A 57,310-nucleotide genomic window follows, 5' to 3' on the forward strand; every position below is an offset into this window, starting at 1 on the left:
ATTGCCGATCCCTTTAACCCTGGCGAACGTATGTACCGTACCGGAGACGTGGCGCGCTGGCTGGAAAATGGTGCGGTGGAATATCTTGGGCGTAGTGATGACCAGCTAAAAATCCGTGGGCAGCGTATTGAACTGGGCGAGATTGATCGGGTGATGCAGCAGTTGCCAGATGTTGAGCATGCTGTTGCCCATGCCTGCGTATTCAATCAGGCGGTAGCGACAGGCGGCGATGCGCGCCAGTTAGTGGGCTATCTGGTGTCACAATCGGGTTTACCGCTGGATATTCCGGCATTGCGCGAGAATCTGCGCGCAACCCTGCCTGCACATATGGTACCGACAGTGCTGCTGCAACTGGCGGAGCTTCCGCTCAGCGCCAACGGCAAGCTGGATCGTAAAGCGTTACCGATGCCACAACTGACGTCACGTCAGGAAGGGCGGGCGCCGCGAGCAGGGACTGAAACCACGATTGCTCAGGCGTTTACGGCCTTGCTGGGTTGTGAGGTCAATGATGTTGAAGCGGATTTCTTTGCGCTTGGCGGGCATTCTCTGCTGGCGATGAAGCTGGCGGCACAATTGAGTCGCATTTTTGCGCGCCAGGTAACGCCTGGGCAGATTATGGTGGCTTCGACCGTCGAACAGCTCAGCGCATTGCTGGATAGCAATGATGACGAGCAGTCGCAACGGCTGGGATTTGAAACGCTGCTGCCGCTGCGTGAGAGCGATGGGCCTGTGCTGTTCTGCTTCCATCCGGCATCGGGTTTCGCCTGGCAGTTTAGCGTGTTGTCGCGCTACCTTCCCCCACAGTGGTCGATTATGGGTATCCAGTCGCCGCGACCGGATGGCCCGATGCAGACAGCAGAAAACCTGGATGCGGTGTGCGAACAGCACTTGGCAACGTTACTTCGCCAGCAACCTCATGGGCCTTATTATCTGATTGGGTACTCGTTGGGCGGTACGCTGGCACAGGGCATTGCTGCCCGATTACACGCGCGCGGAGAAACGGTCGCGTTTCTCGGTCTGCTGGATACCTGGCCGCCGGAAACGCAAAATTGGTCGGAAAAAGAGGCCAATGGACTCGACCCGGAAGTGTTGGCGGAAATTGATCGTGAGCGGGAGGCGTTTCTGATGGCTCAACAGGGTAATGCGTCCGACGCATTGTTTAGCGCTATCGAAGGTAACTACGCCGATGCGGTTCGACTGCTGAGTACGGCACATAGCGTACCTTTTGCGGGACACGCGACGCTGTTTGTTGCTGAACGCACGTTACCGCCGGGAGTCAGCCCGGAACGCAGTTGGTCGCCGTGGATTTCCAGTCTGGATGTTTATCGCCAGGACTGCGCGCACGTCGATATCATTACGCCGATGGCTTTCGAGAAGATTGGGCCAGTCATGCGTGACGTGCTCAAAGATATCCAATAAATGGACTCGCCACCTCTGCGGAGGTGGCACGATTTACCTGTTTGCTGTACGTCCTAGCGGGACCACTAACGGCGTTCCGGCAACCGGATCGTCGATAATCATACACCGCAGCCCATAGATTTTTTCAATGAGCTCTGCTGTGACAATCTCTTTCGGCGCACCCTCGGCAACGATCTTTCCATCACGAAGTGCAATCAGATGAGTGGCATAGCGACATGCCTGATTCAGATCGTGCAGAACAGCGGCCAGCGTGTAACCTTTCTCCCGGTTTAGCTCACTCAGCAGCTCCAGCAGATCAATCTGATGGCTGATATCCAGCCAGGTGGTCGGTTCGTCGAGCAGCATAATCGACGTTTCTTGTGCCAGCACCATCGCTATCCACGCGCGTTGGCGTTGACCGCCGGAGAGGGTATCCACACTTTGCGCCGCCAGATGCGTGATCCCCGTGGCCTGCATCGCGTGGGTTACCGCGATTTCATCTTCTTTACGCCAGCGGGTAAATAAAGGTTGATGTGGGTAACGCCCACGAGCAACCAGCTCCTGCACGGTAATATCGCCTGGCGTGGTGGCATTTTGCGCCAGCAGACCAATTCTGCGTGCGACCTCTTTGCTGGGGTAATGTTGAATATGTTCACCATCGAGCCAGACGTTGCCGTGCGCGGGCGTCATCAGACGACTCAATGTACGCAGCAGCGTGGACTTTCCACAACCGTTGGGTCCAATAATGGCAGTGAAGTGACCATCGGGGATCGCGACATTAAGGTTTTCCGCCACGGTAAATTTGCCATAACCCAGCGTTAACTGGTCGCCACGCAAACGGGCTACTGATTCGGTCATTTTTTGCGGGACTCCTGAATTAACAAGACGATAAGGTAAATACCGCCGAGGCTTACGGTGACAACGCCAACCGGAAGCTGATAAGGCATAAAGAGCTGCTGAGCGCATAAATCGGCCATCAGCAGTAACAGGGCACCGCACAGCGCCGACTGCGTTAATCCCCAACGTGCCGTGCCGCTAAGCCGACGCGCGATATGTGGGGCCACCAGGGCAATAAACGAGATAGGGCCTGCCAGCGCGGTGGCCGCAGCGGTCAACACCACTGCGACCAGCATCATCATCAGACGTGAGCGTTCAACGCTGACACCAAGCGCACAGGCGCTGTCATCACCCATTTCCAGTAAACGCAGGCGACGTACCAACAGCGTGGCGCACCCCAACATCACGATAATCAGCGGCGCAGAAGGCCAGGTCTTCGCCCAGGTCAGACCGTTGAGCGATCCGGCGTTCCACAGCCCGGCGGTCAGCGCGGTTTCTAAGGACGCTTTCAGCAGCAGCCAGGTATTGAAGGCCACCAGCATAGCGCGAATGCCGATCCCGATGATGATCAGTCGGAAGGTGTCGATGCCGTTGCGCCAGGCCAACGCCCAGACTACCAGCGAAGTCAGGATCCCACCGAGCATGGCCGCCAGCGCGATGGCGGTAAGATGCTGACCAAACAGCACCATTGCGACCAGTACGCCACTCCAGGCACCGGTATTGAAACCCATCACGTCCGGGCTACCCAGCGGGTTGCGCATCAATGACTGGAATATCGCGCCGCTAACGCCCAGCGCCGCGCCAATCAGCAGCGCCATCAACACGCGTGGTAAACGCCACTCGGTCACCACCAGCGTAATGCTACGCGGTGCATCGCCGAGCAGGGCGGCAATAATTTGCTGGGTCTCGAGCATAACGGCACCGCTGCGCAGGCTCCACAATCCAACGGCCAGGCAACCGACGACCAGCAGCAGACAACTGATAATCAGGCGACGGGAGAGATGCATCATGCGCCACCTCCGCGCGGTTTGCGGCGTACCAGGAAGATGAGAACCGGCGCGCCGATAAACGCGCTGACGACCGAGACGCGCAGTTCGCCGGGCACAATCAGACGACCGATGATATCGGCTATTAGCAGCAGAGAAGGGGTGGCCAGCAGAGTGACGGGCAGCGACCAGCGATGATCTGCGCCCACCAGCCAGCGTGCCATATGCGGCATCATCAGGCCGATAAAGGCGATAGGGCCGACGATGGCGGTCGCACTTCCGCACAGTACGGTAATCACTAACAGGCCGATAAACTGGGTACGCGCAACTTTGCTGCCCAACGCCGTTGCGGTGTCGCTTCCCAGACTGAGGCTATTCAGACCACGGCTAAGAAACAGCGCGACAGCACCGGCAATCAGGACCGGGACCAGCACGACTTTCAGCGTCTGCAGGCTGCGGATATCCAGTGAACCGGCTTGCCAGAAACGCAACTGGTCGTAGACATCCGGGTTGAGCAGGGCGATGCCGGTGGATAATCCTTCCAGAACAGCACCCAACGCAACACCGGCCAATGTCAGGCGTACCGGGCTGAGCTGTCCGCCGCCCTGACTACCGGTAAAAGCCACAATCAGTGAGGCTGCGAGAGCCCCGGAAAAAGCCATTACCAGTTGTTCTTGCGGGGAGGAAAAGCCAAACAGCGACGCGCCTAAAACAATCGCGAAGCTGGCCCCGGAATTGACGCCAAGAATACCCGGATCGGCCAGCGGGTTACGGGTGAGCGTTTGCATCAGCGCACCCGCCAGGCCCAGCGCCCCCCCTGCGAGGAGCCCTGCCAGCGTACGCGGGAGTCGCGCGTCCAGCACGATGGTGCAATCGGCGCTTTGACAACTGCCGGTGAGTGCATCAAATACCACGGAGGCGGGCAGCGACTTTGCGCCAATAACCAGACTTAATGCCGTGGTGAGAACAAGGAGTAACAATAGTCCGGGCACGGCGAAGGCGCGTGTCGCGGAAACAGAGCATGACATATCAACTTCCCTGATAATGATAGTAATTATCGTTATCGATCTTATTTGGATATGTTAGCATGTGCAGCCATTGAATGGATATTGAAAAAGTACCTGGTAAGGCTCTGTAATGAATCGACAATCCTGGCTGCTTAATCTCAGCCTGTTAAAGACCCATCCTGCATTTCGCGCTGTTTTCCTCGCCCGTTTTATTTCCATTGTCTCTCTGGGGCTATTGGGGGTTGCGGTCCCGGTACAGATCCAGATGATGACCCAGTCGACCTGGCAGGTGGGTTTGTCGGTTACGCTGACCGGGAGCGCCATGTTTATTGGTCTGATGGTGGGTGGCGTACTGGCCGATCGCTATGAGCGCAAAAAGGTGATCCTGCTGGCCCGCGGAACCTGTGGTATCGGTTTTATTGGCCTGTGCCTGAACGCGCTGCTACCCGAACCGTCATTGTTGGCTATCTATGTTCTGGGTTTATGGGATGGCTTTTTTGCCTCGCTGGGTGTCACTGCGCTACTGGCAGCGACACCTGCGCTGGTCGGGCGTGAAAATCTGATGCAAGCCGGGGCGATTACCATGCTGACGGTGCGTCTGGGATCGGTGATTTCGCCAATGCTTGGTGGGGTGCTGCTGGCGACCGGGGGCGTGGTCTGGAACTACGGCCTGGCGGCGGCGGGTACATTCATTACCTTGCTGCCATTGCTGAGCCTTCCCGCGTTACCACCTCCGCCACAACCGCGTGAACATCCGTTGACATCGCTGGTGGCGGCGTTCCGTTTTCTGTTCGCCAGCCCGCTGATTGGCGGCATTGCGCTGCTCGGTGGTCTGTTGACCATGGCGAGCGCTGTGCGCGTGCTGTACCCGGCACTGGCGATTAACTGGCAGATGTCGAGCGCTCAGATTGGGTTACTGTATGCGGCTATTCCCCTGGGCGCGGCCATCGGTGCTTTAACCAGCGGGCAACTGGCACACAGCGTGCGTCCTGGTCTGATTATGCTGGCATCAACTGTGGCCTCTTTCCTGGCTATCGGCCTGTTCGGCCTGATGCCGGTCTGGGAGCTGGGCGTTGTTTGTCTGGCGCTGTTTGGCTGGCTGAGTGCGGTCAGTTCTTTGTTGCAGTACACCTTGTTACAGACGCAGACGCCGGAAGCGATGCTCGGGCGAATTAACGGTTTGTGGACTGCGCAGAACGTAACCGGTGATGCGATTGGCGCGGCGCTGTTAGGGGGGCTGGGGGCGATGATGACGCCTGCGGCCTCGGCAAGCGTCAGTGGGTTTGGGTTGGTGATTGTCGGTCTGTTGCTGCTGCTGTTGTTAAGCGAGCTTCGTCGTTTCCGACAGATACCTGTGAATGCCTGATAGCCTTGTGTTCAATGGTTTGTAAGCCGGATAAGGCGTTAGCTGTATCCGGCGAAAGCCATTAAAAGAGTGCTGACAGACGTTGCAGCAGTAGCGTCGCGCTGTAGTAATCCAGACGGAAGGTTTCAGTCCCCAACGCATAAACGCGTTTGTTTTGCACGGCAGGCAGATGTGCCAGCAGTGGGTTAGCGTAAATCGCCTCGGCATCTTTGCTGTCGCCTGCAAACAGGAACAGCGCTTCACCGTTAAGGCCAGCCGCCAGATTCTCACCACCAAGCTGGATAATGTCGTGACGTTTACCCTGGCTCTGGCTGGTATGTAGTCCGGCAGGTAGCGGCGCCAGCGTGAAACCGAGCTGTTCCATCAGCTTGCCTTGCGCGGACTCTGGCGTCCACAGGTTGGCGCTGTGCGCGGCTGCGGTATACACCAGCGCGCTGACCGGCTGTGGCGGCAGGGTGATACGTTGCTTGACCGCGAGCAGTTGCTTATCAAACTCAGCAATACGCGCCGCTGCCTGTTGCTCCTGCCCGGTGATTTCACCTAATTGTGTCAGCAGTGACTGCCAGCTTTTGTCGTCGTAATTAATGATAAGCGTCGGGGCTATGGTGGACAGTTGATCGTACAGCGCAAGCGCGGAGTCTCCCCCGGTGGCGCTGACCAGAATCAGGTCCGGCATTTGTGCTGCAACGGCTTCGGCGCTCGGCTCGCCAATATACAGGCGGCTCAGTTTGCGTGCTTTGGCGACGTCGCTCCACTGGCGTAAAAAGCCCTGAGCGTCACCGATACGGTTATTCGGTGTCGTGGCACCGCTGGCAATGATAGGCGCATCAATGGCGAGCAGAGAACCGGTGAGCGTGACGCTGGTGGAAACAATGCGCAGTGGCTTATGTTCCAGCGTGTGCGTGCCACGACTGTCGGTAACCTGGCGTGGCCAGTCAGCGGCATGGCTTAAAGAAATTCCTGAAATAGCGAGTCCAGCCAGTAACAGCGCAGTGCGGTAAAACGCGGGAAATCTCACAAATAAGCTTCCTGTTATCAATGTAGTTAATGCTTCTCATTTTCATTGTTACGCGTCAGGGATGCAAGCCTAAGTCGCACATTGTGTTACCACAAGAGTTGACATACCGACGCTTTGCTTTTAGGTTAGCGACCGAAAATATAAATGATAATCATTATTAGAGCCTTTATCATTTTATGGAGGATGATATGGACACGTCACTGGCCGAGGAAAAAACGCAGACTATGGCAACTCTCGCTCCCGACAGTTTTTTCTTTATGTCGCCGTATCGTAGTTTTACGACGTCAGGATGCTTCGCCCGCTATGCGGAACCGGCAATTGATGGTGATTCACCAGACAGCCCTTTCCAACAGAAAATGCACAAACTGTTTGCGCAGGCCAAATCGCAGGGCATCGCAAACCCCATTATGGTAGGGGCCATTCCCTTTGACACCCGCCAGCCCTCGTCGCTGTTTATTCCCCAATCATGGCAAAGCTTCTCGCGCACGGCAAAGCAGCAATCAGCACGTTACTTTACTGCCCATCAGTCGCTGAATGTCGTTGAGCGTAAGTCGATTCCTGAGCAGGACTTTTTCGAAGATATGGTCGCCAGAGCAGCGGCGCTGACGGCAACGCCGGAAGTCGACAAAGTGGTGCTGTCTCGCCTGATTGATGTGACCGCCGACGCCAATATCGACAGTGGTGCGCTGCTGGAGCGGCTGATCGCGCAAAACCCGGCAAGCTACAACTTCCATGTGCCCATCGACGATGGCGGTGTACTGATCGGCGCCAGCCCGGAATTGCTGTTACGCAAAGAAGGCGACCATTTCAGTTCGCTGCCGCTGGCGGGATCTGCGCGTCGCCAACCGGACGATGTTCTGGACCGGGAGGCGGGGATCCGTCTGTTAGCTTCCGAGAAGGATCGCCATGAACACGAGCTGGTCACCCAGGCGATGAAAGCGGTTCTGCGCGATCGCAGCAGTGAGCTGCAACTTCCTTCGTCTCCGCAACTGGTCACCACGCCCACGCTCTGGCATCTCGGTACCCCGTTTGAAGGTAAAGCCAATGCCCAGGAAAACGCACTGACGCTGGCTTGTCTGCTGCATCCAACACCGGCGCTAAGTGGCTTCCCGCATCAGGTTGCTCAGAAACTGATTGCTGAACTGGAGCCGTTCGATCGCGAACTTTTCGGCGGCATTGTTGGCTGGTGTGATTCGCAAGGCAACGGCGAATGGGTGGTGACGATCCGCTGTGCGAAACTGCTGCGTAATCAGGTACGTTTCTTCGCCGGAGCCGGCATTGTGCCCGCCTCGTCACCGATTGCGGAGTGGCGTGAAACGGGTGCCAAGCTATCCACCATGTTGAATGTTTTTGGACTGCATTAAGCGCCTGGTCTACCAGGCTATTCAGGCCTTATCGACAGGCTCTAAGGAGCAATAATGAGTATTCCTTTCACCCGTTGGCCGGAAGAGTTTGCCCGCCGCTACCGTGAAAAAGGCTACTGGCAGGATTTGCCGCTGACCGACATTCTGACCCGCCATGCCGATAGCGACCATACGGCGGTGATTGACGGGGAACGCCATCTTAGCTACCGCCAGTTAAACCAGGCGACGGATAATCTTGCCTGCAGCCTGCGTCGTCAGGGGCTCAAACCCGGCGAGACCGCACTGGTGCAATTAGGCAACGTGGCTGAGTTGTATATCACTTTCTTTGCACTGCTCAAACTGGGCGTAGCCCCCGTATTGGCACTGTTTAGCCATCAGCGCAACGAACTCAACGCCTACGCAACGCAAATCAAACCGGTGTTACTGATTGCCGATCGCCAGCATGCGTTATTCAGTGGCGATGATTTTCTGAATACCTTTGTTGCCGAACACAATTCAGTGCGCGTGGTTCAGTTGCTCAATGATGACGGCGAACACAATCTGCAAACGGCAATAAGCCAACCCGCAACGGCGTTTACCGCGACACCATCACCGGCTGATGAAGTGGCTTACTTTCAGCTTTCCGGCGGCACGACCGGGACGCCAAAGCTGATTCCACGCACCCACAATGATTACTACTACAGCGTGCGCCGTAGTAACGAGATTTGCCATTTCACCGCTGAGACCCGCTATTTATGCGCGATCCCGGCCGCGCATAACTACGCCATGAGTTCGCCTGGTGCGCTGGGCGTTTTCCTCGCGGGGGGAACTGTGGTGCTGGCGGCAGACCCGAGTGCGACGTTGTGCTTTCCGTTGATTGAACAGCATCAGGTAAACGTGACGGCGTTGGTACCGCCAGCGGTGAGTCTGTGGCTGCAGGCAATTCAGGAGTGGGGTAGTAACACACAACTGGCTTCGCTGAAACTGTTGCAAGTGGGGGGCGCACGGCTTTCGGCTTCGCTTGCCGCTCGCATACCGGAAGAGATTGGCTGCCAGTTGCAGCAGGTCTTCGGTATGGCGGAAGGGCTGGTGAACTATACCCGTTTGGATGACAGCCCGGAGCGCATTATCAATACCCAAGGCCGGCCGATGTGCCCTGACGATGAGGTCTGGGTGGCAGATGCTGACGGGAATCCGTTACCACAGGGCGCGACGGGACGCCTGATGACGCGCGGTCCGTACACTTTCCGCGGTTACTTCAATAGCCCTGAGCATAACGCCAGCGCGTTTGATGCTAACGGATTCTATTGCTCTGGTGATCTGATCGCCATCGATCGGGATGGTTACATCACGGTGCAGGGACGAGAGAAAGATCAGATCAACCGTGGCGGAGAGAAGATCGCCGCAGAAGAGATTGAAAACCTGCTGTTGCGGCACCCAATGGTGATCCATGCCGCATTGGTCAGTATGGACGATGAGCTGATGGGCGAGAAAAGTTGCGCCTGTCTGGTGGTTAAAGAGCCGCTGCGTGCAGTACAGGTCCGTCGTTTTCTACGCGAACAGGGCGTGGCGGAATTCAAATTGCCGGACCGTGTCGAGTGCGTTGAGTCATTGCCGCTGACCCCGGTAGGCAAAGTGGATAAAAAACAATTACGTCAGTGGCTGGCATCACGTTCACCGGCCTGAAGGAGAAGAAGAAATGGCAATTCCTAAACTGCAGGCTTATGCGCTGCCAACGGCGCTTGATGTTCCGGCAAATAAAGTTGACTGGGCATTTGAACCAGAACGCGCCGCGCTGCTAATCCACGACATGCAGGACTATTTTATCGGCTTTTGGGGCGAGAACTGCCCGATGATGGAACAGGTCGTGGCCAACATCGCCGCGCTGCGTCAGTACTGTAAAGCGCATAACATTCCGGTCTATTACACTGCGCAGCCGAAAGAACAAAGCAATGAAGACCGTGCGTTGTTGAACGATATGTGGGGACCGGGCCTGACGCGCTCGCCGGAACAGCAAAAAATCGTCGATGCGCTGGCACCGGATGAAGCGGATACCATTCTGGTTAAATGGCGTTACAGTGCGTTTCATCGTTCACCGCTGGAGCAGATGCTAAGAGACACCGGGCGTAACCAGCTGATCATCACCGGCGTATATGCGCATATTGGCTGCATGACCACCGCGACTGATGCCTTCATGCGTGATATTAAGCCGTTTATGGTCGCTGATGCGTTGGCAGATTTTAGCCGTGATGAACACCTGATGTCGCTGAAATACGTGGCGGGGCGTTCCGGTCGTGTGGTGATGACTCAGGAGTTACTGCCGACACCTGTTCCGGACAGCAAAGATGCGCTGCGCGGCGTGATTCTGCCGCTGCTCGATGAGTCTGAAGAGCCAATGGATGACGAAAACTTGATCGATTACGGTCTGGACTCAGTACGTATGATGGCGCTGGCGGCCCGTTGGCGGAAAGTGCATGGTGATATCGACTTTGTGATGCTAGCGAAAAACCCAACGATTGACGCCTGGTGGAAACTGCTCTCCCGTGAGGTGAAGTCATGACCGGCTTTGATTTCACCGGTAAAACGGTCTGGGTTACTGGGGCGGGAAAAGGGATTGGTTACACCACGGCACTGGCGTTTGTTGATGCGGGTGCGCAGGTGACCGGCTTCGATCTGGCGTTTGACGGTGAAGAATATCCGTTTGCCACTGAGGTGATGAACGTGGCGGATGCACCGCAGGTGGCGCCGGTGTGCGAGCGCTTGCTGGCGAACACCGAGCGGCTGGACGTGCTGGTCAATGCTGCCGGGATTTTGCGCATGGGGCCAACCGATGCGCTGAGGTTTGAGGACTGGCAGCAGACCTTCGCCGTTAACGTGGGCGGTGCGTTCAACCTGTTTCAGCAGACGATGGCGCAGTTTCGTCGTCAGCAGGGGGGGGCGATTGTCACTGTCGCATCCGATGCTGCACACACGCCGCGAATCGGTATGAGTGCATATGGGGCATCAAAAGCCGCACTGAAAAGTCTTGCGCTGACGGTCGGGCTGGAGCTGGCGGGTAGCGGGGTACGCTGTAATGTGGTTTCTCCGGGATCGACCGACACTGACATGCAACGCACGCTGTGGGTGAGTGATGATGCGGAACAGCAACGTATTCGCGGGTTTGGCGAGCAGTATAAGCTCGGTATACCGCTGGGGAAAATCGCCTGTCCTCAGGAAATTGCCAACACCATCTTATTCCTTGCCTCCGATCTGGCCAGCCATATTACGTTGCAGGACATTGTGGTCGATGGCGGTTCGACACTGGGAGCATGACGGTGATCTGGAAACGACATTTAACGCTTGATGAACTGAATGCTACCAGCCAGAACACGCTGGTGGCGCATTTAGACATTGTCTATACCCGACTGGGAGACGATGTGCTGGAAGCCGAAATGCCGGTAGATAGCCGCACGCATCAGCCGTTTGGTCTGTTGCACGGTGGGGCGTCAGCGGCGCTGGCAGAAACGTTGGGGTCAATGGCGGGTTATCTGATGACTCGCGATGGGCAGTGTGTGGTGGGAACCGAGTTGAACGCCACGCATCACCGCGCAGTATCGCAGGGGAAAGTGCGCGGTGTGTGCCAGCCGTTGCATCTCGGGCGACAGAATCAAAGCTGGGAAATCGTCATCTTTGATGAGCAGGGGCGGCGCTGCTGCACCTGTCGTTTAGGTACGGCAGTGATGGGGTGAAGCCACCCGACAAAGTAAAATGAAATTGCAGGGTTAACAGGTAAATGAAGTGATCTAGTTAACAATGCAATGTAAATACTCAGTGATACTTCGGGTTTGCATGGTTGTCAGGTTGTTAAATCCAGAAAAGATGTTATAGAAACAAAATGTAACATCTCTCTGGATCAGACAACGGATAACAACTATGAACAAATCAGGGAAGTACCTCGTCTGGACATTGCTCTCCGTGATAGGAGCATTTGCCCTCGGCTATATTGCGTTAAACCGTGGTGAGCAGATCAACGCGTTGTGGATAGTTGTCGCGTCGGTCTGTGTCTACCTTATCGCTTACCGTTTCTATGGCCTGTACATTGCGAAAAATGTGCTGGCGCTGGACCCGACGCGTATGACGCCAGCCGTGCGCCATAACGACGGACTCGATTACGTTCCTACCGATAAAAAAGTGCTGTTCGGTCACCATTTTGCGGCAATTGCCGGAGCGGGTCCGTTAGTCGGACCGGTGCTGGCGGCGCAAATGGGTTATCTGCCGGGTATGATCTGGCTGCTTGCCGGGGTGGTGCTGGCTGGCGCGGTGCAGGACTTCATGGTGCTGTTTGTTTCTACCCGTCGCGATGGTCGTTCCCTTGGCGAACTGGTGAAAGAAGAGATGGGCCCTACAGCCGGTGTGATTGCGCTGGTGGCCTGTTTTATGATCATGGTGATTATCCTCGCGGTACTGGCGATGATCGTTGTGAAAGCACTGACCCACAGCCCGTGGGGAACCTATACCGTCGCATTCACCATCCCGCTGGCGATCTTTATGGGGATTTACCTGCGCTATTTGCGTCCGGGGCGTATTGGCGAAGTGTCAGTCATCGGTCTGGTATTCCTTGTTTTTGCCATTATTTCCGGCGGCTGGGTTGCGGAAAGCCCGACCTGGGCACCGTATTTTGACTTTACTGGTGTACAGTTGACGTGGATGCTGGTGGGCTACGGTTTCGTGGCTGCCGTGTTGCCGGTATGGCTGCTGCTGGCACCGCGAGATTACCTCTCGACCTTCCTGAAGATTGGTACCATTGTTGGTCTGGCGGTGGGTATTCTGATCATGCGTCCAACGCTGACGATGCCTGCGTTGACCAAATTCGTTGACGGTACTGGTCCGGTATGGACGGGTAACCTGTTCCCATTCCTGTTTATTACCATTGCCTGTGGTGCAGTCTCTGGCTTCCACGCGCTGATCTCATCCGGTACCACACCGAAGATGTTGGCGAATGAAGGACAGGCCTGTTTTATTGGCTACGGCGGGATGCTGATGGAGTCCTTTGTCGCCATTATGGCGCTGGTCTCCGCATGTATCATCGATCCGGGCGTGTATTTTGCGATGAACAGCCCGATGGCGGTGCTGGCCCCTGCGGGTACGGTGGATGTGGTCGCTTCTGCGGCGCAGGTCGTGAGCAGTTGGGGCTTTGCGATTACCCCGGACACCTTGCACCAAATTGCCAATGAAGTGGGTGAGCAATCCATTATTTCCCGCGCAGGCGGAGCGCCGACGCTGGCCGTTGGGATGGCTTACATTCTGCACGGTGCGCTGGGCGGCATGATGGATGTGGCATTCTGGTATCACTTCGCCATTCTGTTTGAAGCCCTGTTCATCCTGACGGCGGTTGATGCGGGTACCCGTGCCGCGCGCTTTATGCTGCAGGATCTGCTGGGCGTCGTCTCACCGGGGCTGAAACGGACCGACTCGCTACCGGCGAACTTGCTGGCAACCGCGTTGTGCGTACTGGCCTGGGGTTACTTCCTGCACCAGGGCGTGGTCGATCCGTTAGGCGGTATCAACACCTTGTGGCCGCTGTTCGGTATCGCGAACCAGATGCTGGCAGGTATGGCGTTGATGCTGTGTGCGGTCGTACTGTTCAAGATGAAACGTCAGCGCTACGCGTGGGTGGCGCTGGTGCCAACCGCCTGGCTGCTGATTTGTACGCTGACTGCGGGCTGGCAGAAAGCGTTTAGCCCGGATGCGAAAATCGGCTTCCTGGCTATCGCTAACAAGTTCCAGGCGATGATCGACAGCGGTAACATTCCGGCGCAGTACACTCAGTCGCAGCTGACGCAACTGGTATTTAACAACCGTCTTGATGCTGGCTTGACCATCTTCTTCATGGTGGTCGTGGTGGTACTGGGTCTGTTCTCCATTAAAACTGCGCTGGCCGCGTTGAAAGAGGACAAACCAACGTCGAAAGAAACACCGTACGAACCGATGCCCGAGAATGTTGAAGAGATTGTGGCGCAGGCGAAAGGCGCGCACTAATATTCTCTTAACGAAAAGCCCTCTCCTTAATGGGGAGGGCGTTTGTACGACAGGGACTCACTATGTTTGAAACACTCGCTAAAGCTGGGAAGTATTTAGGGCAAACTGCCCGATTGATGATTGGGATGCCGGATTATGACAACTATGTTGAGCATATGCGTGTTACGCACCCGGACCAGGTACCGATGACTTATGAAGAATTTTTCCGCGAGCGCCAGGATGCGCGCTATGGGGGGAAAGGCGGCGCGAAGTGCTGTTGAATTTTTGCCGGATGGCGCTAACGCTTATCCGGCCTACAACATTGCATTGGCCGTAGGCCTGATAAGGCGAAGCCGCCATCAGGCAACCTGCACCATAGTCACACCGTAAACGTCTCTACCTTCTCAAATGCCGCACGCAGTGTTTCCGGTGTTAGCTTCACCGGCAGCGCATGAATGGACTCCACCGGGCGCAGAGTGTGCGCGATCACCTTATCGATTTCGGCGCGGTTATTGATGTCCACTTCCAGTTGAGCCAACCGGGTTGGCAAATTGAAGCGCTGATAAGCGGTAATTAATTGCGTTAGCACATCATCTTGTCCTAACAGCGCGCTCTGCACCAGTATGCCGTACGCCACTTTGGTGCCGTGTAAAAACTTCTCCGTTTGCGGCAGGACGGTCAGGCCATTATGCACTGAGTGTGCCGCTGCTACGCGGGTATAGCGCTCGCCCAGACCGCCGACCATACCACCGCCAGCAATGATCGCATCCACCACGTCGCAAAATGCACGGGTCAGTTCACCACGCTGTTTATCTGCCAGCGCCTGTTCGCTGCTCTGAAGGAGAACGTCGCGGATCGCCAGTGCGCCGTTGATGCCCAGACGTACGGTCAGCGGTAAGGTTTCAGGCTGTGGGGCGAGCACAACCGCTTCGTACCATTTCGCCAACGTGTCCCCGATACCGGCCAGCAAATACGCGTCTGGTGCATTAAGCACGATCTCTGGCTCTACCAACACCAAAAAATTGGCATCATCGAAAATTTCGAAATGCAGTGCCTGACCAGCATCGTTGTACCAAACGGAGAGCGGCGTCCAGGCCGCACAGGTGGCGGCAATGGTTGGGATTGCCACAAAGGGCAAACCAAGGCGGCGCGCCAGTGCTTTGGCGGTGTCGAGCAATGTCCCGCCGCCCACGCCAATCACCACGCTACGGTCGTCTCCTGACTCTGTTGCCAGTTGAGCAACATCGGTTTCGCTGCAATGACCCGTAAACAGCAGACGTTTAGCCTCGGCAAGTTGAAAGGCCTCAGGCAGATAAGGCCGGGCTGCAGCGATAGCGCGCTCACCATATACCCAGACGGCGCGTGAGAGTTGATCCTTGGTGAAAAAATCGTTGAGTCTCGACAGGCTGCCGGGATGGGAAAAATAGTTGGCCGGGCCGGTGACGACGCGAATCTCGGTATTACTCATGTTGTGTTGTCCTTTTGACTGTCCTGTCCAGGCAGGTTATTTTTATATAGACGTCTGAACGTCTTGATTGCCAAATACTAGCATCGTGCTATAGTGGCTTCAACCACAACATTACACGCTGGGATAACAATAATGAGTAATAACCCGCTGATTCCGCAAAGCAAACTGCCTAATCTGGGCACCACTATTTTCACGCAAATGAGCGCGCTGGCGCAGCAGCACCAGGCGATTAATCTCTCACAGGGATTTCCTGATTTTGATGGTCCGCACTATCTGCAGGAACGACTGGCATTTCATGTGGCGCAGGGTGCGAACCAGTACGCACCGATGACGGGTGTGCAACCGCTGCGCGACGCCATTGCCGATAAAACCGCCGAGTTGTATGGCTACAAGCCGGATGCAAACAGTGACGTGACGGTTACGGCAGGGGCAACAGAAGCGCTGTATGCCGCCATTACGGCGCTGGTACGGCCTGGCGATGAGGTGATATGTTTTGACCCGAGCTACGACAGCTATGCGCCTGCGATCGAATTATCCGGCGGCGTTGTTAAACGCATCGCGCTGCAGCCGCCGTCTTTTCGTGTGGACTGGCAGGAATTTGCTGCGCTAATCAGTGACCGCACCCGGCTGGTGATCCTAAATACGCCGCATAACCCTTCGGCTACGGTATGGCAGAAGGCGGATTTTGAGGCGTTATGGCAGGCCATTAACGGGCATGAGATTTATGTCGTCAGTGACGAAGTCTACGAGCATATCTGTTTTGCCACGCATGGGCACGCCAGCGTGCTGGCGCATCCGCAACTAAGGGAGCGCGCAGTTGCCGTTTCATCATTTGGCAAAACCTATCATATGACGGGCTGGAAAGTGGGGTACTGTGTTGCGCCACCGGCTATCAGCGCAGAGTTACGTAAGGTCCATCAGTATTTAACCTTCTCGGTCAACACGCCGGCACAACTGGCGCTGGCGGATATGCTGCGCGAAGATCCAACGCACTACCGTGAGCTGCCCGCGTTTTATCAGAGAAAACGTGATGTGCTGGTGAATGCGCTGCGTGATAGTCGGCTGGAAATACTGCCCTGTGAAGGGACGTACTTTTTGCTGATTGATTACAGTGCTGTTTCTGATCTCAACGATGTGGAATTTTGCCAATGGCTGACTAAAGAGGTCGGTGTGGCGGCGATCCCACTGTCCGTTTTCTGCGCCGATCCTTTCCCCCATAAGCTGATTCGCCTGTGTTTTGCGAAGCAAGAATCGACGCTGCTGGCAGCGGCAGAACGCCTGGTTGCGCTGTAGCTATTTCACCGTCCAGGCTTTGGAGAATCGACGGTCGGCAAATAACTCTTGCAGACCGTTGATTTGCTTCAGACGTAAGACTTCGTCGCTATCCATCCCCAGCTCGTTACCGATTTTCTCTTCGCTCCAGCCTAATTGTGATAATTCACGAACGATTTCCGACATGGCATGGATTTGATGCCGCCCACGGGCACGATTGTGGCGGATTGTCGCCGCCATGCGCTCATGACGCCCGCGTTGTAGGCAGGTAACGGGCAGATAACCTTTCAGGCGTGATTTTAGCGATGATTTGTTTTTGCCGATTTCATGCCGATGGAATCCGTCGACGATTTCATATTCTTCCTGGGCTGATTGAACCACGACGATCGGCTGTGTGAAGCCATCGGCTTCAATGGATTTCAACAGTAGCTTTTTCTCCGGCGGCGCAACGTTATTTGGGTTGTAATCATTTGGCGAAATAGCGTTATTTTTGATCCACAGAACGCAGTCTACCGGTTCTTCACGGAAAGGACTGACGCTATGGATTGCCATCCTGAATTCATTGATTGCTTCGATTCGTTCTTCTTCTGAAAGACCAGAAAGAAAACCGGTGAGTTCCTGAGTTAGTCGTCGTTGCATAAGATCCCCCATTCCTGGCGTTTGGTTTTCATACGTTCGTTATAACGCTGATAGTTTTTCATTTTTGTGGGACTGAATGAGAGTGCCCGACACCAGTAGTCATTATTCAGCAGTACTTTGCAGATCCGTCTCCATGAGGGGATGTCTTTAGAACCAATATCGCTTTCTTGGGATTGAGGAATCTCATCGATCCCCTTTTTCTTGTACCACTGTATATAGACGGCGATTTTGTTGCGGTAGTGTTCTGCGGTCTGTTCCGGCATGCTGTCTAATAGCAGCATGGCATACGTTTGCCAGCTTAAATGCTCTGGTTTTAATATTTTACGGTGGCCGTAAAAATGATTGTCATGACCAGCGTAAATCCCGCCGCTTTTAACACCGCTAACCCGGGCACACATGGCTGCCCATCGCTGTGGCTCAATAACATGATACAGCCACAGCCCTTGGCGTTGTTCCGGGCCAAAGGGTTCGCAAATACGCATATATCGTGTTGGAACTCCGGCCTGGTACATCAGGTTATACAAGGGGTTGCATGACATTTTTGTTTTTGCAAACCATGTCCAGATATCGGCTGTTTTCCAGTCATACATTGGATAGATATACCATGTATGCCCTCCTGGCGCGGCGGTAGTCCACGGTTTGTCATCGGCAAAACGCTGCTTACGTGAATGGGCAATGGCGACAAAACGGTTATATGACTCGTCGGCACGGATACCCACCATCATTGCCGCAGGGCGTTTTTCAGAAAACCAGTCAGCGAACTCACGAACGAATTGTTCAAAGGTCATGCCGGGTTGATAGAAATGAAAGAAATTGGGATCGGTAATCGCATCTGCTGGTGGTTGTCGCACCCATTGTGTATTGGGTTCCCAGCACTGCCATTCCGGTTGAAATTGTGAGAGAGAATTTTGTGTGGTAAGCGGTATTGCTACCCAATAAAAGCGTTCAATAACGTCAGAATAGCGTTCTCGTAGCGCTTCAACATAGTCGATAGTGCAAGAGAATTGCGCTTCCCAGTCAATAAACAATACGCTGATTTTTTTATGTAACTGGCGCGCAAGAGTGGCGGTGAGATGCATCATGAGTCCGGAGTCTTTTCCTCCGGACAATGAAACGCACACGCGAGGCAGTGTTTCCAAAGTCCAGGTGATGCGTTCCTGAGCGGCTTCCAGAACGCTCTGACTCAGTGGGATTTTGTAAACAGACATAGCAAGTCCATACTGAATGAATAAAAAGTGACATTTCTAATATATGCTTGCAATAAGATAGGCTAATTTACGCATCGTGCAACATTTAAATATATTCACGTAATATATTTAAATGTTGTTCTTATTTGCTGTAATAATATTTTCTCAGTGGGGTATTATGCTCTGCTTGTTTCTTTCACTTATTTTAGTGATAAATTCTTCGAAGTTTTTATTGTTGAGCGATGCCCGGTTATACATTAAAAATAGATCCATTGATGGTAATTTAAGGTTTGTGTTGACCTCTTTTAAATTTAACAGAGGGGCGTACAGTTCAAAAGTGACTTTGGGAAGAAAACCGATAATATCCGTGTGGGATATAATGTTGATAATTGATATTAGCGAATCACTACAAAATCCTGTCTTACGATTAGACATAAAAGAATTTGCTTCAGAATGGTACTCTTTCACACCGGCATCGTCAGTGATAAGTTGTGTGAATTGCTCCTCAAGTATTTCATTTAAAGTCACTTTATCATGTATCCTGGGGTGGTTTTTGCTACAGGCTAATACGGTTTCGACCGTTCTGAATGGCGTGTATATAATCGAGCGATTAACAACCGGTGATGTGGTGATGACAACATCTGCTTTACGGTAGGCTAGCAGATCCTCCGCTGTTTCCGATGTTATCAATATGTCATGGTGTTCAATTTCAACATATTGGTCTTCCCTGATAAATTGAATTAACTCAGTTACGTACGTGTTATTGATAATTTGCGGGCTGTAAATGACAAATTTTTTCTTCAGACTGGATCTGTGCATAATGTTAATTGTTTCTTCCAGACTGTTGAGATTGTTCTCGAGATGATGATGCAGGTTGACCGCCGTTACGGTAGGCGTAATACCTTTTCCTGCACGAATAAATAGAGGATCATTGAATTGTGTACGCAGCCTTTGTAACGACTGGCTAACGGCTGAGGGAGTAATAAACAGCGTTTCGGCGGCCTTGCTTATGCTCAGATTTTGATAGATACACTCGAAAATAACCAGCAAGTTGAGATCGAATTTTTTGAGGTCGTAAAGGTTAGCCATACGCTAATTCCTGTTTGAGTTTTGTTGTGAAATATTCTGTTTTGTTATGTGTAAGTTGTAATGCATTATCATTACATATACATATAAAACTTAATGAATGGTTTAATAATACTAAAATAGCACAGGTAGGGTTATTTTTGCGGTAAAAAGTGCTAATGCGTTGATTGATATGGAAAGAAGATTGATTGATATGAAGATGATATCAATCAATCATTCGTTGCGTATATCTATTTGGCTCCCATAATAATATCCAGCTTCTCTTTATCGGGCAAACCAACTGCCTGTTGCAGTGTATTATCTTTGCTCATGTAATAAATGGCGGGTGTGACGTTGGCACCTAAATCGTCCATTAATTTTTGGTTGATATTCAGCGTCTTCATCTGCTCGGCAGGTGGCGTTGCTGACATTGTCAGCTTCATTTTACCGCCGGATGCTTCATAGTCGTGCCAGGTTTTAGCGGGATCCTTGCTTGCCAGAATGGCCGCAGCGGTTGCCGGACTTTCGGGCTTAATCACGCCGACCAACAGCGTGCGTAATTGAACTTTGCCGGACTCAACCCACGGACGTGCCTGTTGCCAGAATTGTTTGCAGTATGGGCAGAATGGATCGGCAAACACATACACAATAACCGGAGCGTCTTTTTTGCCGTCCAGAATCCACGACGCTTTTTCCATTCGTTGCCACATCTCGCGCCCGGCAGGTGCATAGATTTCTTTTTCTATCAGCGCATTGCTCAGGTTTTCACCTTTCTCGTTATACATGTAGCCGGAGATCGCATGTTTTCCATCAGGCGTGACATAGATAGTGACCCCCATATCCTGGTATTTGCCCAGGTACCCTTTCATGCCACCAGGGGCGTCGAACGGCTTCAAAATCGTAATGCCCTGTTTCTCAATCGCTTTAACAGGGGCAGGAAGCTCTTCAGCGTGGACGACAGCAGGGAGGAGAGCTAAGAGTAATGTACGTTTAAACATTGATTTTCCTTATAAAATTAGAAGGAAAGGGAGTTAAGTTGCAAAACCTATCGCAGCCATAGGTAAGATCGACAGTCTGTCGATTGCCCTTTCGGTAGTTGGGTGATGTAATCCCAATCGCTGTTACGACCTTGGTTAAGGTAATGTAGAGCGCAACACATAGCCAGTTCTGCTGGCACTGAAGTTACTTGCGGGTAACTCGGGTAATGAGGCTCCCTGCAAAGGGAGCCTTTTTTACTTTTAGAATAGGGTTTACAAAATGCGGTTGAGTCGGTTGTTAGTTAACGCTTATTGATTTGATAAAGGAAACGCATTAGCCCTTATCAATGATTTTCGTTAACTTATCCCTCAACGAAAACACGGAGGAAGTACAGATGTCTTTGATTAATACCAAAATTAAACCTTTCAAAAACCAGGCGTTCAAAAACGGTGAGTTCATCGAAGTAACCGAGAAAGATACCGAAGGTCGTTGGAGTGTCTTCTTCTTCTACCCGGCTGATTTTACTTTCGTATGTCCGACCGAACTGGGTGACGTTGCTGACCACTACGAAGAACTGCAGAAACTGGGTGTGGACGTTTACTCTGTTTCTACCGACACTCACTTTACTCACAAAGCATGGCACAGCAGCTCTGAAACCATCGCGAAAATCAAATATGCGATGATCGGCGACCCGACTGGCGCCCTGACCCGTAACTTCGACAACATGCGTGAAGATGAAGGTCTGGCTGACCGTGCAACATTCGTTGTTGACCCGCAAGGTATCATCCAGGCAATCGAAGTTACCGCTGAAGGTATCGGCCGTGATGCGTCTGACCTGCTGCGCAAAATTAAAGCTGCACAGTATGTCGCTTCCCACCCTGGCGAAGTTTGCCCGGCTAAGTGGAAAGAAGGCGAAGCCACTCTGGCTCCGTCCCTGGACCTGGTTGGTAAGATTTAAGTCGCATAATTTGTAGGCCGGATAAACGTAGTGCATCCGGCATTCCACAGGCGCAAATTTGCGCCTGTTTCATTCCAGCACCATGACGCAAGTTGCATTGATGCAGCCCCGCGAATTCGGCTTGCATGATGATGTTTTCAGAGAGGGAAGAATAATGCTCGACACAAATATGAAAACCCAACTCAAGGCTTATCTTGAGAAACTGACCAAACCTGTTGAGCTGATTGCTACGCTGGATGACAGCGCTAAATCGGCAGAAATCAAGGAACTGCTGACTGAAATTGCTGAACTGTCAGAAAAAGTCACCTTTAAAGAAGACAATACTCTGGCCGTACGTAAGCCATCGTTCCTGATCACCAATCCGGGTTCTCACCAGGGGCCACGTTTTGCCGGCTCTCCACTGGGCCATGAGTTTACCTCTCTGGTTCTGGCGCTGTTGTGGACAGGTGGCCATCCGTCGAAAGAGGCACAGTCACTGCTGGAGCAGATCCGCGACCTCGACGGGGATTTTGAGTTCGAAACCTATTATTCACTGTCCTGCCATAACTGCCCGGATGTGGTGCAAGCGCTGAACCTGATGTCCGTGCTGAACCCGCGTATCAAGCATACGGCGATTGATGGCGGTACATTCCAGAACGAAATTACCGACCGTAACGTCATGGGCGTTCCGGCGGTCTATATGAACGGTAAAGAGTTTGGTCAGGGCCGTATGACGCTGACTGAAATCGTAGCGAAAGTTGATACTGGCGCAGAAAAACGCGCAGCGGAAGAATTGAATCAGCGTGATGCTTACGATGTGCTGATCGTCGGTTCGGGTCCTGCCGGGGCAGCGGCTGCGGTGTACTCTGCACGTAAAGGTATTCGCACCGGTTTGATGGGCGAACGCTTTGGCGGTCAGGTTCTTGATACCGTTGATATCGAAAACTACATCTCTGTACCGAAAACCGAAGGCCAGAAGCTGGCTGGCGCGCTGAAAGCACACGTTGATGATTACGATGTGGATGTTATTGATAGCCAGAGTGCGAGCAAGCTGGTTCCGGCAGCTCAGGAAGGTGGTTTGCATCAGATTGAAACGGCTTCCGGCGCGGTGTTGAAAGCACGCAGCATCATCATTGCTACCGGCGCAAAATGGCGCAACATGAACGTTCCGGGTGAAGATCAGTATCGTACCAAGGGCGTAACCTACTGCCCGCACTGTGATGGCCCGCTATTTAAAGGCAAGCGTGTCGCGGTGATTGGTGGCGGTAACTCGGGGGTTGAAGCGGCTATCGATCTGGCGGGTATCGTCGAGCACGTGACGTTGCTGGAATTTGCCCCGGAAATGAAGGCCGATCAGGTTCTGCAGAATAAAGTCCGCAGTCTGAAAAACGTCGACATTATTCTGAATGCACAAACCACAGAAGTGAAAGGCGACGGCAGTAAAGTCACCGGTCTGGAGTATCGTGACCGCGTCAGCGGTGATATCCACAATGTGGAACTGGCGGGTATCTTTGTGCAGATTGGCCTGTTGCCGAATACGAACTGGCTGGAAGGCGCCGTTGAGCGTAACCGCATGGGGGAAATCATCATTGATGCCAAGTGCGAGACCAGCGTGAAGGGTGTTTTTGCTGCGGGGGATTGTACAACCGTACCGTACAAGCAGATCATCATCGCGACTGGCGAGGGCGCGAAAGCGTCTCTGAGCTCCTTTGATTATTTGATTCGCACCACAACCGTATAAGAAAGTAAGACTCACCTGCAAAAGAAGCGAAATGCCCGATAGCACAAGCATATCGGGCCTACAAATGGGATTTCATCGGTTTGTAGGAAGAAGAGGCTACCGGAAGGTAGCCTCTTTTTTTATTAGCGAACGACCAGCACCGGTAAGGTGGCGTGGCGGACAACGCTTGAGGCGTTAGAGCCGAGCAGATGGGTGCTAATTGATGGGTTACGCGACCCAATGACCACCACATCTGCATTCAACTCTTCACCCAATTCGTTTACCACATCACGCACGCTACCAAAGCGAACGTGCTGCTTAATGCGGGAAGGATCGATACTGAAGTGACCGACCATCGTTTGCAGACGGGTTTCCGCTTCGTGTTGCAGATGCTCTTCAAAACGACGAACGTCAGCGGCAAAACGGTGCAGACTCAGACTGGCAGAACCCGGGAGCACATGCAGCAGATGGATAACCCCTTTATCTTGTGCCAGAAATTCTGCATGGCGAACAGCCTTGTCGCTCAGTTCCATTTCGAATACATCAACAGGCATTATGATTGTGTTGTACATAAACATTCTCCTTGTCATTACATGAACACATAACAGCATAGTATTAAAAATGATTCTGTCAGTCACGACACAGATTTATGTTTTGCGAACAGGAGAAAAGGAAGTGCAGCAAATGAAAGAAAGCAGAGGTTGAAGCGGAAAGAGGATGCGGATGCATCCCCTGTAAGATAAAGCGAGTCGCTTTGATAAGACAGAGTTAGCGCAGGTAGTCGCCTGCAGCTTCAGGCTGGTACTCAAGCTCGATGACTTCGAGGTGGGTCGATGTACCGCCCGGTAATTCCCAATGGATCGTATCGCCAACGCGCAGACCCAGAAGCGCTGCACCGACTGGTGCCATTACCGAAAGCTGTGTACTGCTGTCAGTCATATTGGCCGGATATACCAGGGTACGTACACGCACTTCGCCATCGCTCAGATTGCGGAATTTCACGCGGCTGTTCATGGTCACCACGTCGTGCGGCATGGTTTCCGGGGAACACATTTGGGCGCGATCCAGTTCAGCGTTTAATGCGTCCGCTATCGGTAAACCAGCAAACGCAGGTTGCTCCAACAGGCGGTCAATGCGTTCCGCATCGAGGTCGTTAATGATAATAGTTGGTCTGGACATTTATTACTCCATGTCGTCGATACTGCGGATGCGCAGGTAAATAATCCCAAAAGAAAACCCTCACCGTCAGGCGGCAAGGGTTTAGCTTTTATGATGATACTGAGACTTACCCCTGGTTTGAAGTGATTTAGTTCACATTCAGGCAAATCATCAATATTGCTGCAGATGAAGGGGGTGGCAAAAAACGTGATCGTTCTCAAATTTGCATTATGCTTTTTAAGCGCTCGCTGCGGGCGCACCACGACAACTCAGTGTTCCTCGACAGGAGATCTCATGAGCCAGTACGACAAACTTACCTTAAAAGATGGCAGCTATTTGCATTTCAAAGACTGGGGAAGCGGCCAGCCCATTGTGTTCAGCCATGGTTGGCCGCTGACCGCAGATGCGTTTGAAGATCAGATGCTGTTTCTCGGGTCGAAAGGATTTCGTGTGATAGCCCATGACAGACGAGGGCATGGGCGTTCGGCCCAACCCTGGGATGGCAATAATATGGATCAGTATGCTGACGATTTGGCCGAACTTACCGCGCATCTCAATCTCAAAGATGCTGTGCATGTCGGGCACTCTACCGGCGGTGGCGAAGTTGCTCGTTACATTGGCCGCCATGGGACGCAGAGGGTAGCAAAAGCGGTACTCATTGGTGCGGTAACCCCCATCATGATTAAAACCGACTTTAACCCGAATGGTGTACCGAGGGAGGTGTTCGATAGCATTCGTGAAGGCGTTGTGAACGATCGTGCCGCCTTTTTCTATGAGTTGACGGCCGCATTCTATGGCTACAATCGACAGGGTGCAAAGGAATCGAAGGCTGTCCGTGAAAGCTTTGTTGAGCAGGGCTTACAAGGATCAATTAAAGCACTGTACGACTGTATACATGCTTTCTCGGAAACAGACTTGCGTGAAGATCTCAAAAAAATGACCATTCCGACGCTGGTGATTCATGGTGATGACGATCAGATTGTCCCGTTTGAAACCTGCGGTAAGGTCGCGGCAGAAATCCTACCAGATGCACAGTTGAAGGTGTATGCCGGAGGATCTCACGGTATTTGCACCACCCATAAACATCAGATCAACGCCGATCTACTCGGCTTTATTCAGTCGTAATCGTTCGTGGATTGTTCTACGCTGATCCTCTTCCGTCAGGGGGATGAGCGAAGCATAATTTATGCTTAGCAGAGGCTAACTTCACCAGAGAAAACTATGTATTTCTATCAACCGTCACAGGGACACGGGCTGCCACATGATCCGCTCAATGCCATTATTGGGCCGCGCCCTATTGGGTGGATTGCGTCGAGTGACAGTAACGGTCGGCATAATCTGGCACCGTACAGTTTTTTTAACTGTTTTAACTATCATCCGCCGATTATCGGTTTTGCCAGCAGCGGCTGGAAAGACAGCGTGCGGAATATTATCGAAACAGGTGAGTTTGTCTGGAACCTGACCACCCTTGAGTTGGCCAGAGCGATGAACGAAACGTCGGCCAGTCTGCCGCACGGCGAGGATGAGTTCCTTGCCGCAGGGCTTTGCAAAGCCGAAAGTCGGTTAGTTAATGTGCCACGCGTGGCACAAAGTCCCGTCAATTTTGAGTGTCGTTTATCTCAGAGTCTGCAATTGACGACCGCAGATGGCACCCCTGTTGAAACCTGGCTGATATTGGGTGAGGTGGTCGGTATCCACATTGATGAATCGCTGCTGGAAGAGGGCATCTACCAGACGGCGAAAGCGCACCCGGTACTGCGTGCAGGTGGGCCAAGTGCGTATTATTCAATTGATGAATCACATCGCTTTGATCTGGTGCGTCCGGATGCGCGTCCAAAACGTTAAGCCGTCAGACCGACGCCGGGTGTGCGCGTCGGTCTCCCTGTTTAGTATCCCGTTTTGTCGATAATAAACTGTTTACCGCAGTTACCCGGATGCGGTTGCGGCAGGAATGAACGGGATGATAAAGGTTGGTTGATGGCATCGGCTTTTAATGAAAACTGGATCTCCGTCAGATAAGCGGGGTTGCCGTGACAACTTAGCTTCACTGCTTTGATATTCTCTTTGCCCCAGTTTTTAGCGAATGCGGCGTCAAATGCGCTACGGCTAACCGTTTTGCCGTAGTTTTCCGCCAGAAACTTGCCCGTCTCGCTACTCTTAATCTCATTGTTCAACCGCACCATGGTGCCGAAGTACGCGTCGGGATCAAAACCAAAACAGGCGCCATGTTTGGCATATTCATAACGTTCCAGACAGGATGTTCCGCCAGCACCGGGCATGACGGCGCTTAACTTCGCCGCACTCTCCAGTGACAGACCGGTTTGTGGTGCGGCGCATTTCCGGCTGGCGCGAGCTTCAGGCAGGTTGGGAATAGGGCGCGTTGCACAGCCAAAACGCATCCAACGACGATTATCGACACCGCGGGCGGCAATTGAGTTTGGCAGGCTGGGCCACAGGCCGTGAACCGTCAGAAAATCTGCTTTATTGTCGGTCTCTTTTTGCAGACGACATTCGTCAGGCTCCTGGCGATTACGCTCATGCTGACTCTGACAAAAACCGGTTTGCCAGGAGAGAGCCAGCACGTAGCTGTCAAAATCGCCGTACTGTTTGGCCTCAAGTTGGGAGGCCCCGGCTACTGAAACCGGCAGCAGAAGCGCTGCCAGTAAAGGAAAAGAACGCCATGTTGATGTCATGATGAATTCGGACACTTATATAAATTCTGAATATCATCTATTTAATCATAAAAAATGCCAGTCAGGTTTAGCTGACTGGCATCATTTTAGCTATGCGTTTTGACTATGTGTAAAGCGCGCGGATTAGCTCCACATTGCCAGAATCGGCCAGCCGACCAGCAGAAGCATTGAGATGTAGATGACACCGAAGATAGCACCCAAACGCCAATAGTCTTTGGATTTCACATAACCACAGCCATAGATGATAACACCAGGGCCAGTGGCATACGGAGTCAGACAGCCCATGATACCGATGGACAGTACCAGCAGGATACACAGATGTTCCATCGGAACGCCCGGGATACCTTTACCAACCGCCAGAATAACCGGCAGCATGGTGGCGGTGTGCGCAGAAAGGCTGGCAAACAGGTAGTGAGCAAAGTAGAACACCAGTACCAGAACGATTACTGTCGCGTTAGGCGAGAAACCTTCCAGGTGTGTGCTCATGGTGTTGGCAAACCAGTCGATGAAACCAGAACGGGTTAAACCGTTGGCCATTACCACCAGCGTGGCAAGGTTGACCAGGGTGTTCCATGCGCTGTTATAGCGAGTAATGTCTTTCCACGGTACAACATGCAGAGCCAGCATCAGGGAGACCGCCAGCAGACCCACTGCGGTAGCGTCAATCAGCTTGCCGCCAAATACCCACAGGCCAAGGCTGAGCAGTACCAGACCGATCAGCGTTATCTCTTTACGGGTCAGTTTACCCATGCCTTTCAGTTCATCACCGGCCCATGCTGCAACTTCAGCACTGTGGGTGACTTCCGGTTTGTACAGCACGTAAGACAGCCACGGAGCAACGATCAGCAAAATAATACCGACCGGCAGGAAGCTGAGGAACCACTGCAACCAGCTGATTTGAATGCCAGCGATTTTGTTAACGAATTCCAGACCCAGTACGTTTGGCGCAGCGCCGGTAACGAACATAGAGGAGCTCAAGCTGGTACTGATAACCATCATCCACATCAGATATCCGCCGATACGGCGTGCGGAAGGATCGTTAGGGAAGGATTTGAACAGCGGCGGCAGGTTTTTGATAACCGGGAACACTGTACCACCGGTACGCGCGGTGTTGGACGGTGTAAACGGTGCCAGCAGGATGTCGATAATAACAATCGCATAGCCCAGTGTCAGGGTACGTTTACCCATGAATTTCACCAGGAACAGCGCGATACGACGACCCAGACCAGTGACTTCATAACCCAGTGCGAAAATAAACGCACCGAACACCAACCACACGGTGGTGCTGGAGAAGCCTGCCAGACCCCACTTCAGCGCTTGCTTACCCGCTTTAAACGCCGGGTCGGCCAGTTCGGAAGCATCAAACAGCAGGTAGTTGCTGCCAATAACGCAGATCGTGACGGCGATAAAGCTGATCGCTGTTGCCGGGATTGGCTCGAGGATCATACCGACGATCATTGCCACAAATACGGCAAAGTAGTGCCAGGCCTGTGGAGGCATTCCATCAGGAACGGGGATAAGAAACATGACGCCCATTACGACCAATGGGGCCAGTAACTTCCATATTTTATCTTTTGCTAAAGACATGTGTGTGATTCTCCGGAAAGGATCTTTAATTGTGATAATGATGAACTTGCGAAATCTGAGCTAAGAACCAGGTGACGATCAGCAGATCGGCGCAGCCTCCTGGACTGAGGTTGCGTTCGATGCACTGTTGGTCGAACTGGCGTAGGTAATGGAGATCGGCAGGGGTACGAATTCCCCCTTGCTGCAATAATGTGGTGGCCTGCTGTTGTATCCACCGCAGACCCTCAGCGCCGCCACGTGAAGCCACGTTGGTGTCGCCATTGATAGACATCAGCAGCAATAATGTGTCGAGTAACGCCAGTTCAGGGTCGCGGCCCTGAGTCAGCAGTGCGCGGTAGTGCGGCAGGGCATGTTGGATGACGAGCGGATATCCCGCTTCGGCTTCGCCCCGTGCGCCGGTTAATCCCAGTTGCTGATAAAGACGTTGGCCAGCCGTGAGTTGTTGATTGTTCTGGCGCAGTTCGCGCTCGGTCAGGCCTCGGCAAAATGTTGCTGCCGTAGAGCAAATGGTTTCAGCGGTAACAGTCAGTTGGAGCTGGTGCAGGCGGCCAATGGCGGCGCACAGCAGTCCCAGAGAAAAGATGCTGCCTTTATGGGTGTTCACCCCGGCGGTGGCGCGAAACATATCGGCTTCGCAGGCCATACCCAGCGGACGCAGTCCTTTCAGTACATCTTCAGGTGACAACTGCGCGCTGAATGCGCCGTATTCGATAAAACGTGGCAGCCAGGCCTGGATAGCCTCTGCGCTGCGATGAAAATCTTCCAGCGCCATATCTTTATGTGCGCCGTTATTAATGCGATCCACCAGCCCAGGCTTGGGCGATAAGTTGACTTCAGTCAGCATGGCGCGCCAGGCAAGTGTTGCGTAGGCGTCGGGCAGATCCAGTGGAAGGACAGCGTTATTCGTCGATGTTGCGGGAATCGGCATCATGCAGCAGTGCCTCCATTTGAATGAGTAAGTCGGAAAGCGCGTGGGTTTTACCCCGCGCGCATTCGGCAGCGCTTTGCTCGCACAACAGACAGCGGCGGGCAGGAAGCGCGAAATGACGGCGGGACAGGATTTCTCCTTCAGGGGTCAGGACATCGATGTCCCATAACCGTCCCAGCGGATGTGAATGCTCAAGCTCGATAGTGGCGAGCTTGAGGTCATGGGCTGACGCCTCAATGGACAACAGACCTTCCGGACCGCTGGCGGAGACCAGCGAAGTTTGCTCCCTGACAATCCAGGATGATTGTTTCGCCAGCGTAAGCAAGGCGATGACGCCGTGATTAAAGATGCGACGGGTTAATTCGCTGTCTTTGATCGGGCCTGGCGCTACCACGGTAAAAGAGACCAATGGCGCGTGATGACGCGCGAGCCAGGCATGTTGCCTTGCTTGTCTCTCATCACGGCTGGCGAGCAGCTCGGGAATGGAAACTGCGTGGCAAGTGGCGTGTTCAGGGAGCAGGTGCATGGCTTATTCCTTCACCTGATGCACAACGTCGATCACTGAACCATCGCGGTAACGCACTACGGCAATGACGCGGTCGGTGAATTCGATTGCGCGTGGCTGGCCGGTAAGTTGCTGTGCACGTTCGCGCAACCATTCAATGGAAACAACTTTCATGCCAGCTTCTTGCAGACGTTCCGCCAGCTCAGGGCGTGCAGGGTTAACGGCGATACCGTGGTCAGTGACCAGGATATCAACGCTGGAACCCGGGGTTACGCAGGTCAGGACGTTATCAACCAGCGTCGGGATGCGCCCACGAACCAGCGGTGCGACGATGATGGAAAGCGCTGCGGCAACCGCTGTATCACAGTGGCCACCGGATGCGCCGCGCAGTACGCCGTCAGAACCGGTCAGTACGTTAACGTTGAAGTTGGTATCCACTTCAAGCGCGCTCAGCACCACGACATCCAGACGATCGACAGAGGCGCCTTTTGAGCCCCAGTTGGCATACTGGTTAGCACTGATTTCAATGTGATTTGGATTGCGTGCCAGAGATTCTGCCGCATTACGGTCGAAGCTCTGTACATCCAGCAGTTTGCGGATTAAGCCTTTCTCATGCAGGTCAACGATGGTGGCAGTGATGCCGCCCAGCGCAAAGTCAGCACGGATGTCGCGGCTGCGCATTTTGTCTTCCAGGAAACGGGTAACGGCCAGAGACGCGCCGCCGGTTCCTGTCTGCAATGAAAAACCTTCTTTGAAGTAGCCGGAGTTAGCAATAACGTCTGCTGCGCTGCGGGCGATCAGCAATTCGCGCGGGTTGGTGGTCATGCGAGTGGCATCAGCACCAATTTTGTCAGCATCACCGACCTGGTCGATTTGTACAATCAGATCTACCTGATCCTGGGTAATGCTGGCGGGATTATGCGGGTAGGTCAGCAGCTGTTCGGTCAGCAGGACAACCTGTTTTGCGTTTTCAGCATCGACACGAGCGTAGCCCAGCGAGCCACAACAGGCTTTACCTGTGTAACCGTTGGCGTTACCAAACGGGTCACAGGACGGCACGCCGAGGAAGGCGACATCAATGTTGAGCTCGCCGCTTTGTACCAGGTGTACACGACCACCGTGAGAGTGGACCTGAACAGGTTCAGCCAACAGACCGCGAGAGATCTCTTCTGCCAGCGGGCCACGCAGACCAGAAGTATAAATACGGCTGACGACACCCTGACGAATGTGTTCAACTAGCGGCGCATGGCAGTCGCTCAGGGAGCTGGAAGCCAGCGTCAGGTTTTTAAAGCCCATTGCAGCGATGGTATCCATCACCAGGTTGATCGTCAGATCACCGCCACGGAAAGCGTGGTGGAAGGAGATGGTCATGCCATCCTGTAAACCTGAACGGCGAATGGCCTCTTCCAGGTTAGCGCACAGCTTTTTGTTGCGCGGTTTTTGCGCCTGCAATTCAACTTTTGCGGTGCTCTGATAAGCGGAAAGCTCGCTTTCTGCATGACGGCTCCAGGTCGCCACGCGATCCTGTCGTTGAGACTGTTCGATTTTCTGCGTCATTTTTTTGCCTTATTCTTCGCGAATGCCGGAAAGTTCTGCACGGGAGATAACCAGAAGGGCGCGCTCGATAACCGGGCTGTCGACCATCTTGCCGTTCAGTGAAACTACGCCACGGCCTTCACGGGCGGCGGCTTCAGCGGCTTCTACCACCAGACGTGCGTGAGCCAGCTCTTTGCGCGTCGGGGCATACAGGTTATGCAGGAGTTCAATCTGACGCGGGTTGATGAGCGACTTACCATCAAAACCCAGTTGCTTGATGTGTGCGGCTTCGTGCAGGAAACCTGCTTCGTTATTGGCATCGGAATAGACGGTATCGAACGCCTGAATGCCGGCAGAACGCGCAGCCTGCAGAATTGAGCACCGTGCAAACAGCAGTTCGGTGCCTTCCGGGGAGCGTTCGGTACGCAGGTTACGTACGTAGTCTTCTGCGCCGAGTGCAATACCGATCAGACGCTCGGAAGCGTGGGCAATTTCTACCGCGCGGGTAATACCAAGTGGTGATTCGATAGCGGCTAACAGACCGGTGCTGCCGGGTTCACGACCACAGGCGTTTTCAATACGCAGGATTTCGCTTTCGATATCAGTGACATCCTGGGCGGTATCTGTTTTGGGTAAACGCACGATGTCAGCGCCACCGCGTACGACGGCTTCGAGGTCATTGATGCCCCATTCGGAGTCGAGGGCGTTCACGCGTACAATAGTTTCAACGTCGTGATACAGCGGATGCTGCAGCGCGTGATACACCATGCGGCGCGCGGTGTCTTTCTCGCGCAGTGCGACGGAGTCTTCCAGGTCGAACATCAGCGCATCTGCCGGGTAGATGAATGAGTTGCTGACCATCGCGGCGTTAGCGCCTGGTACGAACAACATGCTGCGGCGTGTGCGGGATTTACGTTGTTGTAAAGAATCGGAAATCATTGGCAATCCTCCCATGGCAGTGCCGGAATGCCGCTGGCGCGAGCCAGTAATGCTTCCAGTCGCGCACGTAAAATGCAGTCCAGTGCGCCTTTATCATCAACATTTAATTGCACGCCGCGGACGTTATAGCGGGACAGAACGTCCAGAATGGTGGCCCTGATGGCATCACCGAACTGCTTTTCGACGCTACTGTTAACCTGCAGGTCAATATCCTGCGTATCGAGCGGGGCGATGCGGATCATCACATCACCGGACTCGAGAGTGCCTGCGACGGCTGCCTGGTTTATTTTCATTTTTCACCTGTTGCTAATGCGGGGGTATTTTGGCGGACTGTCGCAGCCGATGAGGTTCGCTCAACCATGCTTTGTAAGTAGTGCAGCGTGGCTTCGGGTACCAGGGATGCGATAGCCGTGAGATCTTTTTTAACCAGCAGCTTGCGTACCCAGGAGGCGGAAATCGGCATCTCCTGGAAACACAGCCGCTCAATTTCCACCAGTTCAATCGGCGGGGCGGGAAGTGTTGGGGTCTCCAGCCAGTAGCGCATATCGTTGTTGTACTGGGAGGTGACGGTGCAATACGGCTCAGTACCGACGAAACGGTGCGTAACGCCGAGTGCCGGGGCCAGATACTGACGGAAAATTTTCAGGTCTATTTCGGTGTAGCAGTGGTTAATAACGCTCTGCTCTTTAATGAAGTAGCACGGGAACGTGGCGCGAGAGATGATGTATTCCGAACCGCGGTGTACGGTTAAACGTGGAATATCTTTAGTCCCTTTGAGTACCAGGTCCAGTCGGTCTTCATACGGGAAACGCGAGGTATCTTCTTTCACCAAAAACAGATGCAGCCAGTCGCACTGTGCGGCGGCTTGTTGGATAAGAAAACGGTGCCCGTTGGTGAAGGGGTTGGCGTTCATCACGATACAGCCAATTTTTTTCCCTTCGCGGCGCTGTTTCGCCAGTGATTCAGCGTAACGTTTGAGGCGAGTGGTGCTGTTTTCCATCAACACCATAATGCCGGGCACGCTGGTCAGCGTCGAAAAACCGCACTGCTTAAACAGTGACTCATACTCGGTTTTGGTATAGATGAAGAGATGGGTGCAATGCCGCTCGTAGGCAAGGTTGATTAACTCAGTCGCCAGCGTCAGCGCTAAGCCTTCACCACGTACTGATTCACAGATAGCGACGCATTTGATGATATTGCCGGCGATACCGCCACAAGCGATCAAGCGGTCGTTACGGGTGACGGTGATAAATACTTCGACGGTGGTATCAACGCTCAAATCGTTCTCTTTCAGAAATTGAGCGATAACCGCCATCTTTTTATTTTCTGAGCGTTTAACTTGCGTGAATATATTATTACCGAACATAGTAAATAGAGCCCCGATGGTATATTTGTTACTGGGTTTCTGTTTTTGTTGCTCTGTTTAGCAACCTGATAACGTTTTGTTTGCAATTGAAGGGAATGTTTTTTTATTACGGAGTATTTCTTTTTTTCCCTGCTGCATACATCGTAAGGAGTATTTTGGAGGTAAATTTTGATTTATTTCACAATAAGTTAGATGGTTTTAATGTGTTTTATGGTTTTAAGTTTTTTAATTAATTTAACCCGGAAATAGCGTGTGGTTTTTATTTGTTTAATTGATTTAAGGTGGGGAATCTGTAACGATCCTATTTTAGGCCGTGACTTGTAAATAAAACATTTTTATTACAAATACAACGAAAAATAAGTTTCGGTTAACGTCGGTGAGGAAAAAACATGTCGGAAAAGAAAAATAAAACACAGTTTCCTTTTTTTCGCAGCCTGGCGTTTCCGTTGCGTATCTTTCTCCTCATTCTGGTCGTTTCTGTTTTTATCATCGCGGCATTAGCACAATACTTTACTGCCAGCTTTGAAGATTATCTGGCAACGCATGTTCGTGATATGGCAATGAATCAGGCGAAAATTATCGCCTCGAACGACAGCATTATTACTGCTGTGAAGCATCGTGATTACAAGCGCCTGGCAACGATAGCGGATAAGTTGCAGAGCGGGACTGACTTTGACTATGTGGTTATCGGTGATACCCACTCGATCCGTCTTTATCACCCTAATCCGGATAAAATTGGCTACCCCATGCAGTTCACCAAACCCGGCGCACTGGAGAAAGGGGAAAGCTACTTTATTACCGGTAAAGGGTCTATCGGGATGGCGATGCGCGCCAAAACCCCTATCTTTGATGATGATGGTAAAATCATCGGTGTTGTCTCAATTGGCTACCTGATCAGTAAAATCGACAGCTGGCGCTCGGATTTCTTACTTCCGATGGCAGGGGTGTTCATTCTATTGTTACTGGTGCTTATGTTACTTTCCTGGTTTTTTGCCGCCCATATTCGACGCCAGATGTTGGGTATGGAACCCAAACAAATCGCGCGGGTAGTACGTCAGCAGGAGGCGCTGTTTAGCTCAGTGTACGAAGGCTTAATCGCTGTTGACCCTGAAGGGTGCATTACGGCGATAAACCGCAGTGCGAGAAAAATGCTGGGGCTCTCGTCGCCTGGACGTAAGTGGTTGGGTAAGCCGATTGCGGAAGTCGTTCAGCCAGCAGATTTTTTTACCCAGCAGATTGCGGAAAAGCGTCAGGATGCGATGGTTAACTTTAATGGGTTGAGTGTTATTGCTAACCGCGAGGCTATCCGCTCAGGTGATGAACTGCTCGGAGCTATCATCAGCTTTCGTAGCAAAGATGAAATTGCGACCCTGAATGCCCAGTTAACACAAATCAAACAGTATGTAGAAAGTCTGAGAACGCTACGTCATGAACACCTGAACTGGATGTCCACCATCAATGGTCTGCTGCAAATGAAAGAGTATGACCGGGTGCTGGCCATGGTTCAGGGAGAGTCGCAGGCGCAGCAGCAACTCATTGATAGTCTGCGCGGTGCTTTCGCCGATCGTCAGGTTGCAGGCCTGCTGTTTGGCAAGGTACAGCGTGCACGGGAACTGGGCCTCACAATGAGCATTGTCCCTGGCAGTCAACTGCATAAACTTCCTGAGGGGTTGGATAGCACAGAGTTTGCAGCAATTGTTGGCAATCTGCTTGATAATGCTTTTGAAGCCAGTTTGCGTACCCAGCAGGGTAACAAGGTCGTTGAACTCTATCTGAGCGATGAGGGCGATGAGGTGATCATCGAAGTCGCCGATCAAGGTTGTGGCGTACCGGAAGCATTGCGCGAAAAAATATTTGAACAGGGTGTGAGCACTCGTACCGATGAACCCGGCGAACATGGCATCGGTTTGTATCTGATTGCAAGTTATGTGAGGCGCTGTAATGGGGTTATTACGCTCGAAGATAACTCCCCCTGCGGTACCTTATTTTCTTTATTTCTTCCGAAAGTGAAAAAAAACAATGACGGAACCATTAACGCTGTTGATCGTTGAGGATGAAACGCTACTGGCGGAAATGCATGCTGAATATATCCGCCATATACCCGGTTTCAGCCAGATATGGCTGGCGGGTAATCTTGCGCAGGCAAGAATGATGATTGAGCGTTTTAAGCCCGGTTTGATTCTTCTTGATAACTACTTGCCGGATGGCAAGGGCATAACGCTGTTACACGAGCTGACTCAGGCACGCTACCCTGGCGGCGTGGTGTTTACCACGGCAGCCAGTGATATGGATACGGTCTCAGAAGCTGTGCGCAGCGGGGCGTTTGATTATCTGGTTAAACCCATAGCCTATGAGCGACTGGGGCAGACGCTTACCCGGTATCAGCAACGCAGAAGAATGCTGGCCGGTAATGACAGTGCCAGCCAAAAACAGATTGATGAAATGTTTAATGCCTATGCGCGCGGTGAGCCGAAAGGGGATTTGCCGACGGGGATCGACGCGCTAACGCTGAATGCGGTACTGAAGTTGTTTGCTGACCCGACGGTACATCATACTGCGGAAACGATCGCCCAGGCGCTTACCATCAGCCGTACAACATCCAGACGTTACCTGGAGTACTGTGCCAGCCGCCATTTGATCATTGCGGAGATTATTCACGGGAAGGTAGGTAGACCGCAGCGTATTTACCACGGCGGCTAAATGCTGATTTCTGATGTAGGCCGGATAAGATGCTTTAGCATCGACATCCGGCAACGGTGCGGTTTAAATGCCGGATGCGGCGTAGATGCCTTATCCGGCCTACATTTCACTGAGTATCAGCCGCCAACGACGGCTGAAGAAGAACCTGGTACCATCACTTCAGTGGCGATAATCACAATCAGCAGTCCGACCATCACCGGAACAGAAGTTCGTTTTACGACTTCAAACGGTGAAATCTTCGCCATCCCCGCAACAGCTACAACCACACCGGATACCGGGGAGATTGTGCGCCCGAGGTTGGACGCCTGCAGCATTGGGATCGAAAGATAGGCAGGGTTAATACCGGAAGAGTGCGCCAGTTTTGGGATCATCTCAACGAAGGCGTAGAAAGGCGCGTTACCGGAGCCCGTGGTCATTGCGGCCAGCATGGTCAGAATCACCAGGACCAGCATCAGAATAATACTTGCAGAACCAAATGAGGTGGCGATAGAGATCAGACTTTGAATAAAGCCAATGGTGCTCAGACCCTGAGCAAATACACCGGCTGCAACTAACAGCATGACGACGTTAGCAAAGGCATCTGCCATTCCACGGTAGGCGACTTCCAGACCTGAGAAAACCTTCTGGGTGTTGAATCCGCGGATGAACTCCAGCACTGCGGCAATAAGCATGCACAGCACCAGAATCGTGATGATGTGCAGTTGCGGGCCCCATTTACCATCAAAAATCAGTACACCGACGATCGGGGTAAACGGCAGAATGGCGTAAAACGAGGGGGCTGTGGTGGTGATTTCTGCCACATCTAACATTTCGTGAGAGATGTTCTCTTTTTTATCCAGATAGCGCTGCCAGAAGTAATGGGCAATCGCCATACCAATAATGGCAGCAATGGAAATCGGCAGCGTGGTTTTAAACGCGAAGTCGATCAGTGGCATTTCCGCTGCTTTTGCAGCCAGCACGACATCCCCGGAAGTTGGAGAAAGAATGATTGCGGCAGGGGAGGCGCAAATGGCCGCCGCAGCACCACGACTGATCCCAACGTTAACCATGACCGGAAAGAGTGTCGCCATCAACAGCACGCCCAGCCCGGTTGCCGAAGAGACAGCCAGTGACATCAGGCAGGCAACAAAATAGGCGGCAATCATTAGCATGTAAGGCGAGTTGATATATTGCAGGGGTTTGGAGGCCAGCTTAACGACCATATCGTTCGCGCCAATATGCGTCATGTAGGCGGCAAAACCACACAGCATCATAATCATCATGCCGAGGTCGCCGCCGCGGCTCATCAGCAAAATTTTAATATATTCAACAATATCTGTCGCGGTGTAACCGGTACTTTCGGCACTGCCGGGCAGAACTTTGTGTCCCATCAGAGCGCTGATAATCAATAAAACCAGGCCCCCGACAAACAATACGCCGGTTGCGGAATAACCTTTAATGATGTAGCGAGCTACACCCACAATAACAACGACTCCAATAAGGAGTTCTATAAATGTCAACATTGTTTCCCCTGTCATATTGACGCCCAGAAAGTAAAAAAACTAAAAAAAGCATAAAGCGGTGTGAGAATGTGCCTAATAAACACCTGCTCCTTGCTGATTAAAATCAATAAAAATACGGATTCAACCGATGGCGCAGGCGTTTTTTCAACATAGCGGATGAAAAGGGAGTACCGCAATCAAAAACTGTGAAACACTCTGGTTTTATGTGTTGTTTTGCTTTGAAATGATGCATTGATGTTAATTAATTGTAATTTGTTTTAGTGTTTGTGCGTAAAGGAAGCAGATTAATAGAAATAAGAATACGTGTCATATATAAAAACCATAATAAATATAATGGTAATAATCTGGAATTTATATGTGGAGAATATTCTGATTTTTTATTAGCGCATCTTTGTTAAGCTAACATTAAGGTTTTGTTTGCTACAATTAATACTAACTCCCAGGATGGTAATTAAGTCGTGATTGTCGCTAAACGTTATTTTCTCATTTTTTCATTTCTTTTTATTCAGTTAGCCTTTATTCCCCAGGTGTTTGCTGAGGATAAAGGGTGGTTTGATACTTTTAAAGATAATGTCAGTGAAACCTGGCAGCAGCCCGAACATTATGATCTGTATGTGCCGGCCATTACCTGGCATGCGCGTTTTGCCTACGATAAAGAGAAAACCGATCGGTACAACGAACGTCCCTGGGGGGCAGGATTTGGCCAGTCCCGTTGGGATGATAAAGGTAATTGGCACGGGCTCTATATTATGGCCTTCAAGGACTCCTTCAATAAATGGGAGCCGATTGGCGGCTATGGCTGGGAAAAGACCTGGCGACCGCTGGCCGATGATAATTTTCGTCTTGGGCTGGGCTATACTGCCGGTTTCACCGCGCGCGATAACTGGAACTATATTCCCGTGCCATTGATCCTGCCGTTGGCCTCGATAGGCTATGGTCCGGCAACGTTCCAGATGACCTACATTCCGGGTACGTATAACAACGGAAATGTCTACTTTGCATGGATGCGTTTCCAGTTTTGACAGACTACCTGTATTGTCAGGTGGATTATTATAAACTTGTTTAAAAACAGATGGATATGTTGGTTGTCTGAAAAATAACGCGACATTTATCACTTTTTGACAAAGTTCGACTGGACAAAGTGCACCACAATTGTTGTACTGATACCCGACACAGCATTTGTGTCTATTTTTCATGTAAAGGTAATTTTGATGTCTAAGATTAAAGGTAACGTTAAGTGGTTTAATGAGTCCAAAGGATTCGGTTTCATTACTCCGGAAGATGGCAGCAAAGACGTGTTCGTACACTTCTCTGCAATCCAGACCAATGGTTTTAAAACTCTGGCTGAAGGTCAGCGCGTAGAGTTCGAAATCACTAACGGTGCCAAAGGCCCTTCTGCTGCAAACGTAATCGCTCTGTAAGCATACGACAGCAAGAATTCAAAACCCGCTTAATTGCGGGTTTTTTTTCGTTTAGTGTGCAGGAGAGGCCGAAACCAGCCAGAATGCCAGAGCCGTCATCGCAAATGACCCTAACAGGTTAACCAGCACATTCACCATTGCCCAACCAAAACGTCCTTCCTGTAGTAAAAACACCACTTCTGCCGAAAAGGTTGAAAACGTCGTCAGTCCGCCGCAGAAACCGGTGGTGATGAGCACTTTCCACATTGGATCAATGTTTGTCATGCGGTTAAACCACGCCAGCCCCATACCGATAATAAACGCGCCAATCAGATTTGCTGCCAGCGTACCGAATGGGATGGCCTGATGCAGCGGATTGAACCGCATGCTTAACATCCATCTTGCTACGCTTCCTGTACCGCCACCGATAAAAACTGCTAAAAGGAGTTGTAACACTGCGTAATCCTGCTATTTGATTGTATATAGCGTGAGTGTAACGCTGAATAATTGTTGTTGGCGAGCTTAACCGATTTTTCTGGAGGGAATATGTTTGTTGCAGCAGGGCAATTTGCCGTGGGTCCCTCGTGGGAGAAAAATGCGGAAACGTGTGTCCAGTTGATGTCACAGGCCGCAGGAGAAGGAGCATCTCTGTTGGTGCTGCCGGAAGCACTGTTGGCCCGTGACGATCTCGACCCCGACTTATCGGTGAAGTCGGCTCAGCTACTGGAGGGCGGTTTTCTGACGCGGCTACAGCAAGAGAGCGCGCAAAACGAGATGACGACGATTCTGACGATTCATGTTCCCTCTGTACCTGGCCGGGCGTTGAACATGCTGGTTGCGCTACGGGCAGGCCGGGTTGTTGCCCATTACGCAAAATTACATCTCTATGACGCCTTTTCGATTCAGGAGTCGCGGAATGTCGATGCAGGTGAGGCTGTAGCGCCATTGCTGGACGTAGACGGATTAAAGGTAGGGTTAATGACCTGCTATGACCTGCGCTTTCCTGAGCTGGCATTGGCGCTCGCGTTACAGGGGGCTGAAATCCTGGTCTTACCGGCTGCCTGGGTTCGTGGTTCGCTGAAAGAGCATCATTGGACAACGCTGCTGGCGGCAAGAGCCCTGGATGCAACCTGTTATGTGATTGCCGCGGGGGAGTGTGGTAACAAGAATATCGGTCAAAGCCGGGTTATCGATCCGTTTGGCGTGACGATTGCCGCTGCGGCGGAAACGCCCGCGCTGATAATGACGGAGGTTTCTGCTGAGCGGGTGAGGCAGGTCAGGGCGCAACTTCCTGTGTTACGGAACCGCCGCTTTGCGCCACCGCAATTATTATGACGTTTTTTTAAACAAGGCTTGATTCACCTTGTTACAGATTGCTATTGTGTGCGCGCGTCGAAAGGCCGTTAATATTCTCAGGTTAATATGGCGCTTTATGCAGCCTGGTTTAAGTTAAGAAGGTATCTATGGGTGAGATTAGTATTACCAAACTGCTGGTGGTTGCCGCACTGGTCGTTCTGCTGTTTGGTACCAAGAAGTTACGTACACTGGGTGGAGACCTGGGAACGGCAATTAAAGGCTTCAAGAAAGCGATGAACGATGATAATGCCGATGCTAAGAAAGATGCTGACGGTAGCGTTCAGACTGAGAAGCTTTCCCATAAAGAGTAATGTCAGGAGCACGATGCTCATACTGCATACTCTGCATGAAAAAAAACCGGCAATTGCCGGTTTTTTTATTGCTGAAATGTAAGTGAGTATTACACGATCACTTCACTTCCAGCCCTTTCGCCTGCATGTCCGCATGGTAAGAAGAACGAACAAATGGGCCGCAGGCTGCATGGGTAAAGCCCATTGCCATGGCTTCCGCCTTCATCTCATCAAACTCGTCCGGGCTTACATAGCGCTGAACCGGCAGGTGGTGACGACTGGGTTGTAAATACTGGCCTAGCGTCAGCATTGTCACGCCGTGACTGCGCAGATCGCGCATAACCTCAATGATTTCAGCATTGGTTTCACCCAGACCTACCATCAGGCCGGATTTGGTTGGGATCTCAGGGTGCGCTTCCTTGAAACGTTCCAGAAGCTTCAGTGACCAGTTGTAATCAGCCCCAGGGCGTACGTTGCGGTATATACGCGGAACGTTCTCGAGGTTATGGTTAAACACGTCTGGCGGGGTGGCCGTGAGGATATCCAGCGCACGATCCATACGACCACGGAAGTCAGGTACCAGCGTTTCGATTTTAATCGACGGGCTTTTCTCACGAATAGCGGTGATGCAGTCTGCAAAGTGCTGGGCGCCACCGTCGCGCAGATCGTCGCGGTCAACGGAGGTAATGACCACATAGCGCAGCGCCATGTCCGCAATCGTCTGAGCCAGCTTTAACGGTTCGTTAGCATCAGGGGCAACCGGGCGACCGTGGGCAACGTCACAGAATGGGCAGCGGCGAGTACAGATTGCGCCGAGGATCATAAAGGTCGCGGTCCCGTGGTTGAAACATTCTGCCAGGTTAGGGCAGGACGCTTCTTCGCAGACAGAGTGCAGGCCATTTTTGCGCATCGCTGCTTTAATACCCTGGATGCGAGTGGAGTCCGCTGGCAGTTTTATTTTCATCCATTCCGGTTTACGCAGCAGGGCTTCGCGCTCTGTTGCAACATTTTTTACCGGGATAAGAGCCATCTTATCGGCATCGCGGTATTTAACACCGCGTTCCATCACAATGGGTTTACTCATAGCTTGCGTGTTCCAGTTGCGAATTACGAAGGAAAGCGTTTCAATTCAAGGGAATGTTGCATTTATCAACTATTTTTGAATTAGTGATACGCAGTATATCATTGAAACGGGCCATAAAGCAGCCTGACAGGCTGGCAAAATGTAAAATAGTTGTTGTTTTGTGCCATTTGCCACAACATATGCTGCGGCAAACTATAACCTGTTTTTTCAGTCTGCAATGTACTCGTGGGGGGGATTGCCCAACAGCGCTAAAATATTAGCCAGCAGACGAGGGCGCACGCTCTCGGTTGTTGCCGTACTGTCCCACTGCGAGACTTTTGCCATTTCCATTCCCGCATAGCCACAGGGGTTGATGCGCAGGAAAGGTGATAGATCCATATCTACGTTGAGCGCTAAGCCGTGAAACGAGCAGCCTCTACGGATACGTAACCCTAATGAGCAGATTTTCTTCTCCCCGACATATACCCCCGGCGCATCAGCACGCGGATGGGCGTCAATACCTATCTCCGCAAGCGTATTCACCACGGTTTGTTCCAGTAGTGTTACCAGTTCACGTACGCCCAGTTTGCGGCGTTTGAGGTTCAACAGAACATACATAACCTGCTGACCCGGTCCGTGGTATGTCACCTGGCCGCCCCGATCGCTCTGGATAACGGGAATATCACCGGGCATCAGTACGTGCTCTGCTTTACCTGCCTGACCCTGGGTAAAGACAGGATAATGCTCTACCAGCCAGATTTCATCATGACTGTTTTCATCGCGGGTATCGGTGAATTCGTGCATGGCCAGAGAGACTGGCTCGTAGGGCTGAAGACCAAGCTGGCGGACCAGAATTTTATCCTGATACAAAACGGCATCTCCGTAGATACTCACACAGAGTAGAGAATGTTAAAGAGGGGAAAAGTATATCACAGGAGGGTGGGGTTACCCGAGCGGGGATGCAGCGGGTAACCGACAGGTTTTTACAGCACCATACGTACGATATCGATATTACCTAATTCTTCGTACAGCGTTTCAACCTGCTCAATGTGTGTCGCATTAATAGTGATTGAGACCGAGTGGTAGTTGCCTTTGCTGCTCGGTTTTACCGTTGGGGAGTAATCACCTGGCGCATGGCGCTGTACCACTTCAACCACCTGATCAACCAGCTCAGGCAACGCCTGCCCCATTACTTTGTAAGTAAATGGAGTAGGGAATTCAAGCAGTTCGTTTAGTTTGGTTTTCATGTCAGCTCCGGCGTTACATCAAAAAATAATAACTCCCACAGAGCGTGGGAGTTATCTGGATACTTAGTATATGGGGACGTAAATCACACTTTCAAGTGTTCGATTTTTAGCCAAACCAGTGATGGAACATTAATTTAATGTAATCAATGATTTTACCAAAGAAGTTGCCTTCCGGGATTTCCTGCAGAACCACCAGTGGACGCTGCTCAATGGTTTTGCCATCAAGCTGGAAGTTGATGGTGCCGACAACCTGGTTTTTCTGCAGCGGGGCATGCAGTTCCGTGGTGTTCAGAACATAGCTGGCTTTCAGGTCTTTCATACGGCCGCGTGGAATCGTCAGGTAGACATCTTTATCGACACCTAACGACGCACGATCGGTATTACCAAACCAGGCGGGCTCTGAGGCAAACTCTTTGCCGACTTTCAATGGGTTCACGGTTTCAAAGAAACGGAAACCCCAGGTCAGCAGCTTTTTACTTTCAGTTTCACGACCTTTATAAGTGCGACCACCCATCACGGCGGAGATCAGACGCATCTGACCTTCTGTCGCAGAGGCAACAAGGTTATAACCCGCTTTGTCAGTATGGCCGGTTTTGATACCGTCAACATTCAGGCTGTTATCCCACAGCAGACCGTTACGGTTGAGCTGGCGGATGCCGTTAAAGGTGAACTCTTTTTCTTTATAGATAGAGTACTCGTTAGGTACATCGCGGATCAGGGCCTGACCAATCAGCGCCATATCGCGAGCTGAGCTGTACTGGCCCTCTGCATCCAGGCCATGTACGGTCTGGAAGTGGGTGTTTTTCAGCCCCAGCGCATTAACATAGCTGTTCATCAGGCCGACGAAAGCGTCCTGACTACCAGCAGAAAAGTCTGCCATTGCCACGCAAGCATCGTTACCGGATTGCAGGTTGATACCACGGATTAGCTGCGATACTGGAACCTGCATGCCCGGCTTGAGGAACATCAGGGAGGAACCTTTAAAGACAGGGTTGCCCGTAGCCCAGGCGTCGTTGCCGACGGTGACCAAATCGGTTTCTTTGAATTTCCCGGCTTTCATTGCCTGTCCGATGACGTAGCTGGTCATCATTTTGGTCAGGCTGGCGGGATCGCGGCGAGAGTCCGCATTCTGTTCTGCCAGAACTTTGCCTGAATTGTAGTCAATCAGGATATACGACTCCGCATCGATCTGCGGAACACCCGGGATCATGGTTTTAATATTCAGGTCATCTGCATGGGCAGCAGAAAGAGAGGCTGCGCAGAGAGCCGCGGTGAGCGCCATGCGCTGCACGAAACGAGCGGAAAAAGTGGTCTTCATGGTCTGAACTACGACGTCCGTGGTGAAATTAAAAAAAGTGCCCTACTATAGCAAATGCATAACTCACAGGCATCTGACTTTCCGCGTGACTTTGTTAATGTCGTTTACAGAAATTGACAACTCAGATGCCCGATTTACGTTATTACACGCCGGTGATGAAGGACTGTAATTGCGCCTCGGATTGAAGACGCTGTTGCAGTGTGGAGGCTTCAGCCTTGCTGGCGAATGGCCCCATCTGAATACGCCAAACGGCACCGTTTTGCACAACCCGGCCCGGAACGCCAAACTGCTGACTTAAACGCTTTTGATACTGCTGTGCACGCGCCTGCTCGCTTACCGCACCAACCTGAACGACATAACGACCGTTGGCTGCAGCTGCCGGAGTGGCAACGGCGGCGGCTGGTGCTGCTGCGACAGTCGGTGTTGTGGCTGGCGCAGTCACAGGGGCGGCCGGCTGTGGCGCTGGCGTCGGTTCGCTACCTTCAAGCACGCCGGAAGCGAGCGTGGTCGGTGCGCCGAGGAAACCACCGCTGTTTACTGGTGCTCCGGTAGGGTCATCGCTTTTCAGCGTGGAATTGCTGATCGGGCGGATATCACCTTGCGGCTGACCCGCATCCGGTGTAGCAGGCATACTGCCGCCGCCGCTTAAGTCAGGGCGTGAGGGCAGGGCATAGGTTTGTTTGGCCACTGTCGTACAGGCCATACCTGGGCCGGACAGAGAGCCATCCTGTGCGACAATGATAGGATCAATACGCACTTTCGTGTTGTTAGAGGTATTCAGACGATCGGCTGCTGCTCGCGACAGCGAAACGACGCGATCGTTGCCATAGGGGCCACGATCGTTAATGCGGACGACGATCATTCGACCATTTGCCAGGTTAGTAATTCTGGCATAGCTTGGAATTGGCAGCGTTGGGTGCGCAGCGGTCAGCTGCATCGGGTCGAACGCTTCACCAGAGGCGGTTAAATTGCTTCCCGGCTCCGCATCGTAAATGGCGGCCAGTCCAGCCTGGCTAAAGCGGGAGGGGTCCTGGACTATCTTGTAGCTCTTACCGTCACGCTGATAGTCCTGATTCGCCGTCGGGTTCAGGGGTTCAAAGCGCGGATCGGCTCCGCTGATTTCAACAATCGGACCATTACACACCGCAGGCTGCGGCGCGACGGCAGCCTGTTGCTGACCATCATCACTTGAACACGCCGCGAGCATTCCTGCTGCGATGCAGATTCCAATCCACTGCTTACGCATTGCGTACCCCTTACACGCTTTTCGACAACATTTTTCTATGGGTGTGGATCGACATGACAATCCCGAACCCGGCCATCAGCACGATCAGTGCAGAGCCTCCGTAACTGACCAGTGGGAGTGGAACCCCAACTACAGGCAGAATACCGCTCACCATACCAATATTTACGAAGACATAAACGAATAATATCAACATTAAACCACCGGCCATAACGCGACCAAAGGTTGTTTGCGCGTGGGCGGCAATCCACAATCCGCGCATTATCAGCAAAATGTACAGGGCAAGCAGGATTAAAATCCCTACCAGACCCAGCTCTTCCGCCAGTACTGCAAAGATAAAGTCAGTATGACGTTCGGGCAAAAACTCCAACTGCGACTGCGTACCATGCAACCAGCCTTTGCCGCGTAGCCCACCTGAACCAATAGCAATTTTAGACTGAATAATGTGATAGCCCGCGCCCAGCGGATCGGTTTCCGGGTCGAGAAGCATCATCACGCGTTGTCGCTGGTAATCATGCATCAGGAAGAACCACAGTATTGGAATAAATGCGGCCACCAGAACCACAGCAACGCCGATCAGACGCCAGCTCAACCCGGAGAGGAACAGGACAAACAGGCCGGAAAGTGCAACCAGGATTGAGGTTCCAAGGTCAGGCTGCGCGGCAACCAGCAGCGTGGGCATAAAAATGAGCACCAGCGCGATCGCCGTATTCTTCAGCGAGGGTGGGCAGACATCGCGGTTGATAAAGCGCGCCACCATCAGCGGGACGGCTATCTTGGCAATTTCCGAGGGCTGAAAACGCACGATGCCCAAATCCAACCAACGTTGCGCGCCTTTAGAAATGGCGCCGAAGGCATCGACAGCCACCAACAGAATGATACAGAAGATATAGAGGTACGGTGCCCAACCTTCATAGACCCTGGGGGGGATTTGCGCCATCACGACCATGATGACCAGCCCCATAGCGATCTGGCCGACCTTACGTTCCATCATGCCAATATCCTGGCCGCTGGCGCTCCAGATGACCAGCGAGCTGTATACCAGCAGAGCCAGCAAGATAAGCAACATTGTGGGATCGATATGAATTTTGTCCCAGAATGTCTTTTTGTTCGGATTATCCGTCACGATTATTGGTCCTCACCTGCTGCAACCGCCGGGTTTTCAGCAGGCAGATTGGTGTTGTTGTCGCCCAACATAATGTGGTCAAGGATCTGGCGCATGAGTGTACCTACCGCCGGACCGGCCCCACCGTTTTCGAGGATCATCGCGACAGCGACCTCGGGTTTGTCATAGGGCGCGAATGCAGTCATCAGTTTGTGGTCGCGTAAACGTTCGGCGATCTTATGTGCGTTATAGGTTTCATTGGCTTTCAGGCCAAATACCTGCGCGGTACCGGATTTCGCCGCAATTTTGTAGGGTGCGCCAGCAAAATACTTGTGCGCAGTCCCATTAGGGCGATTCGCTACACCGTACATACCGTCTTTGGCGATTTCCCAGTAGCCAGAATGAATGTCACCGACAGGAGGCTCATGTGGCTGTATCCACGGCACTTGCTTGCCGTTTTCCGCTGTGCTCATCAGCAGATGCGGAACTTTCACCATGCCGTCGTTGATGAGGATCATCAGCGCTTTACTCATCTGGATAGGTGTTGCTGTCCAGTAACCCTGACCGATACCGACAGGGATTGTATCACCCTGGTACCAGGGCTTTTTAAACCGTTTTTGCTTCCACTCGCGGGTTGGCATGTTTCCGGCGCGCTCTTCAGCGAGATCGATGCCCGTATAATGACCGTAACCAAACTTGCTCATCCACTCAGAAAGACGGTCAATCCCCATATCATAGGCGATTTGATAGAAAAACGTATCAGCAGACTCTTCCAGAGAACGGGTGATGTTCAGATGACCGTGTCCCCATTTTTTCCAGTCACGGTAACGTTTCTCTGAACCGGGTAATTGCCACCAACCGGGATCGAATAGCCCGGTATTGCGAGTAATAACGCCTGCGCTTAACGCAGAGACCGCAACATAAGGTTTAACCGTGGACGCCGGAGGGTAAACACCTTGCGTGGCGCGGTTGACCAGTGGGGTATTGGGGTCATTGAGTAACCCGGAATAATCTTTGCTGGAGATGCCGTCCACGAACAGGTTCGGATCGTAGCTCGGCATAGAGACCAGAGCCAGAACACCGCCAGTACGCGGGTCTGTGACCACGACGGCGGCACGGCTACCCGCCAGCAACGTTTCAATGTATTGCTGGAGTTTTAAATCAAGCGTCAGATAGATATCGTGCCCGGCCTGCGGGGCGACTTCTTTGAGCTGTCGAATGACGCGGCCACGGTTATTGACTTCAACCTCTTCATAACCTGTTTGACCATGAAGTACGTCTTCGTAATAGCGCTCGATACCCAGCTTGCCGATGTCATGTGTGGCTGCGTAGTTGGCCAGCTTGCCGTCTTTATCCAGACGTTCAACGTCTTTATCGTTGATCTTCGATACGTAACCAATCACGTGGGTCAGTGCGGAGCCGTACGGATAATAGCGGCGTTTATAGCCTTTGACCTCGACGCCGGGGAAACGGTACTGATTCACGGCGAAGCGTGCGACCTGAACTTCAGTCAGGTTGGTTTTTACCGGGATCGAGGTGAAGCGATGCGAGCGGGCTCGCTCTTTTTTAAAGGCTGCGATGTCGTCATCGGTCAGATCCACGACGTTGCGTAGCGCGTCGAGGGTATCCTGAATATTGTCGACCTTCTCCGGCATCATCTCTATCTGATAAATAGTGCGGTTAAGGGCGAGAGGAATTCCGTTGCGGTCATAAATGATGCCGCGGCTGGGGGCGATAGGCACCAGTTTGATACGGTTCTCGTTCGAACGGGTCTGATAGTCAGTAAAACGAACGATTTGCAGATTATAAAGATTGGCGATTAGCACGCCAGTGAGCAGCAAAATCCCCAAAAAAGCGACCAGCGCCCGGCGCACAAACAGCGCGGACTCAGCCGTATAGTCGCGAAAAGAATTCTGTAGTTTCATCCGCTGCTTAATCTACTCAAGAATCAATGATCACTCACGGTGATAAGGATGGTTGGTGGTAATGCTCCACGCCCTGTACAGACTCTCTGCGACCAGCACCCGAACAAGAGGGTGGGGAAGGGTTAATGCAGAGAGTGACCAGCTTTGTTCCGCTGCCGCTTTGCAGGCGGGGGACAGCCCTTCCGGCCCGCCAATCAACAGACTGACGTCACGACCATCCAGTTTCCAGCGTTCCAGTTCGGTCGCCAGTTGTGGCGTGTCCCAGGGTTTGCCTGGGATATCAAGGGTGACGATGCGGTTTTTGCCTGCGGCGGCCAGCATCTGTTCACCCTCTTTGTCGAGAATGCGCTTAATGTCTGCGTTCTTGCCGCGTTTTCCTGCCGGGATTTCAATCAGCTCAAAGGGCATGTCTTTTGGAAACCGACGCAGGTACTCCGTAAAACCGGTTTGCACCCAGTCAGGCATCTTCGTACCCACGGCGACAAGTTGCAGCTTCACGTATTAACTCCAGAGTTTTTCCAGTTCATACAGGCGACGGCTCTCTTCCTGCATAACGTGGACAATCACATCGCCAAGATCGACAACGATCCAGTCAGCTACGTTTTCGCCTTCTACGCCAAGCGGCAGCAGACCGGCGGTGCGAGATTCCTGAACGACGTGATCGGCGATAGACATGACATGGCGGCTGGACGTGCCAGTGCAGATAATCATGCAATCGGTGATACTGGATTTGCCCTGAACATCTAAGGCGATGATGTCTTGACCTTTCAGGTCATCAATTTTGTCGATTACAAAATCCTGGAGTGCTTTACCCTGCAAGTGTTCCCCCTGGGTGAAAAAGAGTTAAAAACGTCTGTTAGTATACCTGAACCAGAGGCGATATCGGGACAAATGTCTCCGAAAGCGCTTTTGCGGTGCGCTATCATCCCACCCCACGCAACAGAATGCATCGCCATTTTTGTAAAACAATTTCTGCAAAGCTCTGAAAGGCGGGAAAAGTCAGGTTGCGGAGAATAGCAGCCTGTCATAGGGTGTCAATGGGAGAGAGGCCCATCGGCAGAAAAAACAGTGCATTCACTCACCCTCGTGCCACACGGCGCGACTATTGAGAACTTTCAGAACCGCAAAGTCGTCACAAAAATCAATTGCACTCCAGCAACCCTGTTCGATGCGAAAGTGCCACATGGCGGCCGCAGGCATGGACAGCAGCCGGGCCACCAGCACACTCAGCACGCCCTGATGACTCACCACCAACAGATTTTGACTGTCTTTGTAATCAGCAAGCTGCGCAATGAAACGTTCAACACGCTGTGAAAATGCCTGGAATCCTTCGCCATTGGTTGGGGTTGCGTTCTGCCAGTCATTACACCATACGGCATAATTTTCAGCGTCTTCACGTGCAAGATCGCGATGATGGCGCATTTCCCAGTCGCCAAAGAACATCTCATTAAGTTCAGGCATGACACGCACAGGAACCTCGCGTTCCGCCAGAATCAGTTGGGTTGTATGGCGGGCGCGTTCGAGTTCGCTGCACAGAACGTTGTTGAAAGGGACATTGCGTAGCAGCCCACTCAGTGATTGCGCCTGAGCAATCCCCCGTTCCGTTAGCGGTGTGGGGGCATGACCGCTGTATAACCCAGCGACATTGGCTTCGGTTTCTCCGTGACGTACTAACCAGAGTCTCATTTTTTCCTCTTGGGGCTATTCGCACAAAATATGATGCTTGCCCTGATTGCGCAGAGATTTTTTCAATAAAATACCCTCTTTTGACTGGAGCGGCACGATGTCTTTATTGAAGAGCGCGCACGGCGGTAATACCCGAGAAGCCGCCGCATTGTTGGGCATCCCGCCTGAGCAATTGCTGGATTTTAGCGCGAATATTAACCCGCTGGGTATGCCCGCAACCTTAAAATGCGCGCTTATCGACAATCTGGACAGGGCTGAACGCTACCCGGACGTTGACTACACCCAGTTGCATGCGGCGCTGGCGCAGCATCACCAGATACCTGTTTCGTGGATCCTCGCGGGGAATGGCGAAACAGAATCTATTTTCACCATCGTTAATGGGCTCAAGCCACGTCATGCGATGATTGTCGCCCCCGGATTTGCTGAATACCGCCGGGCGCTGGAATGGGGCGAATGTGCAATCCATGAATTTGCGCTGCGCGAGGAGGATGGCTGGCAGCTCACCGCCACGATCCTTGATGCGTTAACGCCGCAGCTGGACTGCCTTTTTCTCTGTACGCCGAACAACCCGACAGGGCTATTGCCCGATGATCGTCTGCTTGCTGCGATAACAACGCGCTGCGCTGAATTGGGGATTACCTTGATTCTGGATGAAGCCTTTATCGATTTTATTGCCGGGGAGGAAGGTTTTATTCCGCGGCTACAAGAGAATCCGCACATTTGGGTTCTTCGCTCGCTGACCAAGTTCTATGCGATACCGGGGTTGCGATTGGGTTATCTGGTCAATAGCGACGAACAGGCCGTGGCACGGATGCGCAGCCGACAAATGCCGTGGTCAATTAACGCATTTGCCGCGCTGGCGGGAGAGATGATTCTAAGCGATAGCGCCTACCAGAGGGCGACGTGGCAATGGCTGGCACAGGAAGGACAGCGATTTGATCAACAATTGCAAACGCTGCCCGGCCTGACTGTCTATCCCGGTCGGGCTAACTATCGGCTGTTACGCTGCGATCGACCGGATATCGATTTGCAAAAATCACTGCTGGAACAACATGTTTTGATCCGTAGCTGTGCCAATTACCCGGGGTTGGACGCGCGTTATTACCGGGTTGCTGTTCGCAGTCAGCAAGAAAATGACCGCCTGCTGGCGGCATTAACCAACACGCTTAGCGGTACAAACCCTGCTGGCTGATATAGTCGAGCACGGCGCGTGGCAGTAAGTCGTCGCACGGCTCGCCTTTTTCCAGGCGTTCGCGGATAAGTGTAGCGGAGATATTGAACCAGGGCGTTTCAGCAAGGTAAATCTTACCTGCCGGCAGGTTATGCAGATCATCTGCCGTATGGGTCAGATGATTTTCCAGCCATTGCTGGTGCTGTTCCTGTGCCATCTCAAGGGGATAACCCGGTCGTCGACACACGATAAGATGGGTGTTATCCAGAATCGTGTCGTAATCATGCCAGGAAGGAAAGGTCAGCAGTGAATCCTGACCAATAATGAATGCCAGCGGTGCATCCGGGCCTTGTTCCACGCGCCACTCTTGCAGTGTTTGTGCGGTGTACGAGGCGGTATTGCGTTTTAGCTCGCGCTCATCCAGTGAAAACAAAGGTTTGTCGGCAATGGCCAGTTCAAGCATATGTTTACGCTGGACGCTGGAGGCTTCCGGTTGCGCACGATGTGGTGGCACGTTATTGGGCATGACAATAACCCGAGACAGGCCAATCAGATTAGCCAGAATTTCAACGGGTTTCAGATGACCATAATGCACCGGATCAAAGGTGCCACCGAACAGAGCCTGCAATGATTTCATATCAACCATCAATAAAAACATCTGCCAGTGATTTATGGCAAAGCAACAGGGAAAGTCCCTCAAGCTCCGCCCACACTGACTGACCATAGTCTTGTTTAAGCGTAATTTCCGTACGTGTTAACAGCGTGACCGCCTGACGTAACTGCGTGGGGGTCAGTCGGTTTAACGCATCTCCCATCATGCCACGGCGATTTTGCCATACCCGATGTTTGTCAAACAATGCCCGTAATGGGGTATGGGCCGACTGCCGTTTCAGGTTCACCAGCAGTAATAATTCCCGCTGCAGAGTACGTAACAAAATAACGGGTTCACTGCCTTCAAGACGGAGCTGTTGCAGAATATGCAGCGCGCGCTTGCTTTTGCCCATCAGCAGCGCATCTACCCAGTGGAAGGGGGTAAAGTGCGCGGCATCGTTAACGGCTTGCTCCACACGAGGCAGCGTTAATTTACCGTCAGGCCAAAGTAGCGACAACCGCTCCAGCGCCTGCGCTAACGCTAACAGATTGCCTTCGTAGCAATAGCATAAGAGCTGGTTGGCGGCGTCATCCAGCTGCAGATTATGATGTTTCGCCCTTGCAGCTACCCAACGCGGAAGCTGTGCCTGTTCAGGTGTCTGGCAACTGACCAGCACCGCGTTATTCGCCAGTCCGGAATACCATGCGGCGTTTTCCTGGGCTTTGGTCAGCTTGTTACCACGAACAATAAGCAGCAGATCGTCATGTAGCAGCGTGACGAGCGAGGCAAGTTGTTCGTTAATGGCGGCATTGGGGCCATTTTCTGGCAGCTGCAGGAGTAACGTTTGACGGCTGGCAAACAGGCTCATCGCCTGGCAAAGGGAAAAGATTGCGCCCCAGTCGGTGCTGGTATCGAGGGTGAACGTATGGTGTTCTTCGAACCCTTGCGCGGCGGCAGCCATACGGACGATATCCTGGCTCTCCTGCAACAACAGGGGGTCATTGCCCAGTAATAAATACGCCGCGCGCAGCCCTTCATTGAGCTGTGCGCGGAGTTGTTCAGGGTACAACTTGAGCATCAGTTACCCAGCGTGGTGGAAACACGCGCCGGAGAGGAGGACGCTGGCGCTGCAGTTTTCACTGCAGGCTCGACGTCATCACTGGATGACTGAACATCAGCAATATGTACGCTTGGCAGTTTACGAATCAACTGCTCGGCCGCCTTGTCGTACATCTCTTTAACGATCATCTCCTGCTCGTTATCCTTCGCCAGTGCCGCTTGCGGGTTGTCGAAGAATGAACGATAGACTTTAGCGCTGATCGGGTAAATATCATGGCCCGGGATCAGGACTGAAGCACTAACGGACATCACCATCTGGTATTCAGCGGTTTGACCGTTCTGGAACACGGACGCGGTATCCTGCGAAATGCTGACTGCACCAAGGCGTAAGGACGGAACGTCTTTGCGCGTTGAGCTGTCTTCCAGCAGTGTAACGCCATTCAAACGCAGCTGATTACGCACCGCACGGCTTAACGGGCCGTTCGGATCGCCCGTGACCAGAATCATGGTTTTCATCGTGGGGGGAACCTGCGTAGTACTACGCAGATGCCAGCCACACCCGGCGGTGACAAGCACCACCAGGGATAACAACAATGTTGTCAGATGTCGCACGCTTCCTCCCGCGCTTAGCCAACGACCAGATTGAGGAGTTTACCCGGTACATAAATCACTTTACGTACGGTAACGCCATCAAGATATTTTGCGACCAGATGCTCCTGGCCAGCACGTTCACGAACCTGCTCTTCAGTGGCGTTTACCGGGACGGTAATTTTACCACGGACTTTGCCGTTGACCTGGACCACGACCAGCGTAGAGTCTTCGATCATTGCGCTTTCGTCAGCAACAGGCCACGGTGCATTGTCGATATCACCTTCGCCTTTCAGCGCTTGCCACAAGGTGAAGCAAACGTGTGGGGTGAACGGGTTAAGCATACGCACAACGGCCAACAGTGCTTCCTGCATCAGGGCTCTGTCCTGATCGTCTTCCTGCGGTGCTTTTGCCAGCTTGTTCATCAGTTCCATAATCGCCGCAATCGCGGTGTTAAAGGTCTGACGGCGACCGATATCATCAGTCACTTTAGCGATGGTTTTGTGCACGTCACGACGCAGCGTTTTTTGGTCTTCGCTCAATGCATCAACGTTCAATGCAGCCACATCACCTTTGGTGGTGTGCTCGTAAACCAGTTTCCAGACACGTTTCAGGAAGCGGTTTGCCCCTTCTACGCCGGATTCTTGCCACTCCAGTGTCATATCAGCCGGAGAGGCAAACATCATGAACAGACGTACGGTATCCGCACCGTAACGTTCAACCATTACCTGCGGGTCGATACCGTTATTTTTCGATTTGGACATTTTGCTCATGCCGGTATACACCAGTTCATGACCTTGTGCGTCCTGGGCCTTAACGATACGACCTTTTTCGTCGCGCTCAACGATCGCATCAACCGGAGAAACCCAGTTACGCTCGCCGTTTGCGCCAACGTAGTAGAATGCATCTGCCAGCACCATACCCTGGCACAGCAGCTGTTTAGCCGGTTCGTCAGAGTTCACCATGCCCGCGTCGCGCATCAGTTTGTGGAAGAAGCGGAAGTAGAGCAGGTGCATGATGGCGTGTTCAATACCACCAATGTAGATATCAACCGGCAGCCAGTAGTTTGCCGCTTCCGGATCCAGCATCCCTTCGTTGTACTGCGGGCAGGTATAACGCGCGTAGTACCAGGAGGACTCCATAAAGGTATCAAAGGTGTCGGTTTCACGCAGGGCAGGCATACCGTTAACGGTGGTTTTCGCCCACTCCGGATCGGCTTTGATCGGGCTGGTGATACCGTCCATGACGACATCTTCTGGCAGAATCACCGGCAGTTGATCTTCTGGTGTCGGCAGTACGGTGCCGTCTTCCAGCGTGACCATCGGGATTGGCGCACCCCAGTAACGCTGACGGGAAACACCCCAGTCGCGCAGACGGTAGTTAACTTTACGTTCACCCACGCCTTTCGCTACCAGCTTGTCAGCAATGGCGTTGAACGCGTCTTCGAAGGCCAGGCCGTCAAACTCGCCAGAGTTAAACAACACGCCTTTTTCGGTCAGCGCCTGTTCAGACAGATCCGGCTCTGCGCCTTCAGCGGTCAGAATTACCGGCTTGATGGCCAGGCCATACTTGGTTGCAAACTCATAATCGCGCTGATCGTGACCCGGAACGGCCATCACAGCGCCCGTACCGTATTCCATCAGGACAAAGTTTGCTGCCCAAACCGGGATCTCTTCGCCCGTCAGCGGGTGAATGGCTTTAAAGCCGGTATCGACACCTTTCTTCTCCATGGTCGCCATTTCAGCTTCAGCAACCTTGGTGTTGCGACATTCATCGATAAATGCCGCCAGCTCCGGGTTATTTGCCGCCGCTTTTTGCGCCAGCGGGTGACCTGCCGCAACAGCCAGGTAGGTTGCACCCATAAAGGTGTCCGGACGGGTGGTATAGACGGTCAGCGTGTTGTCGTAACCGTTCACGTTGAAGGTGATTTCTACACCTTCAGAGCGGCCAATCCAGTTACGCTGCATTGTTTTAACGGTGTCAGGCCAGTGATCCAGGTTATCCAGATCACGCAGCAGTTCGTCAGCGTAAGCGGTAATTTTGATGAACCACTGTGGGATCTCTTTACGCTCAACTTTGGTATCGCAGCGCCAGCAGCAGCCGTCAATAACCTGTTCGTTTGCCAGTACGGTCTGGTCGTTAGGGCACCAGTTCACCGCAGAGGTTTTCTTGTATACCAGACCTTTTTTGTACAGTTCGGTGAAGAACTTCTGTTCCCAACGGTAGTATTCCGGGGTACAGGTTGCCAGCTCGCGGCTCCAGTCGTAACCAAAGCCCAGCATTTTGAGCTGGTTTTTCATGTACGCGATGTTGTCGTACGTCCACGGTGCTGGCGCGGTGTTGTTCTTAACCGCAGCGCCTTCCGCAGGCAGACCGAACGCATCCCAGCCAATAGGCTGCAGTACGTTTTTGCCCAGCATGCGCTGGTAGCGGGCGATTACGTCACCGATGGTGTAGTTACGTACGTGGCCCATGTGTAGTCGACCAGAAGGATAGGGAAGCATAGACAGGCAGTAATACTTCTCTTTGCTCTCGTCTTCGGTAACTTCAAATGTGCGCTTCTCATCCCAGTGAAGCTGTACTTTGGATTCTATCTCTTCCGGGCGGTATTGCTCTTGCATGGCAGCCAGTGGTCCTGTTTTCAATACAGCTACAAACGTAGCTCTAGATGTGGTGTTTCAGATCCGCATAGCATAGCCCAAACGCCCGCGTCAAAACAGCCTTTCGCGCATTCAGCGTTGAATTCCCGCAAGGATAATTCTTGCACGAATTTACACACTCTGTGGACAGTCTTGCAAAGCGTAGCGTAAATAACGTCTATTATTATAGACAGTTAACGACCCAGGAGGCGAAGCGATGAACAAGGTTGCTCAATATTACCGTGAACTGGTGACGTCACTCAGCGAACGTCTGCGAAATGGCGAACGCGATATTGATGCGCTGGTGGACCAGGCGCGTCAGCGCGTGATGCAAACCGGGGAGTTAACCCGAACCGAGGTGGAAGAGCTTACCCGGGCCGTGAGACGTGACTTGGAGGAGTTCGCTCTTAGCTATGAAGAGAGCCTTGATGAAGAGAGTGACAGCGTCTTTATGCGGGTTATCAAGGAGAGTATCTGGCAAGAGTTGGCCGATATC

At 52.4% G+C, this 57,310-nt stretch carries 57 protein-coding genes (2 of these 57 only partly in view); 22 read left to right on the forward strand and 35 right to left on the reverse strand.

Annotated features, from left to right (window positions below):
- Window positions 1-1,419 carry the 3' end of an enterobactin non-ribosomal peptide synthetase EntF gene (gene entF, locus QMN38_RS07195; protein ID WP_323604766.1) on the forward strand. The gene continues 2,472 nt to the left of window position 1, outside the view, so only the last 1,419 of its 3,891 coding nucleotides appear in the window; its start codon lies beyond the left edge, outside the window; it ends in the stop codon at window positions 1,417-1,419.
- A gap of 33 nt (window positions 1,420-1,452) precedes the next feature.
- Here the strand turns inward: entF and fepC are convergent, their stop codons facing one another.
- Genes fepC through fepD form a run of 3 tightly spaced genes read right to left on the reverse strand, consistent with a single transcriptional unit; the run spans window position 1,453 to window position 4,249 of the window.
- On the reverse strand, window positions 1,453-2,256 hold the full coding sequence (fepC, locus tag QMN38_RS07200; RefSeq protein WP_271450159.1) for an iron-enterobactin ABC transporter ATP-binding protein: 804 nt from the start codon (window positions 2,254-2,256) through the stop codon (window positions 1,453-1,455).
- Window positions 2,253-3,245 (reverse strand): iron-enterobactin ABC transporter permease, encoded by a 993-nt coding sequence (fepG, locus tag QMN38_RS07205; protein WP_323604767.1) that lies wholly within the window; start codon window positions 3,243-3,245, stop codon window positions 2,253-2,255. The genes fepC and fepG overlap by 4 nt, the downstream gene beginning before the upstream one ends.
- Window positions 3,242-4,249, reverse strand: a complete 1,008-nt coding sequence (fepD, locus tag QMN38_RS07210) for a Fe(3+)-siderophore ABC transporter permease (protein WP_323604768.1) — start codon at window positions 4,247-4,249, stop codon at window positions 3,242-3,244. Before fepD ends, fepG begins: the two co-directional genes overlap by 4 nt.
- Before the next feature lie 109 nt (window positions 4,250-4,358).
- Between fepD and entS the strand changes: the two genes are divergently transcribed.
- The gene (entS, locus tag QMN38_RS07215) at window positions 4,359-5,594 is read left to right on the forward strand and encodes an enterobactin transporter EntS (protein ID WP_202039188.1); all 1,236 of its coding nucleotides are present in this window, start codon (window positions 4,359-4,361) and stop codon (window positions 5,592-5,594) included.
- A 61-nt stretch (window positions 5,595-5,655) separates the two neighbouring features.
- Here the strand turns inward: entS and fepB are convergent, their stop codons facing one another.
- A complete protein-coding gene (gene fepB / locus QMN38_RS07220) occupies window positions 5,656-6,612 on the reverse strand; it encodes a Fe2+-enterobactin ABC transporter substrate-binding protein (RefSeq protein ID WP_323604769.1) in 957 nt (318 codons plus the stop codon).
- Window positions 6,613-6,800: 188 nt separating this feature from the next.
- Between fepB and entC the strand changes: the two genes are divergently transcribed.
- From entC to QMN38_RS07255, 7 genes are all read left to right on the forward strand, one after another.
- Window positions 6,801-7,976 (forward strand): isochorismate synthase EntC, encoded by a 1,176-nt coding sequence (gene entC, locus QMN38_RS07225; protein ID WP_271450163.1) that lies wholly within the window; start codon window positions 6,801-6,803, stop codon window positions 7,974-7,976.
- A 54-nt stretch (window positions 7,977-8,030) separates the two neighbouring features.
- Entirely contained in the window at window positions 8,031-9,641 is a 1,611-nt protein-coding gene (gene entE, locus QMN38_RS07230) for a (2,3-dihydroxybenzoyl)adenylate synthase EntE (protein ID WP_323604770.1), read from the forward strand.
- Window positions 9,642-9,654: 13 nt separating this feature from the next.
- Window positions 9,655-10,515: an isochorismatase gene (locus tag QMN38_RS07235; RefSeq protein ID WP_323604771.1), complete on the forward strand. Its 861-nt coding sequence runs from the start codon at window positions 9,655-9,657 to the stop codon at window positions 10,513-10,515.
- Entirely contained in the window at window positions 10,512-11,267 is a 756-nt protein-coding gene (entA, locus tag QMN38_RS07240; RefSeq protein WP_323604772.1) for a 2,3-dihydro-2,3-dihydroxybenzoate dehydrogenase EntA, read from the forward strand. The genes QMN38_RS07235 and entA overlap by 4 nt, the downstream gene beginning before the upstream one ends.
- Window positions 11,268-11,269: 2 nt before the next feature.
- Window positions 11,270-11,683: a proofreading thioesterase EntH gene (entH, locus tag QMN38_RS07245; RefSeq protein ID WP_137384535.1), complete on the forward strand. Its 414-nt coding sequence runs from the start codon at window positions 11,270-11,272 to the stop codon at window positions 11,681-11,683.
- A 184-nt stretch (window positions 11,684-11,867) separates the two neighbouring features.
- A complete protein-coding gene (cstA, locus tag QMN38_RS07250) occupies window positions 11,868-13,973 on the forward strand; it encodes a pyruvate/proton symporter CstA (protein WP_271455036.1) in 2,106 nt (701 codons plus the stop codon).
- 62 nt (window positions 13,974-14,035) lie between these two features.
- The gene (locus tag QMN38_RS07255; protein WP_323604773.1) at window positions 14,036-14,233 is read left to right on the forward strand and encodes a YbdD/YjiX family protein; all 198 of its coding nucleotides are present in this window, start codon (window positions 14,036-14,038) and stop codon (window positions 14,231-14,233) included.
- 98 nt (window positions 14,234-14,331) lie between these two features.
- Here QMN38_RS07255 and QMN38_RS07260 read toward each other — a convergent pair whose 3' ends face one another.
- Window positions 14,332-15,420: an oxidoreductase gene (locus QMN38_RS07260; protein ID WP_271450167.1), complete on the reverse strand. Its 1,089-nt coding sequence runs from the start codon at window positions 15,418-15,420 to the stop codon at window positions 14,332-14,334.
- 132 nt (window positions 15,421-15,552) lie between these two features.
- On the opposite strand from QMN38_RS07260, the gene QMN38_RS07265 reads away from it, so the two are divergent.
- Window positions 15,553-16,713, forward strand: a complete 1,161-nt coding sequence (locus QMN38_RS07265) for a pyridoxal phosphate-dependent aminotransferase (RefSeq protein WP_323604774.1) — start codon at window positions 15,553-15,555, stop codon at window positions 16,711-16,713.
- On the opposite strand, the gene QMN38_RS07270 is transcribed toward QMN38_RS07265, so the two are convergent.
- The 4 genes from QMN38_RS07270 to dsbG form a co-directional block, all read right to left on the reverse strand.
- Complete coding sequence (locus tag QMN38_RS07270) at window positions 16,714-17,331, reverse strand: IbrB-like domain-containing protein (protein WP_137384530.1); 618 nt, start codon at window positions 17,329-17,331, stop codon at window positions 16,714-16,716. It lies immediately after the preceding gene.
- The gene (locus QMN38_RS07275; RefSeq protein WP_271455039.1) at window positions 17,316-18,539 is read right to left on the reverse strand and encodes a phosphoadenosine phosphosulfate reductase; all 1,224 of its coding nucleotides are present in this window, start codon (window positions 18,537-18,539) and stop codon (window positions 17,316-17,318) included. Before QMN38_RS07275 ends, QMN38_RS07270 begins: the two co-directional genes overlap by 16 nt.
- A gap of 144 nt (window positions 18,540-18,683) precedes the next feature.
- Window positions 18,684-19,607, reverse strand: a complete 924-nt coding sequence (gene citR, locus QMN38_RS07280; RefSeq protein WP_323604775.1) for a DNA-binding transcriptional repressor CitR — start codon at window positions 19,605-19,607, stop codon at window positions 18,684-18,686.
- Between the two features lie 227 nt (window positions 19,608-19,834).
- Window positions 19,835-20,581 carry a thiol:disulfide interchange protein DsbG gene (gene dsbG, locus QMN38_RS07285; RefSeq protein WP_271442582.1) on the reverse strand — a complete coding sequence of 249 codons (747 nt, stop codon included), beginning with the start codon at window positions 20,579-20,581 and terminating at the stop codon, window positions 19,835-19,837.
- A 374-nt stretch (window positions 20,582-20,955) separates the two neighbouring features.
- Between dsbG and ahpC the strand changes: the two genes are divergently transcribed.
- Entirely contained in the window at window positions 20,956-21,519 is a 564-nt protein-coding gene (gene ahpC / locus QMN38_RS07290) for an alkyl hydroperoxide reductase subunit C (RefSeq protein ID WP_002894394.1), read from the forward strand.
- A 154-nt stretch (window positions 21,520-21,673) separates the two neighbouring features.
- Window positions 21,674-23,239 (forward strand): alkyl hydroperoxide reductase subunit F, encoded by a 1,566-nt coding sequence (gene ahpF / locus QMN38_RS07295; RefSeq protein ID WP_137384526.1) that lies wholly within the window; start codon window positions 21,674-21,676, stop codon window positions 23,237-23,239.
- A gap of 122 nt (window positions 23,240-23,361) precedes the next feature.
- Here ahpF and uspG read toward each other — a convergent pair whose 3' ends face one another.
- Window positions 23,362-23,790: a universal stress protein UspG gene (uspG, locus tag QMN38_RS07300; protein WP_005120854.1), complete on the reverse strand. Its 429-nt coding sequence runs from the start codon at window positions 23,788-23,790 to the stop codon at window positions 23,362-23,364.
- Window positions 23,791-23,986: 196 nt separating this feature from the next.
- Window positions 23,987-24,397 carry a nucleoside diphosphate kinase regulator gene (gene rnk, locus QMN38_RS07305; RefSeq protein WP_005120853.1) on the reverse strand — a complete coding sequence of 137 codons (411 nt, stop codon included), beginning with the start codon at window positions 24,395-24,397 and terminating at the stop codon, window positions 23,987-23,989.
- A 273-nt stretch (window positions 24,398-24,670) separates the two neighbouring features.
- Here rnk and QMN38_RS07310 point away from each other — a divergent pair, with 273 nt between their 5' ends.
- Window positions 24,671-25,501 carry an alpha/beta fold hydrolase gene (locus QMN38_RS07310; protein WP_323604776.1) on the forward strand — a complete coding sequence of 277 codons (831 nt, stop codon included), beginning with the start codon at window positions 24,671-24,673 and terminating at the stop codon, window positions 25,499-25,501.
- A gap of 96 nt (window positions 25,502-25,597) precedes the next feature.
- Window positions 25,598-26,221, forward strand: coding sequence for a flavin reductase family protein (locus QMN38_RS07315; protein WP_323604777.1), 624 nt, complete (start codon window positions 25,598-25,600; stop codon window positions 26,219-26,221).
- 41 nt (window positions 26,222-26,262) lie between these two features.
- On the opposite strand, the gene rna is transcribed toward QMN38_RS07315, so the two are convergent.
- The 8 genes from rna to citC all read right to left on the reverse strand — a co-directional run bounded on the left by rna (window position 26,263) and on the right by citC (window position 33,930).
- Window positions 26,263-27,069 carry a ribonuclease I gene (gene rna, locus QMN38_RS07320; protein ID WP_323604778.1) on the reverse strand — a complete coding sequence of 269 codons (807 nt, stop codon included), beginning with the start codon at window positions 27,067-27,069 and terminating at the stop codon, window positions 26,263-26,265.
- A 123-nt stretch (window positions 27,070-27,192) separates the two neighbouring features.
- A complete protein-coding gene (gene citT, locus QMN38_RS07325; RefSeq protein WP_003022114.1) occupies window positions 27,193-28,656 on the reverse strand; it encodes a citrate/succinate antiporter CitT in 1,464 nt (487 codons plus the stop codon).
- 25 nt (window positions 28,657-28,681) lie between these two features.
- Window positions 28,682-29,587, reverse strand: a complete 906-nt coding sequence (gene citG / locus QMN38_RS07330) for a triphosphoribosyl-dephospho-CoA synthase CitG (RefSeq protein ID WP_271442587.1) — start codon at window positions 29,585-29,587, stop codon at window positions 28,682-28,684.
- On the reverse strand, window positions 29,556-30,110 hold the full coding sequence (gene citX, locus QMN38_RS07335; protein ID WP_271455582.1) for a citrate lyase holo-[acyl-carrier protein] synthase: 555 nt from the start codon (window positions 30,108-30,110) through the stop codon (window positions 29,556-29,558). Before citX ends, citG begins: the two co-directional genes overlap by 32 nt.
- A 3-nt stretch (window positions 30,111-30,113) precedes the next feature.
- Complete coding sequence (gene citF / locus QMN38_RS07340) at window positions 30,114-31,646, reverse strand: citrate lyase subunit alpha (RefSeq protein ID WP_040232565.1); 1,533 nt, start codon at window positions 31,644-31,646, stop codon at window positions 30,114-30,116.
- A 9-nt stretch (window positions 31,647-31,655) separates the two neighbouring features.
- Window positions 31,656-32,564, reverse strand: a complete 909-nt coding sequence (locus tag QMN38_RS07345; RefSeq protein ID WP_137384520.1) for an aldolase/citrate lyase family protein — start codon at window positions 32,562-32,564, stop codon at window positions 31,656-31,658.
- Window positions 32,561-32,857, reverse strand: coding sequence for a citrate lyase acyl carrier protein (citD, locus tag QMN38_RS07350; RefSeq protein WP_005120843.1), 297 nt, complete (start codon window positions 32,855-32,857; stop codon window positions 32,561-32,563). The genes QMN38_RS07345 and citD overlap by 4 nt, the downstream gene beginning before the upstream one ends.
- On the reverse strand, window positions 32,854-33,930 hold the full coding sequence (gene citC, locus QMN38_RS07355; RefSeq protein WP_137384519.1) for a [citrate (pro-3S)-lyase] ligase: 1,077 nt from the start codon (window positions 33,928-33,930) through the stop codon (window positions 32,854-32,856). Before citC ends, citD begins: the two co-directional genes overlap by 4 nt.
- A 389-nt stretch (window positions 33,931-34,319) precedes the next feature.
- Between citC and dpiB the strand changes: the two genes are divergently transcribed.
- Both dpiB and dpiA read left to right on the forward strand, forming a co-directional pair.
- Window positions 34,320-35,981 (forward strand): sensor histidine kinase DpiB, encoded by a 1,662-nt coding sequence (dpiB, locus tag QMN38_RS07360; protein ID WP_323604779.1) that lies wholly within the window; start codon window positions 34,320-34,322, stop codon window positions 35,979-35,981.
- Entirely contained in the window at window positions 35,950-36,630 is a 681-nt protein-coding gene (gene dpiA, locus QMN38_RS07365) for a two-component response regulator DpiA (RefSeq protein ID WP_005120841.1), read from the forward strand. Before dpiB ends, dpiA begins: the two co-directional genes overlap by 32 nt.
- A gap of 116 nt (window positions 36,631-36,746) precedes the next feature.
- Here the strand turns inward: dpiA and dcuC are convergent, their stop codons facing one another.
- Window positions 36,747-38,132: an anaerobic C4-dicarboxylate transporter DcuC gene (dcuC, locus tag QMN38_RS07370; protein ID WP_271449873.1), complete on the reverse strand. Its 1,386-nt coding sequence runs from the start codon at window positions 38,130-38,132 to the stop codon at window positions 36,747-36,749.
- 458 nt (window positions 38,133-38,590) lie between these two features.
- On the opposite strand from dcuC, the gene pagP reads away from it, so the two are divergent.
- On the forward strand, window positions 38,591-39,154 hold the full coding sequence (gene pagP / locus QMN38_RS07375; RefSeq protein WP_369124578.1) for a lipid IV(A) palmitoyltransferase PagP: 564 nt from the start codon (window positions 38,591-38,593) through the stop codon (window positions 39,152-39,154).
- A 189-nt stretch (window positions 39,155-39,343) separates the two neighbouring features.
- A complete protein-coding gene (gene cspE / locus QMN38_RS07380; protein ID WP_000034825.1) occupies window positions 39,344-39,553 on the forward strand; it encodes a transcription antiterminator/RNA stability regulator CspE in 210 nt (69 codons plus the stop codon).
- A gap of 51 nt (window positions 39,554-39,604) precedes the next feature.
- Here cspE and crcB read toward each other — a convergent pair whose 3' ends face one another.
- Complete coding sequence (crcB, locus tag QMN38_RS07385; protein WP_043015566.1) at window positions 39,605-39,988, reverse strand: fluoride efflux transporter CrcB; 384 nt, start codon at window positions 39,986-39,988, stop codon at window positions 39,605-39,607.
- 90 nt (window positions 39,989-40,078) lie between these two features.
- On the opposite strand from crcB, the gene QMN38_RS07390 reads away from it, so the two are divergent.
- Both QMN38_RS07390 and tatE read left to right on the forward strand, forming a co-directional pair.
- Complete coding sequence (locus QMN38_RS07390; protein WP_323604780.1) at window positions 40,079-40,867, forward strand: deaminated glutathione amidase; 789 nt, start codon at window positions 40,079-40,081, stop codon at window positions 40,865-40,867.
- A gap of 128 nt (window positions 40,868-40,995) precedes the next feature.
- Entirely contained in the window at window positions 40,996-41,199 is a 204-nt protein-coding gene (tatE, locus tag QMN38_RS07395; RefSeq protein WP_048212302.1) for a twin-arginine translocase subunit TatE, read from the forward strand.
- 97 nt (window positions 41,200-41,296) lie between these two features.
- On the opposite strand, the gene lipA is transcribed toward tatE, so the two are convergent.
- The 10 genes from lipA to QMN38_RS07445 all read right to left on the reverse strand — a co-directional run bounded on the left by lipA (window position 41,297) and on the right by QMN38_RS07445 (window position 50,765).
- Entirely contained in the window at window positions 41,297-42,262 is a 966-nt protein-coding gene (gene lipA, locus QMN38_RS07400) for a lipoyl synthase (protein WP_003022702.1), read from the reverse strand.
- A gap of 207 nt (window positions 42,263-42,469) precedes the next feature.
- Window positions 42,470-43,111 carry a lipoyl(octanoyl) transferase LipB gene (gene lipB / locus QMN38_RS07405; RefSeq protein ID WP_323604781.1) on the reverse strand — a complete coding sequence of 214 codons (642 nt, stop codon included), beginning with the start codon at window positions 43,109-43,111 and terminating at the stop codon, window positions 42,470-42,472.
- A 113-nt stretch (window positions 43,112-43,224) separates the two neighbouring features.
- Window positions 43,225-43,488 carry a DUF493 family protein YbeD gene (ybeD, locus tag QMN38_RS07410; RefSeq protein ID WP_000850547.1) on the reverse strand — a complete coding sequence of 88 codons (264 nt, stop codon included), beginning with the start codon at window positions 43,486-43,488 and terminating at the stop codon, window positions 43,225-43,227.
- Window positions 43,489-43,594: 106 nt separating this feature from the next.
- Window positions 43,595-44,806, reverse strand: a complete 1,212-nt coding sequence (gene dacA, locus QMN38_RS07415) for a D-alanyl-D-alanine carboxypeptidase DacA (protein WP_137384513.1) — start codon at window positions 44,804-44,806, stop codon at window positions 43,595-43,597.
- 142 nt (window positions 44,807-44,948) lie between these two features.
- Window positions 44,949-46,052 carry an endolytic peptidoglycan transglycosylase RlpA gene (rlpA, locus tag QMN38_RS07420; protein WP_271449871.1) on the reverse strand — a complete coding sequence of 368 codons (1,104 nt, stop codon included), beginning with the start codon at window positions 46,050-46,052 and terminating at the stop codon, window positions 44,949-44,951.
- Between the two features lie 10 nt (window positions 46,053-46,062).
- Entirely contained in the window at window positions 46,063-47,175 is a 1,113-nt protein-coding gene (gene mrdB / locus QMN38_RS07425; protein ID WP_003022718.1) for a peptidoglycan glycosyltransferase MrdB, read from the reverse strand.
- A gap of 2 nt (window positions 47,176-47,177) precedes the next feature.
- On the reverse strand, window positions 47,178-49,079 hold the full coding sequence (mrdA, locus tag QMN38_RS07430) for a peptidoglycan DD-transpeptidase MrdA (RefSeq protein ID WP_271449870.1): 1,902 nt from the start codon (window positions 49,077-49,079) through the stop codon (window positions 47,178-47,180).
- 30 nt (window positions 49,080-49,109) lie between these two features.
- Window positions 49,110-49,577 carry a 23S rRNA (pseudouridine(1915)-N(3))-methyltransferase RlmH gene (gene rlmH, locus QMN38_RS07435; RefSeq protein WP_003022725.1) on the reverse strand — a complete coding sequence of 156 codons (468 nt, stop codon included), beginning with the start codon at window positions 49,575-49,577 and terminating at the stop codon, window positions 49,110-49,112.
- A 3-nt stretch (window positions 49,578-49,580) separates the two neighbouring features.
- Window positions 49,581-49,898 (reverse strand): ribosome silencing factor, encoded by a 318-nt coding sequence (rsfS, locus tag QMN38_RS07440; RefSeq protein ID WP_003022728.1) that lies wholly within the window; start codon window positions 49,896-49,898, stop codon window positions 49,581-49,583.
- Between the two features lie 255 nt (window positions 49,899-50,153).
- On the reverse strand, window positions 50,154-50,765 hold the full coding sequence (locus QMN38_RS07445) for an adenosylcobalamin/alpha-ribazole phosphatase (protein WP_271449869.1): 612 nt from the start codon (window positions 50,763-50,765) through the stop codon (window positions 50,154-50,156).
- 97 nt (window positions 50,766-50,862) lie between these two features.
- On the opposite strand from QMN38_RS07445, the gene cobD reads away from it, so the two are divergent.
- Window positions 50,863-51,957, forward strand: coding sequence for a threonine-phosphate decarboxylase CobD (gene cobD, locus QMN38_RS07450; RefSeq protein ID WP_323604782.1), 1,095 nt, complete (start codon window positions 50,863-50,865; stop codon window positions 51,955-51,957).
- On the opposite strand, the gene nadD is transcribed toward cobD, so the two are convergent.
- The 4 genes from nadD to leuS are packed head-to-tail and all read right to left on the reverse strand — an operon-like array spanning window position 51,932 to window position 56,796.
- Window positions 51,932-52,573: a nicotinate-nucleotide adenylyltransferase gene (nadD, locus tag QMN38_RS07455; protein WP_323604864.1), complete on the reverse strand. Its 642-nt coding sequence runs from the start codon at window positions 52,571-52,573 to the stop codon at window positions 51,932-51,934. The two genes, cobD and nadD, sit on opposite strands and share 26 nt — an antisense overlap.
- 1 nt (window position 52,574) lies before the next feature.
- The gene (gene holA / locus QMN38_RS07460; protein ID WP_271449867.1) at window positions 52,575-53,606 is read right to left on the reverse strand and encodes a DNA polymerase III subunit delta; all 1,032 of its coding nucleotides are present in this window, start codon (window positions 53,604-53,606) and stop codon (window positions 52,575-52,577) included.
- The gene (lptE, locus tag QMN38_RS07465; RefSeq protein WP_271441574.1) at window positions 53,606-54,199 is read right to left on the reverse strand and encodes an LPS assembly lipoprotein LptE; all 594 of its coding nucleotides are present in this window, start codon (window positions 54,197-54,199) and stop codon (window positions 53,606-53,608) included. Before lptE ends, holA begins: the two co-directional genes overlap by 1 nt.
- Before the next feature lie 14 nt (window positions 54,200-54,213).
- Window positions 54,214-56,796, reverse strand: coding sequence for a leucine--tRNA ligase (gene leuS / locus QMN38_RS07470; RefSeq protein WP_271441575.1), 2,583 nt, complete (start codon window positions 56,794-56,796; stop codon window positions 54,214-54,216).
- A gap of 235 nt (window positions 56,797-57,031) precedes the next feature.
- Between leuS and QMN38_RS07475 the strand changes: the two genes are divergently transcribed.
- Window positions 57,032-57,310 carry the 5' portion of a zinc ribbon-containing protein gene (locus QMN38_RS07475; protein ID WP_271449865.1) on the forward strand. It continues 204 nt past the right edge of the window, so the window shows 279 of its 483 coding nt (coding positions 1-279); its start codon is at window positions 57,032-57,034; its stop codon lies off the right edge, out of view.

The organism is Citrobacter sp. R-1.5.2 (genome assembly GCF_035064245.1).
Taxonomy (GTDB): Bacteria; Pseudomonadota; Gammaproteobacteria; order Enterobacterales; family Enterobacteriaceae; genus Citrobacter.

Bases quoted from the DNA above. Each gene is read 5' to 3' on its own strand.
- fepC (WP_271450159.1), bottom strand. From the start codon at position 2,256: ATGACCGAATCAGTAGCCCGTTTGCGTGGCGACCAGTTAACGCTGGGT.
- fepG (WP_323604767.1), bottom strand. From the start codon at position 3,245: ATGATGCATCTCTCCCGTCGCCTGATTATCAGTTGTCTGCTGCTGGTC.
- fepD (WP_323604768.1), bottom strand. From the start codon at position 4,249: ATGTCATGCTCTGTTTCCGCGACACGCGCCTTCGCCGTGCCCGGACTA.
- entS (WP_202039188.1), top strand. From the start codon at position 4,359: ATGAATCGACAATCCTGGCTGCTTAATCTCAGCCTGTTAAAGACCCAT.
- entC (WP_271450163.1), top strand. From the start codon at position 6,801: ATGGACACGTCACTGGCCGAGGAAAAAACGCAGACTATGGCAACTCTC.
- entE (WP_323604770.1), top strand. From the start codon at position 8,031: ATGAGTATTCCTTTCACCCGTTGGCCGGAAGAGTTTGCCCGCCGCTAC.
- QMN38_RS07235 (WP_323604771.1), top strand. From the start codon at position 9,655: ATGGCAATTCCTAAACTGCAGGCTTATGCGCTGCCAACGGCGCTTGAT.
- entA (WP_323604772.1), top strand. From the start codon at position 10,512: ATGACCGGCTTTGATTTCACCGGTAAAACGGTCTGGGTTACTGGGGCG.
- cstA (WP_271455036.1), top strand. From the start codon at position 11,868: ATGAACAAATCAGGGAAGTACCTCGTCTGGACATTGCTCTCCGTGATA.
- QMN38_RS07255 (WP_323604773.1), top strand. From the start codon at position 14,036: ATGTTTGAAACACTCGCTAAAGCTGGGAAGTATTTAGGGCAAACTGCC.
- QMN38_RS07260 (WP_271450167.1), bottom strand. From the start codon at position 15,420: ATGAGTAATACCGAGATTCGCGTCGTCACCGGCCCGGCCAACTATTTT.
- QMN38_RS07265 (WP_323604774.1), top strand. From the start codon at position 15,553: ATGAGTAATAACCCGCTGATTCCGCAAAGCAAACTGCCTAATCTGGGC.
- QMN38_RS07270 (WP_137384530.1), bottom strand. From the start codon at position 17,331: ATGCAACGACGACTAACTCAGGAACTCACCGGTTTTCTTTCTGGTCTT.
- QMN38_RS07275 (WP_271455039.1), bottom strand. From the start codon at position 18,539: ATGTCTGTTTACAAAATCCCACTGAGTCAGAGCGTTCTGGAAGCCGCT.
- citR (WP_323604775.1), bottom strand. From the start codon at position 19,607: ATGGCTAACCTTTACGACCTCAAAAAATTCGATCTCAACTTGCTGGTT.
- dsbG (WP_271442582.1), bottom strand. From the start codon at position 20,581: ATGTTTAAACGTACATTACTCTTAGCTCTCCTCCCTGCTGTCGTCCAC.
- ahpC (WP_002894394.1), top strand. From the start codon at position 20,956: ATGTCTTTGATTAATACCAAAATTAAACCTTTCAAAAACCAGGCGTTC.
- ahpF (WP_137384526.1), top strand. From the start codon at position 21,674: ATGCTCGACACAAATATGAAAACCCAACTCAAGGCTTATCTTGAGAAA.
- uspG (WP_005120854.1), bottom strand. From the start codon at position 23,790: ATGTACAACACAATCATAATGCCTGTTGATGTATTCGAAATGGAACTG.
- rnk (WP_005120853.1), bottom strand. From the start codon at position 24,397: ATGTCCAGACCAACTATTATCATTAACGACCTCGATGCGGAACGCATT.
- QMN38_RS07310 (WP_323604776.1), top strand. From the start codon at position 24,671: ATGAGCCAGTACGACAAACTTACCTTAAAAGATGGCAGCTATTTGCAT.
- QMN38_RS07315 (WP_323604777.1), top strand. From the start codon at position 25,598: ATGTATTTCTATCAACCGTCACAGGGACACGGGCTGCCACATGATCCG.
- rna (WP_323604778.1), bottom strand. From the start codon at position 27,069: ATGACATCAACATGGCGTTCTTTTCCTTTACTGGCAGCGCTTCTGCTG.
- citT (WP_003022114.1), bottom strand. From the start codon at position 28,656: ATGTCTTTAGCAAAAGATAAAATATGGAAGTTACTGGCCCCATTGGTC.
- citG (WP_271442587.1), bottom strand. From the start codon at position 29,587: ATGATGCCGATTCCCGCAACATCGACGAATAACGCTGTCCTTCCACTG.
- citX (WP_271455582.1), bottom strand. From the start codon at position 30,110: ATGCACCTGCTCCCTGAACACGCCACTTGCCACGCAGTTTCCATTCCC.
- citF (WP_040232565.1), bottom strand. From the start codon at position 31,646: ATGACGCAGAAAATCGAACAGTCTCAACGACAGGATCGCGTGGCGACC.
- QMN38_RS07345 (WP_137384520.1), bottom strand. From the start codon at position 32,564: ATGATTTCCGATTCTTTACAACAACGTAAATCCCGCACACGCCGCAGC.
- citD (WP_005120843.1), bottom strand. From the start codon at position 32,857: ATGAAAATAAACCAGGCAGCCGTCGCAGGCACTCTCGAGTCCGGTGAT.
- citC (WP_137384519.1), bottom strand. From the start codon at position 33,930: ATGTTCGGTAATAATATATTCACGCAAGTTAAACGCTCAGAAAATAAA.
- dpiB (WP_323604779.1), top strand. From the start codon at position 34,320: ATGTCGGAAAAGAAAAATAAAACACAGTTTCCTTTTTTTCGCAGCCTG.
- dpiA (WP_005120841.1), top strand. From the start codon at position 35,950: ATGACGGAACCATTAACGCTGTTGATCGTTGAGGATGAAACGCTACTG.
- dcuC (WP_271449873.1), bottom strand. From the start codon at position 38,132: ATGTTGACATTTATAGAACTCCTTATTGGAGTCGTTGTTATTGTGGGT.
- cspE (WP_000034825.1), top strand. From the start codon at position 39,344: ATGTCTAAGATTAAAGGTAACGTTAAGTGGTTTAATGAGTCCAAAGGA.
- QMN38_RS07390 (WP_323604780.1), top strand. From the start codon at position 40,079: ATGTTTGTTGCAGCAGGGCAATTTGCCGTGGGTCCCTCGTGGGAGAAA.
- tatE (WP_048212302.1), top strand. From the start codon at position 40,996: ATGGGTGAGATTAGTATTACCAAACTGCTGGTGGTTGCCGCACTGGTC.
- lipA (WP_003022702.1), bottom strand. From the start codon at position 42,262: ATGAGTAAACCCATTGTGATGGAACGCGGTGTTAAATACCGCGATGCC.
- ybeD (WP_000850547.1), bottom strand. From the start codon at position 43,488: ATGAAAACCAAACTAAACGAACTGCTTGAATTCCCTACTCCATTTACT.
- dacA (WP_137384513.1), bottom strand. From the start codon at position 44,806: ATGAAGACCACTTTTTCCGCTCGTTTCGTGCAGCGCATGGCGCTCACC.
- rlpA (WP_271449871.1), bottom strand. From the start codon at position 46,052: ATGCGTAAGCAGTGGATTGGAATCTGCATCGCAGCAGGAATGCTCGCG.
- mrdA (WP_271449870.1), bottom strand. From the start codon at position 49,079: ATGAAACTACAGAATTCTTTTCGCGACTATACGGCTGAGTCCGCGCTG.
- QMN38_RS07445 (WP_271449869.1), bottom strand. From the start codon at position 50,765: ATGAGACTCTGGTTAGTACGTCACGGAGAAACCGAAGCCAATGTCGCT.
- cobD (WP_323604782.1), top strand. From the start codon at position 50,863: ATGTCTTTATTGAAGAGCGCGCACGGCGGTAATACCCGAGAAGCCGCC.
- nadD (WP_323604864.1), bottom strand. From the start codon at position 52,573: ATGAAATCATTGCAGGCTCTGTTCGGTGGCACCTTTGATCCGGTGCAT.
- holA (WP_271449867.1), bottom strand. From the start codon at position 53,606: ATGCTCAAGTTGTACCCTGAACAACTCCGCGCACAGCTCAATGAAGGG.
- leuS (WP_271441575.1), bottom strand. From the start codon at position 56,796: ATGCAAGAGCAATACCGCCCGGAAGAGATAGAATCCAAAGTACAGCTT.